The organism is Sphingopyxis soli, assembly GCF_018682675.1.
In the GTDB taxonomy this organism is placed as follows: Bacteria; Pseudomonadota; Alphaproteobacteria; order Sphingomonadales; family Sphingomonadaceae; genus Sphingopyxis; species Sphingopyxis soli.
Genome location: NZ_JAFMTR010000104.1, coordinates 1 through 42,396, shown reverse-complemented (window position 1 = coordinate 42,396; position 42,396 = coordinate 1). Strand labels below are relative to the sequence as shown.

Here is a 42,396-nt window from a genome sequence, read left to right as displayed (position 1 = left end):
GGTGGAGGGGCGGCGAGCGTTAGCGAGCGCTGCGCGCTCGGCCCCTCCGTCAGCCCTTCGGGCCGCCACCTCCCCATCGCAAGTCGATGGGGAGGACCATATCGTCTGCTTCCCACCCCAAAGCCGACTCCGCCTCAAATATCTCTTTCCTACATTATCCCGCTGTGCCAGCCTTCATCCCGCGGCTCCGGCTGGCAGGTGCCGCCGCAGCGACGCACGTGTGATGGGTCCGGCAATCTCCGGTCCAAAACGGGCGGAGCAATAGGCTGAACTTTACTGAACTTTGGAAATTCGGGCCGCGATGGCGAAAGGCGGCACGACGAAGGTCCACCTCCAAGGCCGCCAGATCCAGGGTACCGCTCAGGCCCGCCCGCTCAGCACATCGGGGTCGGCCCAGCCGTTCACATAGGCGATGTAATAAAGCACGAAGCCGATCGTGGCGACGATCGTCATCTGCAGCAGGATGCGTCCCGGACGCACGGTGGCCGGCGCGCCCCGATCCTGCCCAGGCACCAGCGGCGCCGCGTCATCCTCGGCGCGGCGGCCGTGGAAGGGCAGCACGAAAAAGGCGCTGAAGGCCCAGAAGAGCGTGTAGATCGCCAGGATAGACGTCCATTTCATGCGTCAGATATCCACGATCAGCACGTCGGTGATGGGCTTCTTGCCCGTCCAGTCGGTCGCGACCCGCCGCACGCCGAGGCGGATCGCCTCTTTCAGCGCCTCGCGGTCGCGCGCCGGACCCGTCGCCGCCTGCTCGGCGGCTTCGTTCAGCTCCTCGAGGAAGCTCTCGCGGTCATCCTCGACCGGCACGCCGCGATACTGGATCGCGCTCCCCTCGAACTTGCCGTCCGACAGCACCACGGCGACCGAAATCTGGCCGTAAAGCGCGAGCTTGCGCCGTTCGTTGATCGTCTCGCCATCGGCGGGCAGGATCACGTCGCCGTCGAGGATCAGGCGGCCCGACCGCACGCGTTCGACGATCCGCGCCGGCCCCGGCGCGAGGCGGACAAGGTCGCCATTTTCCTGCACCAGCGTATCGGGCACGCCCCGTTCGAGCGCGAAGCGCGCCTGCTCGTGCATATGGCGGATCTCGCCATGCACCGGCACGACCAGCTTCGGCCGCAGCCAGCCATAGAGCGCGGCGAGCTCGGGCTGCCCCGGATGGCCGCTGACATGGATATGCGCCTGCTTCTCGGTAACGGTCAGCACGTCCTTCGCGGCGAGCTGGTTCATGATCCGCCCGATCGCAACCTCGTTGCCGGGAATCTGCTTCGACGAAAAGACGACCGTGTCGCCCGCCTCCAGCTTGATCTGGTGGATGTCGGCCGCCATGCGCGCCAGCGCGGCGCGCGGCTCGCCCTGCCCGCCGGTCGCGATCACCATCAGCCTGTCGCGCGGCAGGCGCATCGCCTCGTCGAAATCGACCGTCGCCGGAAAATCCTTGAGGTAGCCGACCGTCCGCGCGACGCCGAGAATGCGGTCGAGCGAGCGTCCCGCGACGCACAGGGTGCGCCCCGTCGCCTTGGCAACCGCGCCGAGGGTCGCGAGCCGCGCCGCGTTCGACGCGAAGGTGGTGACGACCACCCTGCCCTTTGCCGCGCCGACCGCCTTCATCAGCCCGTCGCGCACACTGCCCTCGCTGCCCGATGCCTGGGCATTGAAGGCATTGGTCGAATCGCAAACGAGCACGTCGACCCCCTCGTCGCCGATCGCGGTCAGCGCCGCTGCGCTCGCCGGCGTGCCGAGGATCGGATCGTCGTCGAGCTTCCAGTCGCCGGTGTGGAAGATGCGGCCATAGGGGGTGTCGATCACCGCCGCGCTCATCTCGAGGATCGAATGCGCCAGCGGCACCAGCCGGATGCCGAACGGCCCGATCCGAAAGCTTTCGTCGATATCGACGACCCGGATCTCGACCTCCTTCTCCAGCCCCTCTTCGGCGAGCTTGTGCGCGATCAGCCCGGCGGTGAAGCGGTTGGCATAGAGCGGAACGCCGAGGTCGGCAGCAAGATAGGGGATGGCGCCGATATGGTCCTCATGCCCGTGCGTCAGCACGATGCCGAGCAGGTCGTCCTTGCGGTCCTCGATGAACTCGAGGTCGGGCATCACGATCTCGATCCCCGGATAATCCTGGCTGCCGAAGGTCACGCCGAGGTCGAGCATGATCCATTTGCCGTCGCAGCCATAGAGATTGGCGTTCATGCCGATCTCGCCCGATCCCCCCAATGCGAGGAAAAGCAGCTCCTTGCCCGGAGTCGTCATATATTTCCGTTCCGTTGGTTATAGAGGTGCATCAACCCGTTCAGCGTCAGATCGGGTTCGATGCGGTCGAACAGGTGCGCCTGTTCCTGAAACAGCGTCGCAAGGCCGCCGGTGGCGATCACGGTCAGCGGCTTGCCGATCTCGGCCTTCATCCGCGCGATCAGCCCCTCCATCATCGAGACATAGCCCCAATAAACGCCGATCAGCATCTGGCTTTCGGTGGTGCGTCCAATGACGCTGGCCGACGCGGGCGCCTCGATCGCGATGCGCGGCAGCTTGGCGGCGGCGGCGACCAGCGCTTCGAGCGACAGGTTGACGCCGGGCGCGATGATCCCGCCGAGATAGGCGCCCTCGGGGCCGATATGGTCGAGCGTCGTCGCGGTGCCGAAACTGATGACAAGCTTGTCCCTGCCCGGTTCGACCGCCTGCGCCGAAATCGCGTTGACCGCGCGATCGGCGCCCACCGACTGCGGCTCGTCGACCCGGAGCGCGATGCCCCAGCTCACCGGGTCGCGGCCCGCGACGAGCGCGTCGACGCCGAAATATTTGACCGCGAGCAGCTGCAGATTGTGGAGCGCCCGCGGCACCACGGTCGAGATGATTACCGCGCCAACCTCGGCGCGGTCATGCCCCTCGATCCGCATAAGCTGGTCGAGCCAGACCATATATTCGTCGGCCGTGCGCCGGTCGTCGGTGGCGATGCGCCAGCGCGCGAGCAGCTCGGTTCCCCGGAACAGCGCGAATTTGGCGTTGGTGTTGCCGACATCGATCGCGAGCAGAATTTGCATGGACACCTAATTCCCCTCCACGGGCCGCAATTCGACGTCGCCCGCGTGAAGCAGCATGGTCCCCCCGCCCGCAACGCGCAAGCGCAGCGCGCCATCGGGCGCCAGACCGTCGAATAGGCCGTCGATCCCTTGTTCGGACACGTGCAACGGCGTTCCGACCGGATGCCCTCTGGGCAGCCAGGCGTTGACGATGCTGCCGACACCTTCCTGCCGCCACGTCCACAAGGCATCCGCCATCGCAATCGCCAGCGCCTCGGCGAAGCGGTCGCGGTCGAGGCGCGCACCCTTGTCGGCGAGCGATGCAGTGGCGCGATCGGGCAGATCGGGGGCGGAGACCAGATTGACCCCGATACCCATGACGACGCTGGCGCCCGTCCGCTCCAGCAATATGCCGGCGCATTTCGCGCCGTCGATCAACAGATCGTTCGGCCATTTGAGGATCGCGGTCACGCCCGGTGCGAGCGCTGCGACGGCTCTTGCGAGCGCGACCCCGGCGACCAGCGCAAGGGTCGCGGGAGACGGGTCGCCCGCGGTCAGGTGAACGACCGTCGATCCCATGAAATTGCCGTGGCCATCGCCCCACGCCCGGCCCAGACGGCCGCGTCCGGCGGTCTGGCGGTCGGCGACGAGCCAATGCCCCTCGCCGACCTGCTCGCCGCTGGCCAGTCGCGCCAGCAGGTCGGCGTTGGTCGAACCTGTCTCCGCGATCCGCTCGATCGGCGGGATCAGAACAGCACCGCCGCAGCGGTCGCCGACAGCGCGGCCAGGACGCCGATGAAGAGATAGCCGATGACCGAGAGCCACAGCGCGCTGGCGGTGATCACCGCATCCTCGACCACCGTGCCGGTTCCGCGCGGGAATTCGGTGTCCGACTTTTCGTCGAAATACATCGTCTTGATGATGGCGATATAATAAAAGGCGCCGATCACCGAAGCGACGATACCGACCACCGCCAGCGGCACGAGGTTGGCGTTCACCGCGGCCTCGAAGACCAGATACTTCGGCCAGAAGCCGAAGAGCGGCGGAATGCCGGCAAGGCTGAACAGGAACACCGCCATCGCCGCGGCGAGGCCGGGGCGACGCTGCGAATAACCCGCGAGCGCCGGGATGCTTTCGATCTGGTTGCCGCGGTCGTCGCGCAGTTGCAGCACGATCAGGAAGCTGCCGATTGTCGTCACCATATAGACGAGCAGATAGGTCAGCACGCCCTCGACCCCCTGCTGCGTTCCCGCGGCAAGGCCGATCAGCATATAGCCGACGTTGTTGATCGACGAATAGGCAAGCAGGCGCTTGATGTTCTTCTGCCCGATCGCGCCCACCGCCCCGAGGATGATCGACGCGAGCGCGAGGAAGATGACGATCTGTTGCCAAGCGCCCACCGCCGGCCCCACCGCGCCGATCACGACACGCGTCATCAGCGCCATGGCAGCGACCTTGGGCGCGGTGGCGAAGAAGGCGGTGACCGGGGTCGGCGCGCCTTCGTACACGTCGGGGGTCCACATGTGGAACGGCACCGCGCTGATCTTGAAAGCGAGGCCCGCGATCACGAACACGATGCCGAAGATGATGCCGATACTGAGCTCGCCGCCCAGCGCCGCGGCGATCGTGGCGAAATCGGTCGAGCCGGTGAAGCCATAGAGCAGCGAGATGCCATAGAGCAGGATTCCGCTCGCGAGCGCGCCGAGGACGAAATATTTGAGCCCCGCTTCGCTCGACCGCTCGTCGCTGCGCATGAAGCTTGCGAGCACATAAGAGGCCAGGCTGTTGAGCTCGAGTCCGACATAGAGCGTCATCAGGTCGCGCGACGACGCCATGATCCCCATGCCAAGCGCCGCGAACAGGATCAGCACCGGATATTCGGCGCGCATCGCATCCTTGAAGAAGCGCGGCGCGATGACGACGCAGATAAAGCTCGCGGCATAGATCAGCAGCTTGGCGAAACCGCCGAAGCTGTCGACCGACAGCGTCCCCGAAAAGACCGTCGCGTCGGTCCCGAACAGCGCCAGCACCGCCGCGGCGGCCGCCGCCAGCGTCACCATCGCGGCGAGCTGATAGAGCCCGACCTGGCGATCACCCGCATAGGTTCCAAGCATCAGCGTGACCAGCCCGCCGATCGTCAGGATCAGTTCGGGCCAGATGAGCGCGAGATCGGCGGTCATTGGACGCCTCCCGCATGATGCGCTTCGCCCGATGCTTCTCCGTGGCCTGCAGCGGCCGGCTTTGGCTTGCCCGCGGCAAGATGCGCGTCGCCGGCAGGCTTGGCGGGCGCGAGGCGCGCGACCACGGTCGTCACGTCACCGCGCATCGGCGCGAGGAAACTTTCGGGATAGACACCCATCCACAGCGCCACGGCGGCGAGCGGCGCGAGGATCGCCCATTCGCGAGGATTGAGGTCGGGCATTGCCTTCACATCGTCCTTGGTGAGTTCGCCGAACACGATGCGGCGATAGAGATAGAGCATGTACGCGGCGCCGAGAATGATCCCGGTGGTGCAGACGAACGCGACCGTGCTCGACGCCTCGTAGATACCGGCAAGGCTCAGAAACTCGCCGACGAACCCGCTGGTGCCCGGCAGGCCGATCGACGCCATGGTGAACAGCATGAAGAACAGCGCATAGGCCGGCATGTTCACCGCGAGCCCGCCGTAACGGTCGATCTCGCGCGTGTGGAGCCGGTCATAGATCACGCCGACGCAGAAGAAGAGCGCGGCCGAGACGACGCCATGGCTGAGCATGATGATCAGCGCGCCTTCGATCCCCTGCTGGTTCAGCGCATAGAGGCCTGCGGTCACGATCGCCATGTGCGCGACCGACGAATAGGCGATCAGCTTTTTCATGTCGCTCTGCACCAGCGCCACGAGGCTGGTGTAAACCACCGCCACCATCGACAGCGCGAAGACGAGCCACATGAACTCGGCCGAGGCTTCGGGGAACATCGGCATCATGAACCGGATGAAACCGTAGGAGCCGAGCTTCAGCAGCACGCCGGCCAGGATCATCGAGCCCGCGGTCGGCGCCTGCACATGCGCGTCGGGAAGCCAGGTGTGGACCGGCCACATCGGCATCTTGACCGCAAGGCTGGCGAAGAAGCCGAGCCACAGCCAGGTCTGCATTTCCGGCGGGAAGTTGTAGTTGAGCAGCGTCGGGATATCGGTCGTGCCCGCTTCGCGGATCATCGCGATCATCGCGATCAGCATCAGCACCGAGCCGAGCAGCGTGTAGAGGAAGAATTTGAACGCCGCATAGATGCGGTTCGCCCCGCCCCAGATGCCGATGATGAAATACATCGGGATCAGGCCGGCCTCGAAGAAGACGTAGAAGAGCAGCAGATCCTGCGCCATGAAGACGCCGATCATGACGACCTCCATGATCAGGAACATCGCCATATAGAGCCCGACGCGCTTGGTGATCGATTCCCAGCTCGCCAGGATGCAGAGCGGCATCAGGAAGACGCTGAGCATGATCAGCATCAGGGCCATGCCGTCGATGCCGAGCGCATAGTTGAAGCGGCCGAACAAGGGCGCGGACTCGACGAACTGCCACTGCGCGCCGCCGATATCGAAATTCGCCCACAGCATGACGCCGAGCGCGAAGTCGACCAGCGTCGCGGCGAGCGCGATCAGGCGCGCATTGCGGTCGCCCGCAAAGAGGCACGCGATGGCGGCGACCGTCGGGATCGCCAGCATCAACGAAAGGATGGGAACACCGCTCACAGGAACCTCACCATGGCCCAGCTGGCGAGGCCGACAAGACCGAGCAGCATCACGAACGCATATCCATAAACATAACCCGATTGCAGCCGGACCGCGAGACGGGTCCCCCCGGCGACGAGCGCTGCGGCGCCATCGGGACCGAAGCGGTCGATGGTGCCTTCATCCCCGCGCTTCCAGAAGAAGCGGCCGATCGCGAAAGCGGGCTTTACGAAGAGGAAGTTGTAGAGCTCGTCGAAATACCATTTGTTGTACAGGAACTGGTGCAGCAGCCGGAACTGCGCCACGAACTTCGCCGGCAGGCTGGTGTTCCGGATATAGCTGTTCCATGCGAGGAACAGCCCGATCGCCATCACCGTGAACGGCATCCACTTCACCCACAGCGGCACTTCATGCGCCGCGTGCATCAGATGCGCGTCGAACGCGAGGCTCCCCTTCCAGAACGCCATGCCCTCTTCGGGGTAGATGAACTGGTGGTGGAAGACGACACCCGCGAACACCGCGCCGATCGACAGCACGCCGAGCGGGATCAGCATGTTCAGCGGGCTTTCGTGCGGGTGATACCCCGCGGTGCCATCGCTGTGCGCATCATGGTGGTGACGATCGTCGTGCGCATCGTCGCCATGCCCGTGACCGTCGTGCACCGCGTGCTGGATATGCTCGCTCTGTTCCCAGCGCGGCTTGCCGAAGAAGGTCAGGAAGACGAGGCGCCACGAATAGAAGCTCGTCAGCAGCGCAGCGAAGATGCCGACCCAGAACGCAACCTGACCGCCGCCGCCCGCCGCAAAGGCCGCCTCGAGGATGCCGTCCTTCGAGTAGAAGCCGGCAAAGCCCGCGACGCCCGCGATGCCGACGCCGGTGATCGCCAGCGTGCCCATCAGCATCGCCCAGTAAGTGAGCGGGATATGCTTCCGAAGGCCGCCGTAATAGCGCATGTCCTGCTCATGGTGCATCGCGTGGATGACCGAGCCCGCGCCGAGGAACAGCAGCGCCTTGAAGAAGGCGTGCGTGAACAGGTGGAACATCGCCGCGCCATAGGCGCCGACGCCCGCGGCGAAAAACATGTAACCGAGCTGCGAACAGGTCGAATAGGCGATGACGCGCTTGATGTCCCACTGCGTCGTGCCGACCGTCGCGGCGAAGAAACAGGTCGCGGCGCCCACGAAGGTGACGACGCCCAATGCGACCGGCGCGGTTTCGAACATCGGCGACAGGCGGCACACCATGAACACGCCCGCGGTGACCATCGTCGCGGCGTGGATCAGCGCCGACACCGGGGTCGGACCCTCCATCGCGTCGGGGAGCCAGGTGTGCAGGCCCAGCTGCGCCGACTTGCCCATCGCGCCGATGAACAAGAGCAGGCAAAGGATCGTCATCGTGTCGAGACGCATCCCCATGAAGCTGATCGTGCTGCCCGCCATGCCCGGCGCAGCGGCCAGAATTTCGGGGATCGAGACGGTGCCGAACACCAGGAAGGTGCCGAAGATGCCGAGCATGAAGCCCAAGTCGCCGACGCGGTTGACGACGAACGCCTTGATCGCCGCGGCATTGGCGCTCGGCTTCTTGTACCAGAAACCGATCAGCAGATAGGACGCCAGACCGACGCCTTCCCAGCCGAAGAACATCTGGACCAGATTGTTCGCGGTCACCAGCATCAGCATCGCGAAGGTGAAGAGCGACAGATAGGCGAAGAAGCGCGGCTGGTCCGGGTCTTCCTCCATATAGCCCCAGCTATAGAGGTGGACGAGCGCCGACACCGTCGTGATCACGACGAGCATGACCGACGTCAGCGTGTCGACACGCAGCTCCCAGTCGAACTGGAGCGCGCCCGACGAGACCCAGTGCAGCACCGGCGTCACGCCGGCCTCGCCCGTTCCCGCGACGAACGACAGGAAGATCGGCCAGCTCAGGGCGCAGCTCGCGAACAGCGCGCCGGTCGTGACCAGCTTCGATACAAAGGGGCCGATGGCGCGCTGGCCCAGCCCTGCAACAAGCGCCGCCAAGAGCGGCAGGAAAACGATCGCCTGGATCACCGGCTTACCCCTTCATCCGGTTGGCATCGTCGACGGCAATCGTGCCGCGGCCGCGGAAATAGATAACAAGGATTGCAAGACCGATCGCGGCTTCGCCGGCGGCGACGGTCAGCACGAACATCGAGAAGACCTGCCCGACGAGGTCGTTCAGCGCGGCGCTGAACGCGACGAGGTTGATGTTCACCGCGAGCAGGATGAGCTCGATCGCCATCAGGATGACGATGATATTCTTGCGGTTGATGAAGATGCCGAGCACGCCGAGCGTGAACAGCACCGCCGAAACGGCGAGATAATGGCCGACCGAAATCACAGTTCCATCCCCTGCCCGACGCCCGGATCGACCAGGCGCGTCGCGTCCTCGGGACGGCGGCGGTTCTGGGCCGAGATATTCTGGATGCGCACCCCGCCGCGCTGGCGATGCGTCAGCACGATCGCGCCGATCATCGCGACGAGGAGGACGATACCCGCCGCCTCGAACAGGAAGATATAGCGCGTGTAGAGCAGCTCGCCGATCTGCTGGATGTTGCTGGTATCGGTCGCGGCGGGCGCCGCGCGCGCCGCAAGATCGACGCCACCCGCCTGCCATGCACCCACGGCGAACACCAGCTCTGCGGCAAGGACGATCGCGACCAGCGCGCCAAGCGGCAGATAGCGCACGAAACCGCTGCGCAGTTCGGCGAAATCGATGTCGAGCATCATCACGACGAACAGGAACAGCACCGCGACCGCACCGACATAGACGATGACGAGCAGCATCGCGATGAATTCGGCGCCCGCAAGCAGCATCAGCCCCGCCGCGTTGAAGAAGGCGAGGATCAGCCACATCACGCTGTGGACGGGATTGCGCGCGAAAATCACCATCGCCGCGGAGGCGATGACGATGGTCGCGAAGAGGTAAAAGGCGATGAGCTGAATCATGTGCGCGCGCCCTTATCGATAGGGCGCGTCGGCGGCAAGATTCGCCGCGATCGCGCGTTCCCATTTGTCGCCATTGGCGAGCAGCTTGGCCTTGTCATAGAGCAGCTCCTCGCGCGTTTCGGTCGCGAATTCGAAGTTCGGCCCCTCGACGATCGCGTCGACCGGGCAGGCCTCCTGACAGAAGCCGCAATAGATGCACTTCGTCATGTCGATGTCGTAGCGCGTCGTGCGGCGGCTACCGTCGTCGCGAGGTTCCGCCTCGATCGTGATCGCCTGCGCCGGGCACACCGCTTCGCACAGCTTGCACGCGATGCAGCGTTCCTCGCCGTTCGGATAGCGGCGCAGCGCATGCTCACCGCGGAAACGCGGGCTCAGCGGGTTCTTCTCGAACGGATAGTTGATCGTCGCCTTCGGCTTGAAGAAATATTTCAGCGTGAGGGCGTGCGCCTTCACGAACTCCCACAAGGTGAAGCTTTTGACGAGATGGGCAACGTAACTCATGAATACCTCGTCAGCATCAGATAGCCGGAGATCAGGAAGACCCAGAAGAGCGAAATCGGCAGGAAGATTTTCCAGCCTAGCCGCATCAGCTGGTCATAGCGGTAGCGCGGCACGGTCGCCTTGACCCAGCTGAAGACGAAGAAGAAGAACAGGATCTTCGCGAACAGCCAGATGATGCCCGGAACGGCATAGAGCGGCGCCCAGTCGACGGGAGGCAGCCAGCCGCCCCAGAAGAGGATCGCGTTGAGCGCGCACATCAGCAGCACGTTAGCGTACTCGCCGAGCCAGAAGAGCGCGAAGCTCATCGACGAATATTCGGTCTGATAGCCCGCGACGAGCTCTGATTCCGCCTCGGTCAGGTCGAACGGCGCGCGCGCGGTTTCGGCGAGCGCCGAAATGAGGAACATCACCGCGAGCGGGAACAGCAGCAGGTTGAAGCCGAAGGCGTTGACGAAGCCGAGCCCGTGGCCCTGCTGCGCCTTGACGATGTCGTTCATGTTGAAGCTGTCGGCGAACAGCACGACGCCGATCAGGATGAAGCCGATCGAGACTTCATAGCTGATCATCTGCGCCGAGGCGCGCATGGCCGAGAAGAAAGGATATTTCGAGTTCGACGACCAGCCCGACAGGATCACGCCGTACACGCCGAGCGACGAGATCGCGAGGATGTAGAGCAGCCCGACGTTGATGTCGGCGAGGATCGCGCCCGAGTTGAACGGGATCACCGCCCACGCCATCAGCGCCACCGTGAAGGTGATGATCGGCGCAATCAGGAACAGCCCGCGGTTGGCGGAGCTCGGGATAATCGTTTCCTGCAGGAAGACCTTGAGGCCGTCGGCGAAGCTCTGGAGCAGGCCGAAGGGGCCGACGACGTTCGGGCCGCGGCGCAGCGCGATCGCCGCCCAGATCTTGCGGTCGGCATAGATGATCATCGCGACCGCGAGCATCAGCGGCAGCGCGATGAGCAGGATGCCAACGATAGTCGCGACCCCCCACGCCCATTCGTAGGACATGCCGAGCGATTGGAAATATTCGGTCATCGGAACGCAACCCCTTCCCCTCTCCCCTTGCGGGAGAGGGTTGCGAAGACTTGGCGGCTTTGCCGCTTAGTCGAAGCTGGGTGAGGGGTGAGCGGCCGTTCCGCGGCCGCGCGCGCCTGCGGCGCGCAACCCCTCATCCAACTGCGCCTAGCCGCTTGCAGCGGCAAGGCTCCGTATCCTTCTCCCGCAAGGGGAGAAGGGCTGAAATATGCAGCCGCGATCATTCCGCCGCCTCCGCAAAATCCGCGCCATGGACCAGCTCTTCCGAGCAGCGCTGCATCGTCGGCGACGCGCGGCAGATGGCGTTGGTGAGATAGAAATCCTTGATCGGCGACGGGATCGGTCCCTTGGCAGGCTTGGCGTCGAGCTTGGGCACCGACCAGCCGTAACCGGCAAGGCCTTCGGTGCCGAGCGCGGGCACCGCGGCGATCATCGCCGCGCGGCACTCGTCGAAGCTGTCGAAGCCGACCGACGCGCCGAGCGCATCGGCGAGCGCGCGGAAAATGCTCCAGTCCTCGCGCGCGTCGCCGGGCGCGAACACCGCCTTCTCGCTGCGCTGGACGCGGCCCTCGGTGTTGACCGTGGTGAAGTCCTTTTCGGTCCACGCCGCCGCGGGCAGGATAACGTCGGCGGCATGCGCGCCCTTGTCGCCATGATGGCCGACATAGACCTTCAGCGTCTTGTCGAAGGCGGTGAAATCGACCTCGTCGGCGCCGAGGAAGAAGGCGAGCTTCGGCTTCGCCGCCACGATGTCCTTGATGCCGCCCGCCTGCGCATAGCCGAGCATCAGCCCGCCCATGCGGCTCGCCGCCATATGGACGACGCTGAAACCGTTCCAGCCGTCCTTGACCGCGTTCACCGACTTGGCAAGCGCCAGCGCCGCGCCATGGACGCCGGGAACGGCAAGGCCGCCGCCGCCGAGGATGATCAAGGGACGCTCGGCGCTCTTCAGCGCGTCGAGCGCTGAGGCGGGCAGCTTGGCGACGAGCGAGGCGTCGTCGCCCAGCCACGTCACCTTGTAGGTCTGGTCCTTCTCGGGGCCGACCGCGAAAACCTTCGCGCCCTTCTTCCACGCCGCTTTGCGGATGCGCGTGTTGATCAGCGGCGCTTCCCAGCGCAGGTTGGTGCCGATCAGCAGGATCACGTCGGCATTTTCGGCCTCGGCGATGGTGGTGTTGAAATTGACCGCCGACAGGCTCGACACGTCATAGTCGAGGCCGGTCTGGCGGCCTTCGAGCAGCGTCGAGCCGAGCGCATTCACGAGCGCCTTCGCCGCGAACATCGTTTCGCAATCGACGAGGTCGCCCGCGATCGCGGCGACCGACTTGCCGGCCTTCGCCGCCTTGATCGCGTCGAACGCTTCGGCCCACGTCGCTTCGGCGAGCTGGCCGCCCTTGCGTACATAGGGCCGGTCGAGGCGGCGGCGGATCAGGCCGTCGACATGGTGGCGCGTCTTGTCGCTCGCCCATTCCTCGTTCACATCGTCGTTGACGCGCGGCAGCACGCGCAGCACCTGCCGCCCACGGCTGTCGATGCGGACGTTGGTGCCGACCGCGTCCATCATGTCGATGCCCAGCGTCTTGGTCAGCTCCCACGGACGCGCTTCGAACGCATAGGGCTTGCTGGTCAGCGCGCCGACCGGGCACAGATCGACGATATTGCCTGACAATTCGCTCGCAACGGCATGTTCGAGGTACGAGGTGATCTGCATATTCTCGCCGCGATAGATCGCGCCGATATCCTCGACGCCCGCGACTTCCTCCGCAAAGCGGACGCAGCGCGTGCACTGGATGCAGCGGGTCATCACCGTCTTGACGATCGGGCCCATATATTTCTCGGTGACCGCGCGCTTGTTCTCGTCATAGCGCGTCGCGCCGCGGCCATAGGCGACCGACTGGTCCTGCAGGTCGCATTCGCCCCCCTGATCGCAGATCGGACAGTCGAGCGGGTGGTTGATGAGCAGAAACTCCATCACCCCCTCGCGCGCCTTCTTCACCATCGGGCTGTCGGTCTTGATCACCTGCCCCTCGGCGGTCGGCAGCGCGCACGATGCCTGCGGCTTCGGCGGGCCGGGCGACACTTCGACCAGGCACATGCGGCAGTTGCCGGCGATCGACAGGCGCTCATGATAGCAGAAGCGCGGAATTTCCTTCCCCGCCATCTCGCACGCCTGCAGAACGGTCGCGCCCTGCGGGACGTCGAGTTCTACGCCATCTACGGTTACTTTAGGCATCGGCACTCGCCTTAAATTCGTCATGCTGAACTTGTTTCAGCATCCATGGCCCATCGCTATCCATAGCCGCTGCGATTGCCGCACCGACCGGCCATGGACCCTGAAACAAGTTCAGGGTGACGAGGAAAGAGAGGTTGGACTTCATTCCGCCGCCTCCAACGCGCCGCCATTCTCGCGGATACGCCGTTCGAGTTCCGGCCGGAAATGCCGGATCAACCCCTGGATCGGCCACGCTGCCGCATCGCCGAGCGCGCAGATGGTGTGGCCTTCGACCTGCTTGGTGACATCGTAGAGCGTGTCGATTTCGCTGATGTCGGCGTCGCCGGTGCGCAGGCGTTCCATGACGCGCCACATCCAGCCGGTTCCCTCGCGGCACGGCGTGCACTGGCCGCAGCTTTCATGCTTGTAGAAATAGCTGATGCGGCTGATCGCCTGGACGACGTCGGTCGACTTGTCCATCACGATCGCCGCGGCGGTGCCGAGGCCGGAGCCGAGCGCCTTCAGCCCGTCGAAGTCCATCGGCGCGTCCATGATCTCGGCGGCCGGAACGAGCGGCACCGACGAGCCGCCGGGGATCACCGCGAGCAGATTGTCCCAGCCGCCGCGGATGCCGCCGCAATGCTTTTCGATCAACTCGCGGAAGCTGATTCCCATCTCTTCCTCGACGACGCACGGGCGCTCGACATGGCCCGAGATCTGGAAGAGCTTGGTGCCCTTGTTATTCTCGCGCCCGAAGGAGGAGAACCAGACCGCGCCGCGGCGGAGGATCGTCGGGACGACCGCGATGCTCTCGACATTGTTCACCGTCGTCGGGCATCCATAAAGCCCCGCGCCCGCCGGGAAGGGCGGCTTCAGGCGCGGCTGGCCCTTCTTGCCCTCGAGGCTTTCGATCATCGCGGTTTCTTCGCCGCAGATGTAGGCGCCGGCGCCCCGGTGGACGAAGACGTCGAAGTCGTAACCCGACTTGGCCGCATTCTTGCCGAGCAGGCCGGCGTCATACGCCTCCTGCACCGCGGCGAAGAGCGTCTCGGCCTCGCGGATGAACTCGCCGCGGATGTAGATGTAGGCGGCGCGCGCGCGCATCGCATAGCCCGCGATCAGCGCGCCTTCGATCAGCTTGTGCGGATCGTGACGGATGATCTCGCGGTCCTTGCACGACCCGGGTTCGGATTCGTCGGCGTTGATGACGAGGAAACTCGGGCGGTCCGCGCGCGGTTCCTTCGGCATGAACGACCATTTGAGCCCCGTCGGGAAACCCGCACCGCCGCGGCCGCGCAGGCCCGACGCCTTGATCTCCTCGATGATCGCGTCCTGGCCGCGCTTCATCAGATCCTTGGTCTTGTCCCAATCCCCGCGCGCCTGCGCGGATTTGAGGTTCCACGGCTGGAAGCCGTAGAGATTGGTGAAGATGCGATCCTTGTCGGCGAGGCTCATCGGGCCGCTCCCAACTCGTCACCCCGGACCTGATCCGGGGTCCACGACTTCAGCGCTGCGATGGATGCCGGATCAAGTCCGGCATGACGAAGGAATGAGGCGTTTGTCATCATCACCACTCCTTCCGATAGTCATGGTTGGCCTTGACCATTTCCTTCAGCGTCGTCGGCCCGCCCTCGGGCTCGCTCGTGTGGCGCTTGGGGTTCTGCGTGCCGGTCTTCGGCTGCTTGCCCGCCGCGAGATCGTCGAGGATGCGGACCATCGAGTCGTAATCGAGGTCTTCGTAATTATCGTCGTTGATCTGGACCATCGGCGCGTTGGTGCAGGTGCCCATGCACTCGACCTCGGTCAGCGTGAACAGCCCGTCGGGCGTGGTCTTGCCCTTGGTCATGCCGCGGTTCTTGCACGCGGCCATGATGTCGTCGGAGCCGCGCAGCAGGCACGGCGTCGTCCCGCACACCTGCACATGATAGCGGCCGACCGGCGCCAGATTGTACATCGTGTAGAAGGACGCGACCTCATAGGCGCGCATGAACGGCATATCGAGCTCGGCCGCGACATATTCGATCACCGGCACGGGCAGCCAGCCCTGCGTCTCGGTCTCGGCTCCGACCTGGCGCTGCGCGAGGTCGAGCAACGGCATCACCGCCGAACGCTGGCGCCCCGCGGGATAGCGCGCGATGATCGCCTTCGCCTTCTCGGCATTTTCCGCCGTCCACGCAAAAGCGCCCCAGCGCGCGCGAACCTCGGCTTCATCGGGGATTTGGGGTGCGTCAGCCATAAACTATAACTTCTCCGGCGAAGGTTCGCTGCGTGCAAATGTATCGTAAACAGCCTGGGCACACCGGCTATTCTCAAAGCGAATATTTGCTCGACCCTTTGCAACGCAAACAACCGTTTTGGCTCGCCCCTTCGCGACACCTTCGTGAATCAATAAATCGAAATGACCGAGCGACCGGAACCTCGATTTCAGGACGGTATTCCCAGCATAGTCCACAGGAACAACGGAGGATTCAAATTTATCCGGGCCAGGATGAGGCCAGCTTTTGGAGTCGAGAAACTTCACGACCCTCTCTTTTTGAAACGCCTTGACGGCAGCCAAGGAGTCTCGGCTAATATCGTAGGGGCCAGGCAACGGCTCAGCGGCACCGCCGTCGGCAGTTTCGATATAAACGCCGTCTGTCGGTCCAAGTTGATTCGGATTGGGAACGCATAAACTAACAACCATTAACAACGCTAAAGAGGAACCAACTACAATCGGCCATTTGACCTGATTGTCGAAATCACGATCCTTATTGATCCGGCGCGCAACGACATATCCGATTGCAACAAACGCAATTGGCCAAATGATGTAACCAAGCGTTTCACCAAATTTCATTGCCGCTTCGGTTTGGTTCACCGGTCGCACTCCCCGAACACGACGTCGATGGCGCCAATAATCGCGGTGGTGTCGGCGAGCATGTGCCCCTTCGACATCATGTCCATCGCCTGCAGGTGCGAAAACGCCGTCGGACGGATCTTGCAGCGGTACGGCTTGTTGGTGCCGTCGCTGACCAGATAGACGCCGAACTCGCCCTTGGGGCTTTCGGTCGCGACATAAACCTCGCCCGCCGGAACGTGGAAGCCCTCGGTGTAGAGCTTGAAGTGGTGGATCAGCGATTCCATCGACTGCTTCATCTCGCCGCGCTTCGGCGGCACCACCTTGCGGTCGAGGCTGGCGACCGGTCCCCTCGGCATCGCGTTGATGCACTGCAGGATGATCCGCTGCGACTGATAGACTTCCTGCACGCGGACCATGAAGCGGTCGTAGCAGTCGCCGCGCGTGCCGACGGGAATGTCGAAGTCCATCTTCGCATAGGCGTCATAGGGCTGCGCCTTGCGGATGTCCCAGGGAATGCCGCTGCCGCGGATCATCGGGCCCGAGAAGCCCCACGCCAGCGCGTCTTCCTTGCTGACCGTCGCGATGTCGACGTTGCGCTGCTTGAAGATGCGGTTGTCGATGACGAGGCTCATCGCGTCGCCGAACAGCTTGGGCAGCCGCGTTTCGCACCATTCGCCGATGTCGACGAGCAGCTTTTCGGGGACGTCCTGATGCACGCCGCCGGGGCGGAACCACGCCGAGTGCATCCGCGCGCCCGACGCGCGCTCGAAGAAGTTGAGGCAATCCTCGCGCAGCTCGAACACCCACAGGTTCGGGGTCATCGCGCCGACGTCCATGACGTGGCTGCCGATATTGAGCATGTGATTGCAGATGCGCGTCAGCTCGGCGAACATCGTGCGGAGATACTGCGCGCGGTCGGGCACTTCGAGGTCGAGCAATTTCTCGATCGCGAGGACATAGCTATGCTCCATGCCGAGCGGCGAGCAATAGTCGAGCCGGTCGAAATAGGGCAAAGCCTGCAGATAGGTCTTGTATTCGATCAGCTTCTCGGTGCCGCGGTGGAGCAGCCCGACGTGCGGGTCGACGCGCTCGATGATCTCGCCGTCGAGCTCCATCACCATGCGCAGCACGCCGTGCGCCGCGGGGTGCTGCGGGCCGAAGTTGATCGTGTAGTTGGTGACCGCCTGATCGCCCGCGGTGTTCGCGGTGTCGACCGGATAGCCTGCGAACATATCGCTGCCGTGGTGCTTGACCTGAGGAGAGTCGGTCATGCGTCACCTCCTGTCTTGGGCTTGCGCGGCTTGGCGGGCGCCTTGGGCTTGGCCGGCGCCTTTTCCGCCTTCTTGGTAGCCGGCGTCTTGGCCTTTGCCGCGGTGGGCGCCTTGGCGCCATCGCGGCTCGTCTTCGCGGCCTTGACATTCGCCTTCGCGCCCGCGCCGGTCTGTTCGGGCTTTTCAGTCGTCTTCGGCGTCGGAGCAGGCGCCTTCTTGGCGGCCTTGTCGTCGGCGACCTTGACCTGCTGCGCGGTCATCGGCGACGGCGCGCCCTTGCCCGGCGCTTCGCCGGTGCCGCCGGCCTTTTCGTCGCCGGGCAGCACATAGTCGGCGCCTTCCCAGGGGCTGAGGAAGTCGAAGTTGCGGAAATCCTGCGCCAGCTTCACCGGCTCATAGACGACGCGCTTGTCCTCCTCGCTGTAACGCAGCTCGGTATAGCCGGTCAGCGGAAAGTCCTTGCGCTGCGGATGGCCCTGAAAACCATAGTCGGTCAGGATGCGGCGCAGATCGGGGTTGCCCGCGAACAGCACGCCGTACATGTCGAACACTTCGCGCTCGAGCCAGCCGGCGACCGGCCACACGGGCACGATGCTCGGTACCGGCGTCGTTTCGTCGGTCGACACGCGGACGCGCAGGCGGTGGTTCTTCGTCACGCTGAGCAGGTGATAGACGACCTCGAAACGCTCGGCGCGTTCGGGATAGTCGACCCCGGCGATTTCCATCAGCTGCTGATAGTCGAGTTCGTCGCGCAGCATGACCATCACACCGGCGACCGCTTCGCGGCGCACGGTTATGCTGTCCTCGCCCACGGCAAAGATATGCTCGATGAGATCCTCGCCGAGCAGCTTTTGCAGTGCGGGGCCGACGCCCTCGCGGGCCGCGATCAGGGGAGCGGGACTGGCCATCAGCGTTCGATCGTCCCGGTGCGGCGGATCTTCCGCTGCAACTGCATCACGCCATAGAGCAACGCTTCGGCAGTCGGCGGACAGCCGGGGACATAGATGTCCACGGGCACGATGCGGTCGCAGCCGCGCACCACCGAATAGCTGTAATGATAATAGCCGCCGCCGTTGGCGCAGCTACCCATCGAAATGACATATTTGGGGTTCGACATCTGGTCGTACACGCGGCGCAGCGCCGGGGCCATCTTGTTGCAGAGCGTCCCCGCGACGATCATCACGTCGGACTGGCGCGGGCTGGCGCGCGGCGCGACGCCGAAGCGTTCCATGTCATAGCGCGGCATGTTGACGTGGATCATCTCGACCGCGCAGCATGCGAGGCCGAAGGTCATCCACCACAGCGAGCCGGTACGCGCCCAGTTGAACAGATCCTCGGTCGAGGTGACAAGGAAGCCCTTGTCGCCGACCTCGCTGTTGAGATCGTCGAAGAAGCTCTGATCGGGGTTGGTTCCCGGAGCGACAGGGCTGGCGACCGGCATCTGGCCGGGCATGATGATGCTGGAGCTGCTCATTCCCAATCCAACGCGCCTTTTTTCCACGCGTACACAAGGCCGATCGCGAGTTCGGCAAGGAAGATCATCATCGTGGCCCAACCGGCCCAGCCGATTTCCTTGAGGCTGACCGCCCAGGGAAAGAGGAAGGCGGCTTCGAGGTCGAAGATGATGAAGAGGATAGCGACGAGATAGAAGCGCACATCGAACTGGCTGCGGGCATCCTCGAACGCGGGGAAGCCGCATTCATATTCGGTCAGCTTCGCCGGATCGGGCTTGTGTGCGCCGGTCAGGCGCGCGACGCCCATCGGCAGAAAGACGAAGGCCGAGGAAAGGCCAACGGCTATGACCAGAAAGATCAGGATCGGCAGATATTGCGTCAGATCGACCATGGGAGCTCGCAGTCTGTTTTAAGGCGTTTACCACCCCTTTGTTGGGCGCGCTTTAGGCCAGCAAGCCGCGCCTCGCAAGCGCTGCGGCGAGGAAATTCGTTGCCGTTGTGACCAAAAGCACAAACGGCGCTGGAACGCGCCCCTATCCTCATGATACGCGGACGGCAGGGGTCGATATTTCGGGCCTTTGGCGCCCGTTTCGAAACTGGGGAGCTTTTATGGGACCAATTTTTCATCGCGCCATCGTCGCAGCGGCCGCCGCACTGGCACTCTCGGCGGCGCAAGCCCATGCCGAACTGGTGAATGCGAAGAATCCCGCGACGATCAAGGCGATCCTCGAGTCGCAGGGCTGGCCGGCGACGCTTGTCACCAAGGACGGCGACGATCCCTATATCGAAAGCAACCGGAACGGCCTGAAATTCCTCGTCCTGTTCATGAACTGCGAGGACAACCGGAACTGCAAGACCCTGCAATATTATATGGGTTTCAGCGACGCGAAGGATGTGTCGCTCGACCGACTCAACCAATGGAACCGGACCAAGCGCTTCGCCCGCGCCTATCGCGATGACGAAGGCGATCCGGTGCTCGAAATGGACGTCGATGTCGACTTCGCCGGCATTCCGCGCGAAAACCTCGGCGAGACGCTCAACACCTGGTCATCGCTGATGGACAGTTTCCGCGAGTATGTTTTCGAAAAGTGATGGCCACCTAGGTCAGCCCCGCCCCTCCTTCGTCACCCCGGACTTGATCCGGGGTGCATAGCATCGACGCCGGGACGGATGCCGGATCAAGCCTGTCCTTAGCCTGTCGAAGGGTCCGGCATGACGATGGAAGGGCTAAGGCCCGTCAGGCGTTGCGCAGCGCGCCCGCGACCAGCTTCTGAAGCTTGGAATGGACCGCGCCGCTGCCGGCGATGAATTCGCTGCGCTCGATCGCGCGGTCGCCGCCGCGGAAATCGCTGACGAAGCCGCCCGCCTCGCGCACCAGCAACATGCCCGCGGCGACATCCCAGATGTTGAGCTGGCTTTCCCAGAAGCCGTCGAAGCGGCCCGCCGCGACCCATGCGAGGTCGAGGCTGGCGGCGCCGAAGCGGCGGATGCCGGCGACTTCGGGCGCGACCGCGCCGAAGATGCGGCTCCACTGCGCCATGTCGCCATGCCCCATGAACGGGATGCCGGTGGCGATCAGGCATTCGCTCAGCTGGCGGCGCGACGCGACGCGCAGGCGCCGGTCGTGCAGCCACGCGCCGCGGCCGCGCTCGGCCCAATAGCTTTCGTCGGTGACCGGCTGATAGACCAGCGCGGCCGTGACGTCGCCCCAGCCGCCGCCCAGCTTCGGCTCCTGCACCGCGATGGAGATCGCGAACTGCGGGATCGCGTGGAGGAAGTTCGACGTGCCGTCGAGCGGATCGATGATGAAGCGCGGTTTGCCCGGCTCGCCCTCGATCTCGCCGGCCTCTTCCATCAGGAAGCCCCAGCCGGGACGCGCGTGGGTCAGTTCGTCATAGAGGGTGCGCTCGGCGGCCTGGTCGGCCTTCGACACGAAATCCGCCGGCCCCTTTTGTGAAACCTGCAGATGCTCGATCTCGCCGAAGTCGCGGCGCAGCTTCGTGCCGGCCTTGCGCGCGGCGCGTTCCATGACGGTGATGATGCCGGAAATGGCCATATCAATTCCTCCGAAGCCGTCATCCCAGCGGAGGCTGGGATCGCTATCGGCAAACAAGAACGTTAGCGGCCCCAGCTTTCGCTGGGGCGACGAGTATTAGTCCGCGCGGCGAACATATTCGCGGTCATAGACATTGACCACGATGCGCGTGCCGCTGGTGATGTGCGGCGGCACCATGACGCGCACGCCATTGTCGAGGATCGCGGGCTTGTACGACGACGACGCCGTCTGGCCCTTCACCACGGCGTCGGCTTCGACGATCGTGGCTTCGATCTGCTCGGGCAGTTCGACCGAGATCGGGCGTTCTTCCCACAGCTCCAGGACGACTTCCATGCCGTCCTGCAGGAATTCGTGCGCCTCGCCGACGACGTCCTTCGAAATGTTGATCTGTTCGAACGTGTCCTTGTCCATGAACACCAGGTCGTCGCCCTCGGCATAGAGGAACTGGAAATCCTTGGTGTCGAGGCGGACCTTCTCGACCGTATCCGCGCTGCGGAAACGGTTGTTGAGCTTGCGCCCGTCGATCAGATTCTTGGCTTCGACCTGCATATAGGCGCCGCCCTTGCCCGGCTGGGTGTGCTGGATCTTGGTGACCTTCCAGATGCCACCTTCATATTCGATAATATTGCCGGGACGGATTTCAACGCCGGTGATTTTCATCGCGCACACTCGCTGGTTCAAGGATGGAAAGAGCCGCCGGCGCATCGCCTGCGCCGGTCACAGGAGCGCGCCCTTAGCCGCGTGGCGCGCGAAGGGCAAGCGGCGCGTGCGTCACGCGGTCGTCGCGACGGCCTTGCGCGTCCGCGCATAGCTCATCGCCACGAGGACGACGAACAGGCCGAGGCCGACGAAGATCGACGGGACATGGAATCCGTCGCCGACCACCGCGAGCGGCGCGTCGCTGTCAGTGGCATAGACGAGGCCGGCGTAGAAAACGCCGAACAGGCTCTCGCCGACGATCATCCCCGTCGCGGTCAGCACGCCCATGCGATGCGCAAATTCGGGGTTGGCGCGGCGCTCGGCCCAGCGGTCGTAGAACCAGCCGCCGATCGCGCCGATCACGACGGGCAGGATCACCGTCATCGGCAGATAGATGCCGATCCCGATCGCGAGCGGCGGCAGGCGCAGCTTGCGCGCACGGCCCAGCAGTTCGTCGACGAGGATGAAACCGATGCCGGCAAGCACGCCGTAGCCCAGCATCGTCCAGTTGAGGTCGCCGCCAAGCACGCCCTTGGCGAGCGACGAGATCAGCCCGGCCTGCGGCGCCGCCAGCGCATTCGGCCCTGCCCCCGGCACCCCGACGAAGCCCAGCGTCTCGTTGAGCACGTTGAGCACCGGCGGCACGACGAGCGAGCCGAAAAAGACACCGATCATCAACGCGACCTGCTGCTTCCACGGCGTTGCGCCGACGAGCTGGCCGGTCTTCAGATCCTGCAAATTGTCGTTCGAGATCGTCGCGATGCCAAAGACGACGCCGGTGACGATCAGCGCATAGGCGACCATCGCCGCGCTCGCGTCCGCGCTCCCGCCGCGCCCGAGCAGGCCGACGAGCAGCAGCGACGACGCGATGATCGCGAGGATGCCGATCCCGGACACGGGCGAGTTCGACGCCCCGATCAGGCCCGCCATATAGCCGGTGACCGACGCGATCATCAGCCCGATCACGATCACGAACACCAGGGCGCCGACGACAAGAATCGCTGCCGAACCCGCCAGCGGTCCGCCCGCAAGCACCGACCAGAGCAGCCAGGCGATCGGCAGCAAGGTCAGCAGCGAACCGCCGAACACCCAGCCGATCGGAATGTCGCGCTCGCCGACCGCCAGCGCCTCGCCGGCGGTGCGCGCCCTGCTCGCCGCCATCGCCGACCGGATGCCGCCGATCACCGGCCCGGCGATCTTGAGCAGCGTCCAGATCGCCGCGACCGCAATCACGCCGGCCCCGAAGAATCGGACGTCGGCACGGAACACGTCGTTCGCAATCGCCTCGACATCGGCGCCGCTCGCGCCCTGCGTCAGGATCGGCAGCAGGATCCACCAGCCGGTGACCATGCCGACGAGCTGCGCAAGACCGACCGACAGGCCGACAAGGTGGCCGACGCCGAACAGCGCGAAGCTGAGCCCGCCCGCCACGCCGGTCGCGCCAGCCCCGACATTGAACCAGCGCGACACCTCGGCCGCGGCAAGCTTCATCTGGGTGAGCAGGGTAAAGGCTGCGGCGACGACGCTGTTCCACAGCAGCGCCGACAGCCCCGCCTTGTTCTCGGCCGCGCCCTCGGCGCTCGCCGCGCCGACATGCAGAACCTCCGCCGCCGCGCGGCCTTCGGGATAGGGGAGATCGGCCTCGACCACCAGCGCGCGGCGCAGCGGCACCGAAAAGAGCACGCCGAGGATCCCGCCGAGCATCGTGATGGCGGTCGTCTCGATCATCGGGAAACCCTGCCAGTAACCGACCATGATCAGCCCCGGCAGCACGAAGATGATCGCCGCCAACGTGCCCGCGGCGCTCGCGATCGTCTGGACGATATTATTCTCGAGGATCGTCGATCCCGACATGAAGCGCAGCAGCGCCATCGAAATCACGGCGGCGGGAATCGATGTCGCAAAGGTCAGCCCGACCTTGAGACCCAGATAGACGTTCGCCGCGGTGAACATCAAAGTCAGCAACCCACCCAGCAGGACAGCCCGTAAAGTCAGTTCGCGCATCGCTGTGCCATCGCGGTTCATAATCGTCCTTCCGCCTATTCAAGGGCGCCGTGTTGCGGTGACTTGGCGACCCACACAAGCAAAAAACCGATGAACCGACGATGATTTGACGTATCGATCCAATCCCTTTCCGCCGCCTCGGCGCAAAAGGCGCTTCATGATGAACGTGGATCTCCCCGACCAGCCGTCCCGTGCCAGCGCGGCCAAGCTGCCAAAGCGCCCCGCCCCCTGCGCGGGACTGTTCGGCTGGCGCAAGGACGGCGCGCCGCCGCGCGAGGGCAAGGCGGAAAAATCGCCGGGCCGCGACTATCCGGCCGGCTGATTTTCGAGAATCGCGGCAAAGGCTCTCACCGCCGCTGCCGGCCCCTCCGGATGGTTCCAGACCGCCCCCGACACCGCGAGAAAATCGGCGCCCGCATCGACCAGCAGCTTCGCGTTGTCGGGCGTGATCCCGCCGATCGCGACGCACGGCAGTTCGAACAAGCCCTGCCACCAGGTCAGGATCTCGGGGTCGGCGCGGTGCTCGACCTCCTTGGTCGTCGTCGGGAAAAAGGCGCCGAACGCGACATAGTCGGCGCCCGCCTCTCCCGCTTCCATCGCGAGGTGACGGCTCGCGTGACAGGTCACACCGATCTGCGCGCCGGGGCCGAGCAGGCTCCGCGCCGCTTTCGGATCGCCGTCGCCCTGCCCCAGATGCACGCCATCGGCCTTGAGTCGCTTCGCGAGCGCCATATCGTCGTTGACGATGAAGGCGACATCCTTTGCCGCGCAGATCGCCTGCAACGGCGCCGCAAGCCGCGCCGCCTCATGCTGGTCGAGACCCTTGACGCGAAATTGGAACGCCGCGACCGGCGCGGCGGACAGCGCGGCTTCGAGCCGGTCGGGAAAGTCGCCGCCGACGTCGAGCGGCGAGATCAGGTAAAGCTGGCAAGTCGTGGTCATGGCGGGTTCATAGCGATGGCGCCAGACGCGGGCAAATGCAGAACATGACCCGCATCGCCGCCCCGGCCCTCGCCGCCCTTCTCGCGCTTTCGGCCTGCGCCACGACGGGCCGCGATGCGCCGCTTGCCGACGGCAGCGACGTCGCGCTCGGCCAGCGCGCCTATGTCGACGGCCCGCTGGTTCAGCCGGTCGCGGTGCTGGAGGACAGCCGCTGCCCGATGAACGCGCGCTGCATCTGGGCGGGCCGCGTGAAGGTGCAGATGGTGTGGATTCGCGGCAATGGCGAGAAACAGCCGTTCGAGGCGACGCTGGGCGAGCCGGTCCAGCTTGCCGATGGCCGGTTCACGCTCGAATCGGTCCGGCCCGAGAAGCGCACCGACGCAACAATCAAACCCGGCGACTATCGGTTCAGCTTCCGCTTCGCCGGCGGCCTCTAGAGCACCCGCGCCAGCACGAAGCCGTCCCACCCCTTCGATCCGACCGTCTGCACCGCGGTCGCGTCGAGGCGCGAATCGCCGTGCAGTATCTCGAACAACGCGCGCGTGCCGGCGATCCGCGGATCGCCGCTGTTCGCGTCGAGAACCCCGCCCTCGCGCACGACATTGTCGACGACGATCGTCGTGCCGCTGCGCCCGAGCCGGATCGCCTCGGTCACATAATGGGCATTGCCCTGCTTGTCGGCATCGATGAAAATGAAATCGAACGGCTCGCCCGGCGCCATCGCGGCGAGGCTGTCCTTCGCCGACCCGACACGGATATCAACCCGGTCGCCGAGCCCGGCGCGCTCGACATTTTCGGCGGCAACGCGGGCGTGCCTGCGATCGATCTCCAGCGTCACCAGCAAGCCGCCCTCGGGCAGCGCCCGCGCCAGCCAGATCGTCGAATAGCCGCCAAGCGTCCCGATTTCGAGAATGCGCCTTGCGCCCGCCATCTGCGCGAGCAGGAACAGCATCTTTCCCTGCGGCGGCGACACGTCGATCGGCGGCAGGCCCTGTTTCTCGTTGTTGGCGAGGGTGGCGGCAAGCGCATCGTCGGCGCCGAGCAGTTTGCCGGCAATATACTCGTCGACGGCTTGCCACCCCTCTCCCATCACATCAGGCCACCGAGGCCGCGTGAATTTCGTCGATCGCGCCGCCCAGCGACGCATTGAATTCCTCGTCGCTCATCTGATGGCGCAGGTCTTCGAGCAGCGCGCGGCTGAAGCTCGCGATGATGCCCGGATTCTTCGCCAGCTCGACGCACGCCTCGGGGCGCGCGAAGCCACCCGACAGCGCGACGACGCGCAGCACCTTGGGATGATCGACCAGCGGCTGGAACAGCCCCGCCTCGGTCGGCAGCGACAGCTTGAGCATCACCGGCGCGCCGGTCCAGGCGTCGAGCGCGGCCAGCGTCTCCTCGAGCAACAGGCGATCGGCGGCGTCGCGCTCGGCGCTCTTGATGTTCACTTCGGGCTCGATGATCGGAACCAGCCCATGCGCCGCGATTCGCGCCGCCTCGGCGAACTGCTGCGCGACGATCGCCTTGATCCCGGCGGGGTTGGCAAGATTGATGACGCTGCGCATCTTGGTGCCGAAAACGCCTTTGGCGACCGCACGTTCGCACAGCACATCGAGACCCGGATTGGGCTTCATCAGCTGGACGCCGTCGGCCTCGTCCTCAAGTCCCTTGTCGACTTTCAGGAACGGCACCACGCCGCGCTCCCACAACAGCGCCGGAACCGGCTTGCCGCCCGCCTCGCCGTCCATCGTGCGCTCGAACAGGATCGCACCGATCACCTTCTTGCCGTTGAAACAGGGCGCGGTGACGATGCGGCTGCGCATGTCGTGGATCAGCGCGAACATCTCCTCGTCGTTCGAATAGGCATTTTCCTCTATGCCGTATCCCTTGAGCGCCTTGGGCGTCGAGCCGCCGCTCTGGTCGAGCGCGGCGATAAAGCCCTGCCCCGATTTGATCTGTTCCAGCATCTCGGCATTGGCGGTCGTCATAAACTCTCCGTGACTTTGCATAGGTATGCGGTGGCGCGCATGGCTTCCCGCGCCGGGGAAGCCAATGCGACGATAAACTAGATTTTGAGCGCGTCGACGCCCGGCAGCGGCTTGCCTTCCATCCATTCGAGGAAGGCACCGCCCGCGGTCGAGACGAAAGAGAAATCATCGGCGACGCCGGCATGGTTCAGCGCCGCAACGGTATCGCCGCCACCCGCGACCGAGATCAGCGAACCTTCGCGGGTCAGCGCCGCCGCGGTCCTGGCGAGCGCGACGGTCGCGGTGTCGAACGGCGGCGTCTCGAACGCGCCGAGCGGGCCGTTCCAGACGAGCGTACGGCAGTTCTTGAGCACGTCCGCAAGCGCCTCGACCGCGGCGGGGCCGACGTCGAGGATCATCTCGTCGACCGCGACTTCATGGACGTTGACGGTACGCGTCGGCGGATTGGGCGCGAATTCCTTCGACACCACGACATCATAGGGAAGATGGATCGTGCAGCCCGCGGCGTCGGCGCTGTCGAAGATGGCGTTGGCGGTATCGACAAGGTCATGCTCGCACAGCGACTTGCCCACATCGACCCCGCGCGCGGCCAGGAAGGTATTCGCCATGCCGCCGCCGATGATCAGATGGTCGACCTTGCCGACCAGGTTGCGCAGCACTTCGATCTTGCTCGACACTTTCGCGCCGCCGACGACCGCCGCGACCGGATGCGCCGGATTGCCGAGCGCCGCGTCGAGCGCCTTCAGTTCGGCCTCCATCGCGCGGCCGGCATAGGCGGGCAGCCGGTGCGCAATGCCCTCGGTCGAGCCATGCGCGCGGTGCGCCGCCGAAAAGGCGTCGTTGACATAAAGGTCGCCAATTTCGGCGAGCGCATCGGCAAAGGCCGGATCGTTCTTTTCCTCGCCCGGATAAAAGCGGCTATTCTCGAGCACCGCAACGTCGCCCGGCGCCAGGACGGCAACGCCTGCCTTCGCGCCCTCGCCGACGGCTTCGGGGATGAACATCACCGAATGGCCGAGCACATCCTCGACCCCGCCCATGACGAGGCTCAGGGATTGCGTCGGGTTTTTCGCGCCCTTGGGTCGCCCGAAATGGGCGAGCAGCAGGACGATCGCGCCCTTGTCCGAAAGCTCGCGGATCGTCGGCATCGCCGCCTGAATCCGCGTCGAGTCGCTGACCGCGCCGTCGATCATCGGGACATTGAGGTCGACGCGGACGAGCACGCGCTTGCCGGTGACGTCGCCGATATCGTCGAGGGTCTTGAAATTCGCCACTTTTCCTCGCTCCAATCCTGAAATGCTCCCCCGCGAAGGCGGAGGGCCATCTCCTGCGCTCTCGTTGCCCGCTGCGGTTCGCGCGATTTCGATATGGTCGAAGATGGCCCCCCGCTTTCGCGGGGGAACATCAGAATATCGAATTACAGAAACCTGGCGATCACGCCCGCGGTATCGACCATGCGGTTCGAGAAGCCCCATTCATTGTCGTACCAGCTCAGCACGCGCACCAGCTTGCCGTCGATGACCGCGGTTTCAAGGCTGTCGATGGTCGAGCTCGCGGCATTATGGTTGAAGTCGATCGAAACCAGCGGCTCGTCGGTATAGCCGAGCACGCCCTTCAGCGGGCCTTCGGCGGCCGCCTTGAGCACGGCATTCACCTCTTCCTTCGTCGTGTCGCGGAGCGGCGTGAAGGTCAGGTCGACGACCGAGACATTGGGGGTCGGCACGCGGATCGACGAACCGTCGAGCTTGCCCTTGAGTTCGGGCAGCACCAGGCCGACGGCCACGGCGGCGCCGGTCGAGGTCGGGATCATCGACATCGCGGCGGCGCGGGCGCGGCGCGGGTCGCTGTGGATCTGGTCGAGGATCTTCTGGTCGTTGGTATAGGCGTGGATGGTGGTCATCAAGCCGCGCTCGATGCCGATTGCCTCGTGCAGAACCTTGGCGAAGGGCGCGAGGCAGTTGGTCGTGCACGACGCGTTCGAGATGATCCGGTGGTCGGCGGTGATCTTGTCGTCGTTGACGCCATAGACGACGGTCAGGTCGACTTCCTTGGCGGGGGCCGAGATCAGGACGCGCTTGGCGCCCGCATCCAGATGCTTCTGGCCGCCCGCCTTGTCGGTGAAGAAGCCGGTGCATTCCATCACGATGTCGATGCCGTTCGCGGCGTGCGGCAGCGCGGCCGGATCGCGCTCTGCGGTCACCTGGATGCGCTTGCCGTTGATGATGAGGTCGTTGCCGTCGACTTCGACGCTGCCGTTGAACGGCCCATGCACCGAGTCATGGCGAAGCAAGCGGGCATTCGCCTTGGCATCGCCAAGGTCGTTGATCGACACGAGTTCGAGGTCGTGGTCGGTCCGTTCCAGAATGGCGCGCGCCACGTTGCGGCCAATGCGTCCGAAACCGTTGATTGCGACTTTCACTGCCATGTCGAGGAGTCCTTTCTGCGTGTGGAGGCTTGGGTCTTACGCGCCGAGCCGTGCCAGGATCTGGGGTGCGATAGAATCGGCGGTAAGGCCGAAATGCCTGAATAGGTCTTCGATCGGCGCCGAGGCGCCGAAGCTGTCGATGCCGAAGCGGAGGCCATCGCGGCCGGTGTAGCGCTCCCAGCCGAAGGTCGTGCCGGCCTCGATCGAGACGATCAGCGCATCGTCGGGCAGGATATCGGCCCGGTAGGCGCCATCCTGCTCGTCGAAGAGTTCGGTCGAGACCATCGACACAACGTCGGCGCCCTGCCCGGCGGCTTCCAGCCTGTCGGCGACTTCGAGCGCGAGCGACACTTCCGAGCCCGTCGCGACGAGGACGACCTTGCGCGCCGCCGAGGCTCCGCGCAGGCGGTAACCGCCTTTGACGCACAGATTTTCCGTGACGTCATGACGCAGCGCAGGAAGATTCTGGCGAGTCAGCGCAAGCAGCGACGGCCGCTCTTCCTGTGCCAGCGCGATTGCCCAGCATTCGGCGGTCTCGACCGCGTCGGCGGGACGCATGACGAGCAGGTTGGGCATCGCGCGTAGCGACTGGAGATGTTCGATCGGCTGGTGCGTCGGACCATCCTCGCCAAGGCCGATGCTGTCATGCGTCATCACATAGACGACGCGCTGCCTCTGCAACGCCGACAGGCGGATCGCCGCGCGGCAGTAGTCGGCGAAGACCAGAAAGGTGCCGCCATAGGGCACGACGCCGCCGTGGAGAGCCATGCCGTTCATCGCCGCCGCCATGCCGAACTCGCGGATGCCGTAATAGATATAGCGGCCCGCATAATCATTCCTGGTCAGCGGCTTGGTCGACGCGGTTTTGGTGTTGTTCGAACCGGTGAGGTCGGCGCTGCCGCCGACGAGCGACGCGATATCGGCGGTCAGCGCGGTCAACGCATTCTCCGACGCCTTGCGCGTCGCGACCTTCGGCGGCTCGTCGACCAGCCCGTCGAGATAGGCTTTGAACGTATCGCCCGGCGCGATTTTGCCGCTCAGGCGATCCTCGAATTCCTTTTTCTTTTCGCTGTTTGCAAGGCGATTATTCCATTCGGCATGAAGTTTCTTGCCCTTCTCGCCAAATCCCGCCCATGCCGCCGCGACATCGGCCGGAATGACGAACGGCTCGGCCGTCCAGCCCAGCGTCGCGCGGGCAGCGGCAACCTCGTCGGCGCCCAGCGGCGAACCGTGCGTCGCCGAGGTGCCCTGCTTGTTCGGCGCCCCGAAGCCGATCAGCGTCTTGCACGCGATCAGCGACGGCCGATTGTCGGCCAGCGCACCGTCGATCGCGCGGCGGATATCGGCCGGATCGTGCCCGTCGCAGCTGTCGACGTGCCAACCGGTGGCGGCATAGCGTGCTTTGACATCCTCGCTCGTCGACAGGTCGGTCGCGCCATCGATCGTGATCATGTTGTCATCCCACAGCACGATCAGCCGCCCAAGCTGCAAATGTCCAGCTAAACCAATGGCTTCGTGGTTTATGCCTTCCATCAGGCAGCCGTCGCCCGCGATCACCCATGTGCGATGATCGACAAGATCGTCGCCATAGATCGCGTTCAAATGCCGCTCGGCGATCGCCATGCCGACCGCGGTCGCCAGCCCCTGCCCCAGCGGCCCCGTCGTCGTTTCGACGCCCGCGAGTTCGAAATTCTCCGGGTGGCCCGCACACGGGCTGCTCAGCTGGCGAAAATTGCGGATCTCATCCATCGTCGGATGCGCATAGCCCGCGAGATGAAGCGTCGCGTAAGCGAGCATCGAGCCATGGCCCGCCGACAGGACGAATCGGTCACGATCGGCCCATTTCGGATCGGTCGGGTCGAACTTCAGATAGTCCGAATAGAGGACCGTCGCGACATCGGCCATGCCCATCGGCATCCCCGGATGACCGCTGTTCGCGGCCTGTACGGCATCCATCGCAAGCGCCCGGATAGCGTTGGCGAGCTGGCGTTCGGGCAATGTCATGGGTCCCCCGGGACAGGATATGAAGATGACGGGATTCGGTGGGGACAGCCCTTTGCGGCGGCAGGGGCAGGAGTCAACCGCCCGCGGCATAAAATAGCGCGCATTTCGGTACGGAGAGGCGATTGCACCCCTCCGTTGGCGCTGCTAACCCTTCGACATGGAACTCGATCTCGACGAATCCAGCCTCGCCATCGGCCGCATCGAACGGGCGCTCAGCCGGATCGAAAAGGCGCTGACCGAACGCGCGAACCGCCCCGCCCCCGAACCCGCCGCGAACGATCAATCGGCGCTGAAAGCCGAAGTCGTTGCCGTGATCGGCGAACTGGACCGACTGATATCGGAGGCGAAGCATGGGTGACGTAAAGCTCAACATCGCAGGGCGCATCTATGACGTGCATTGCGAGGACGGTCAGGAGCAGCAGCTTGTCGGGCTGGCGGCGATCGTCGACGAAAAGGTGCGCGCCATGCCCGGCGGCACCGAAACGCGCCAATTGCTCTTCGCTTCGCTGATGCTGGCCGACGAGGCGATCGAGGCGAAGGGAAAGGCCGACAAGGCCGAACCCCAATCCGACTCGCTCCGCGCCGCCGTGGCGCTTGCCGAAAGCCGCGAGGCGCAGGCGCGCGACGAGCTCAAATCGGCGCTCAGCGAGCTCAACGCACTCAAGAAAGCCAATGCTGACGCCGTCAACACCCCGTCGGGCAACGACCGCGCGCTGTTGCAGATCGCCGATCGTATCGAGGCGCTGGCCGAAAAGGTCGAGCAAATCCCTTGAGCCGCGGCGCCGCGCACCCTACATAGGAGGCGGCGGGAACTGCCCGGCACGAGCCGTTGCGAAAATCCCTGAGGCGATACATCATCCACGGGAGCTGTCCCTGCCCGGACCCTGGTCCGACGTACATGGCCCCCACCTGACGTTACTGGCGTCAGAGGATCTTCCGGCAACCGACCCATGGTGGTCCCGCCACCCACCCACCGAGCGCGGCAGAAAGACCGGATCAGGGCGATGACAGACCGATCCGACGATCTTTCACACAAAAAGAAGGCATTGCGGGGCAAGCTTCGATTCCGTTGCAAACATTTTGCCGCGAATCTCGATCCGATGGCGCGGCTTGCTGCTTTCAGGGTTCTGCCAGCTCCGCTTGCGGATTTGACTGCCGCCGCTCGCTGCGTCGCCGCCTATAGTGCGTGGCGCGACGAGCCGGACATTCTGCCGATGTTAACAGGCGTCCGGATGCTCGCCCTGCCCCATCACGCGGGACGCGTCGACACGATGAGCTTTCACCCCTGGCGGCCGGGCGATAAACTGGAGCCCGGGCCGTGGGGCACGGAACAGCCTCAGGAAAGCGGCGAAACCGTCGTCCCCGACCTCATCTTCTGCCCCTTGCTCGGTTTCGATCGCGCCGGAGGGCGGCTCGGACAGGGGGGCGGGCACTATGACCGCTATTTCGCCGCCCACCCCGGCATCCTGCGCATCGGAATCGCCTGGTCGGTGCAGGAAGTTGACGCTGTTCCGACCGAACCGACCGACGCGCGGCTCGACGCCATATTGACCGAACAGGAATTCATCGTGACCGGAGACCGTCTGTGACCCCGCCCCTTCCCGACCCGCAGCCGAGCTGGCGCAAGCCGGCGGGCATGTTCCTGATCCTGCTGCTGATCGCGATCTGGGCGACGTGCGTCGTCGCGCTGTCGCCCTGGGTCGGCGAGTGGCCGATGCTCGTCCAGGCGGCCTTTTATCTCGTCGCAGGCATCATCTGGGTGCTGCCCTTGAAACCGCTGCTGCGCTGGATGGAACTGGGACGGTGGCGCGGCTGAAAAGCCGCGCCAGTCCATGAATTCCGTTTTGGAAATGTCCCAAGCTGCGGTGGCCATTTCGCCCGAAAGGGCAGAAAATGGCGCGAGTGACGGGGCTCGAACCCGCGACCTCCGGCGTGACAGGCCGGCACTCTAACCAACTGAGCTACACCCGCGTGTGCTTGGGAGAGGCGCCAATATGCGCCGCGCTCCGGCCTGTCAACCGTCGCCATCCTCCTTTTTTCGATTTAACCGGTCGCGCACCTCTTCGGCGGTGGTCAGCGTGCCGTGTTCGAACAGGAAACCCGCCAGATCGGGCGTTCCTGTCGATGCCAGGATGGTCTGCAGAATCAGCAGAAGCGGCACCGCAAGCAGCGCCCCCGGCGTACCCCACACCCACCCCCAGAAGCTCAAGGACACGAGAATCAGCAGCGGATTGATGGTGAGCCGCTTGCCGAGCACCAGCGGCGTGACGAGATTCGCCTCGACCAGATGGACGCCGATGAAGAGCAGGGCAGGCAGCAGCGCGAATCCCACGGCATCGAAGGTCATCAGACCGCCGAGCCCCAGCAACGCCGCCGCAACGATCGGCCCCAGATAGGGCACGAAATTGCAGATGCTGACGATCCCGCCCCACATGAAGGGCGACGGCATACCGAGCGCCCAGAGCAGCAACGCGACGACAAGCCCCAGGATCGCGTTGATCATCGTGATCGTCGCCAGATAATCGGCGGTCGCATCGACGACATTCTGGATCACTCGCGCGGTCTGCATCGCGCCGTCGAAGCTGCCGCGGCGGCGAATCGTCGCGCGCCGCAGCCGCGTCCATCCCGACAGGAAGAAGAAAATCACCAGCACGGCGAAGAACAGCTGGATCGCCGCCGATGGCGCTGCGGAGATGAAATAGTCGACAACCGACGACGGCGCGGTCGCCGCGACCGCCTGCGCGGTCGCCTCGGTCCCCGTCGCGACCGACGTCAGCGTCCGGTCGACGAACTTCTGCAGGCTCGAATAGAAATCGATCAGCGGCGCCAGATTGCTCTGGATGCGCGGGATCGATTCGGGAATGCGGGCGAACCAGCCGGTCGCAGGCAGCACGATGATCGCCAGCGCCGCATTCACCAGCGCCACGAATCCCGCGAGCGCCAGAAACGCGGCGAGCGCCGACGGCAACCCCCGTCGCTCGAGCCATTCGAGCAGCGGGACGAGCGCAATCGACACCACGATCGCGGCGGTGAGCGGCAGGAAAAACTCGGCTCCCGCCTTAAGCGCAAAGGGAAAACCCAGGCAGAAGCTGGCGCCGAGGATCAGCGCAAGCGCGGCGAGCAACCGGTCGCGCCGGAAATCGTCGACCTCGATCTGGCGCAGGGTACTATCGCGCGCCGACTCCGCCTTCGCCCTCCCCCTGTCTTCAGCCACGCCTCGAGCCTCCCGGTTAACCGCTTCTTCTTACGCGAGCTTCAGCCGCCGCGCCACCCGGCCATATTTGCGGCAAACCGCGCGCTTCGCCTGTCCCCATTTGAAGCAGAATGCTGATTTCTACCGAAATTTTAACCAGAAATTACACTTTTTCGCCGATGCCGGGGGCCAAGGACCAGCATTTGGAGTCAAAGATCATGGTGAAAGCGCCTGTGGGGGGCGCGAGGCATCATACGCTTCTTCTTCCCTCTTCAACCGTTGCGCTCGCCGTGGCGCTGATGACGCCCATGCCGGCGCAAGCAGCCGGCACGCTCGCGGGCACGACCATCAGCAACACCGCCAGCGCCAGCTTCGACAATGGCTCGGGGAACCAGACGATCAATTCGAACACCGTCGACATGCGCGTCGACGAGGTGCTCGACGTCGTGGTCGCCGACCAGGCAACCGACGTCCCGACGACCCCCGGCGCGACGAACCAGGTTCTGACCTACCGCGTAACGAACACCGGCAACGGCCCCGAAGCCTTTGCGCTCGGCACGATCGCGAATGTCGGCGGCGACGACTATGATCCGGTCGTCGCCCAGATCTACATCGATGCCAACAACAACGGCACCTATGACGCCGGGACCGACACCCTCTATGTCGCGGGTTCGGAAAGCGCGCTGCAGCCCGACGCGACGATGACCGTCTTCGTCCTCGCGACGACCCCGGGGAGCGTCGCCGACGGCAATCGCGGCATCGTCACGCTCGTCGCGGCGGCGAAGACCGGGACCGGCGCCCCCGGCACAGCCTTTGCCGGCCTGGGCGAAGGCGGCGGCGATGCGATTGTCGGCTCTACCGGCGCAGATGGCCAGGACAATGGCAATTTCCTCGTTTCCGCCGCCACCGTCTCGCTCGTCAAATCGGCGACGATCGTCGATCCCTTCGGCGGCAGCGAACCGGTTCCCGGCGCGATCATCACCTACACGATCACCGCCACCGTCGCCGGGTCGGGATCGGTCAGCGGACTGGCGATCAACGACAATATTCCCGCCGACACTGCCTATGTCGCGGGATCGATCACGCTCGGCGGCAGTCCGTTGACCGACGCCGCCGACGCCGACGCGGGCGACTTTAACGGCACCCGCATTCACATCGGCCTCGGCACCGTTGCCGGCGGCCAGACCCGTACCGTCACCTTCCGCACGAGGATCAACTGATGCGAAAGCTCCTTATCCTGCTGCTCGCGACACTTGCACCGGCGCCGGCCTTGGCCGCCAACCAGGTCGCGCTCGACAACAGCGTCTTCGTCGAACGCGTCACGACCGACGCGAGCGGCAAGCAGCGCGTATTGCTCGAAGAACCGAAGGTCGTCGTTCCCGGCGACCGGCTGGTGTTCGTGCTGAATTATCGCAACGCGGGCGGCGAGCCTGCCGACAAGTTCGTCATCACCAATCCGATGCCGTCGGCGGTGCGCTTCGCGGGAGCGGGCGACGCCAGCCCGATCGTCTCGGTCGACGGCGGCAAGGCATGGGGTGCGCTCGACACGCTCTCGGTCATCCAGCCCGATGGCACCCGCCGTCCGGCGCAACCCGCCGACGTCACGCACATCCGCTGGGCGTTCCAGAAACCCATTCCGGCGGGGGGCAGCGGAAAGGTCATGTTTCGGGGGGTCGTCAAATAATCCTTTGAAGTAAGCCGCTTAACGGTTGCCGGCGGTGGGGAATTTGGCGACCAGCAAAGCCTAGGAATTCAGCTATGACCAGCAAGCTGACTTACTGGGGTTCCATCGGTCTGGCAGTCGCGTTCGGCGCCGCTGCCGGCCCGGCCTATGCGGCCGGGACCACCGCGGGAACCTCGATAACGAATACCGCGACCGTCAACTACCAGGTGGGGGGTGTCGCACAGGGCGCGCAGACCGCTTCGGACACGTTCACGGTCGACCGCAAGATCAACCTGACCGTCGCCGAGGTGGGGACCGTTACGACCAATGTCGTCCCGGGACAGACCAATGCGGTGACGACCTTCCAGCTCACCAACAATTCGAACGAGGTGCTCGACTTCGCGCTCGTCGCGTCGCAGATCACCGGCGGCACCGCCTCGCACGGCGGTACCGACACGTTCGACGCGACGAATGTCCGAATCTATCGCGACAGCACCAGCGGCACGGTCGGCAGCTGGGACGCAGCCGACACGCTCGTCACCTATGTCGACGAACTCGCCGCCGATGCATCGGCGACCTTGTTTGTCGTCGCGGACATTCCGACGGGTCTCGCCAACAGTGCGGTCGCCGGGGTCACGCTCCGCGCGACAGCGCGCGAGGGCGGCACCGCGAGCACACAGGGCGCTGCGATCACCGAGACGACGGGTGCCAACACGTCGGGCAAGGACACGGTGTTCGCCGACACGGCCGGCGTCACCGGCGACACCGCGCGCGACGGGTCGCATAGCGATAACGACGACTATACGGTGCAGACAGCGACGCTGGCGGTCACCAAGACCAGCCGCGTCATTTCGGATCCGTTCAACAATACGACGAATCCGAAGCTGATCCCCGGCGCCGTCGTCGAATATTGCATCGCGGTCGCGAACAGCGGCAGCGCCGCGGCGACTTCGGTCGCGATCACCGACCCGGTCCCGGGCCAGCTGACGTTCAACGCGGGCACCATCCTGCTGAACGGCACGGTCACGGGCAGCACCTGCAACGCCGACGGCACTGCCGGCGGCAGCTACGCGGCGCCCAACGTGTCGGGCACGATCGCAACGATCGCGGCGGGCGCCACGCGCACGCTCGTCTTCCGCGCGACGGTCAACTGATCCGGCGGGGCAGCGGAAGGCGTTCGGCGTGCTTCCGCTGCCCGCCCCGGGGCCAGCGATGCAGTTCCACCGGAAATATCTGTCGTTCGTGACCGCCGCGGTCGCGGCAGCGCTGCTGCCCGCGGCGCCGGCGGCCCATGCGCAGGTCATTTCCAATACCGCCACCGCCGACTGGACCGACAATGGTCGCGCGGGTCAAACGCTGTCGAACCGCGTCGACGTGACGGTCCGGTCACCCCCGCCCGAACAGCCGGTGATCCAGACCTATCGGCTGCTCGAAAACGGCGGCGACAAATCGGCGCCGCTGCGTCCCACGCAATGCGGGGGCTCGATCATCGCGGTGCAGAATCTGGGGGCCGCCAGCAGCGGCAACCTCATCCAGTTGTCGGGAGTATATGCCGGGCTCCCGACGACTCCAGCCTCGCTCCAGAGCAGCAACGCGTTTCGCGCCGGTGAAGTGCTGGTGATCGGCCTCACCCTCGCCTCGGCCAATATCGATCCAAACGCGATCGATACGCTGGCGGCCGTCCTTGATCTTGCCAACGGCGATCGCGAACAGATCACGCTTACCGAGACCGCATCGAACAGCGGCGAATTCACCGGTTTCATCAACACGATCGGTGTGCCGCCCGCCGTCGTCCAGGGCGACTGCCGCCTGTCGGTCAATCCAGGATCGCCGCTCCAGCTTCGCGTCACCGATCAGGCGAACGCCAGCCTCGTCGCCACCGCGACGATCGATTTCCTCGTCGACCCCTTCGGCATCGTGTTCGACAGCGGCGATGGTTCTGCGGTCCCGGGTAGCCGCGTCACGCTGGTCAACGCCGCGACCGGCCAGCCCGCGCAGGTGTTCGGCGACGACGGCGTATCGGCTTACCCTTCGACCGTCGTAACGGGTCAGACCGTCACCGACGGCAGCGGCAAACTCTACAGCTATCCGCCCGGCGACTACCGCTTTCCGTTCGTCGCACCCGGCACCTATCGCCTTGTCGTGGAACCCCCCGCGCCCTACACCGCACCGTCGGCTTCAAGCCCCGCAGATCTCGCGGCGCTGCGTCGTCCCGACGACGGCCTGCCCTTCACCATCACCGATGCGAGCTACAGCCGCGCCTTCACGCTCGACAGCCCCGCGCCTGTTCGCGTGGATGTGCCCGTCGATCGGCCAGGCCTGCCGCTGATCCTGCGCAAGACGACCTCGACGCAGACCGCCGTGCCCGGCGACGTGGTGCAATATCGCATCGAAGTCTCCAACCGCGACGCGCGCCGCTCGACCGGCTCGGTCACCGTCAGCGACGCACTGCCCGCCGGGATGCGTCTGCGCCCCGGTACCGTGCGCGCCAACGGCCAACGGATCGACGCCGTCACGAACGCCAACGGCCGCGATTTCACCGTCAGCCTGCCCCCGCTCGCGCCCGACGCGACCATTCTGCTGACCTATGTCGCCGAAGTGACGGTGTCCGCCCAGCCCGGCAACGCGCTCAACCGCGCGAGCGCAGTCGACAACCGGCGCACCGAAAGCAACATTGCCGAAGCGACGATCGCGATCAAACGCGACCAGCTTGGCGACCGCATGACGATCATCGGTCGCATCACCGATGGCGGCTGCAGCGCGAACCCTGCCAAGGCGCTGGGCGTCGCGGGCGTCCGCGTGATGCTGCAGGACGGCAGTTACACCGTCACCGACGAGGATGGCCGCTATCATTTCGAGGGCGTCCGTCCCGGGCTCCATGTCGTCCAGATCGATCCGTCGACCCTGCCGCTCGACCGCGAGACCATCGATTGCGCGCGTTCGACCGCCAGCGCGGGCAGCGCGATCTCGCGCTTCGTCGAGGGTCGCGGGGGCTCGCTGAAGCGCGCCGACTTCCGCGCCATTGCGGTCGCCCCGCGAGCAGCGCCGAAAACCGCGGCCTTCGAAGCGCCCAAGCCGGTCGGCGACCCTGAGGCCGCGGGCGCGAACCGCAATTGGCTTGAGGGGCAGGCGCCGGGCATCGGCTGGCTCTTCCCCGAAGCCGGCCATAATCCGCGTACCAAGTCGATCCGCGCCGCGATCAAGCACGCAACGGGCCAGAAGGTGACACTGACGATCAACGGCAAACCCGTCGATCCGCTCACCTTCGAAGGCACGAGCAAGTCGGCCGACGGGCTGGTCGCGGTCAGCCTTTGGCGCGCCGTCGAGATCCGCGAAGGCGAAAACAGACTCGTCGCGCAGGTGACGGATGAAAATGGCGCGGTGCTCGAAACGCTCGAACGCAGCGTCCATTATTCGATCACCGCGATGCGCGCGACGCTGATCCGCGAAAAGTCGGTACTGATCGCCGACGGCGTGACGCGCCCGGTGATCGCGGTGCGCCTGACCGACCGCGACGGCAAACCGGTCCGTTCGGGCTTGACCGGCGATTTCAGCGTCCCTGCCCCCTATTATCCCGCGGTCGAAGCCGATGCACAGCAGGCGCGGCAACTCGCCGGTCTCGAACGCGCGCAGCCCGTCTGGCGCATCGATGGCGATGACGGCATCGCCTATATCGAGCTCGAGCCGACGACGGCGTCGGGCACGCTGACGATGGATTTCAGTTTCCGCGACGACAAGGTGACGCGCAAGCAAACGATCGAAACCTGGCTCGATCCGGGCAATCGGCCATGGACCGTCGTCGGCTTCGCGGCAGGAACGCTCGGCTATAACACGCTCGACGACCGCATGGAGCCCGTCGCCGAGGCGCTCGACGATATCAATGCCGACGCCCGCCTTGCGCTCTATGCGAAGGGCCGCGTGCGCGGCAAATGGCTGATGACGCTGGCGTATGACAGCGACAAGGATCAGGACGACGCCCGCTTTGGCGGCATGATCGACCCGCGCGCCTATTACACCATCTATGCCGACCGCAACGAAACGCGCTACGACGCCGCGTCGGTGCGCAAGCTCTACCTGCGCCTCGAACGCCCGCAATTCTATGCGATGTTCGGCGATATCGAGACGGGGATCTCCGAACCCGAGCTCGCCCGCTATCAGCGCGCGCTCAATGGCGGCAAGGCCGAGTATCGCGGCAGGAACCTCGCGGCGACGGCTTTCATTGCCGACACGCCATACCGCTTCCGCCGCGACGAAATCCAGGGCAATGGCCTGACCGGCCCCTACCAGCTCGGTGCGCGCGACATCCTGCCGAACAGCGAACGCATCGTCATCGAAACGCGCGACCGCCTGCACAGCGAGCGGATCGTCGAGAGCGTCAGCCTGACGCGTAACATCGACTATGACATCGACTATCTCGCCGGCACGATCCGCTTCCGCTCGCCGGTGCTCAGCCGTTCGTCGAACCTCGATCCGCAGTTCATCGTCGCCGAATATGAAGTGGACGGCGTCGGCGAGCGCGTGCTCAACGGCGGCGGCCGGGTCAGTTACCAGTCAAACGACGAAAAGCTGCGCGTCGGCGCCACCTTCATCCACGATGAGGACAACAGCACCAAAACCAACCTCGGCGGAGTCGATGCTCGCTATCGCCCGAACGTCGATACCGAAGTGCGCGCCGAATATGCGGTGAGCGACGCCAAGGCGAGGAACGGCAGCAGCGTCGCCGCGGCCGGGACCGCGAAGGCGTGGCTGATCGAGGCCGAACATCACAGCCGCAACGCCGACTTCCTCGCCTATGTCCGCGAGCGCGAAGCGGGTTTCGGTACGGGTCAGCTCAACAGCGGCGAGGACGGCACGCGCAAATTCGGCTTCGACGCCCGCCTGAAGGCGACGCGCAATCTGTCGGCGACCGGAAGCGCCTGGCAGGAAGATTATCTCGACGTCGATGCACGCCGCCGCGCCGCGAAAGCGCTCGTCGAATATGATACTGGCGCGACGGTCCTCCGCGCGGGTCTGACCCATGCCGACGACCGCCTGTCGGACGGCTCGCGCAACACCTCGAACATCGTCCAGTTCGGCGCGACGCAGCGATTGTTCGACAAAAAGCTCGAATTCGATGCCCAGACCGAATTTGCGCTCGGCGGCGAGGACGGGAGCGTCGATTTTCCGACCCGCCATCGCATCGGTGCGCGTTATGCGGTGACGCGCGACGTGAACCTCGTCGGCAGTTACGAAATCGCCGATGGCGACACGGTGCGCGCCCGCACCGCGCGCATCGGCTTCGACCTTGCGCCGTGGGCCGGCGCACGTCTGCTCGCGACTGCGAACCAGCAGGAAATCGGCGAATATGGCCCGCGCAGCTTCGCCGCCTATGGCCTATCGCAGTCGCTGAAGCTCGACGAGCATTGGTCGGTCGACCTCTCGCTCGACGGCAACCGCACCATCGGCGGCATCCGCGCCAGCGACGTGCTCAACGTCGACCAGCCCGCCGCCTCGGGCGGCTTCCTGGGCGATAACGGCACGCTGGCCGAGGATTTCACCGCGATCAGCGCGGGGGCGACGTATCGCACGCAGCGCTGGACGATCACCGGCCGCGCCGAATATCGCGATGGCGAGCTGGCCAACCGCTATGGCCTGACGCTCGGCGGCCTCCGCCAGTTCGGCGAGGGCCAGGCACTCGGCGCGCTCTTCACCTATGCGAAGGCCAGCGGCAGCGGCTCGACCCCGACGACCGAAGTCATCACCTTCGAGGCAAGCTGGGCGCATCGCCCCGCCGACTCGCAAATTTCGTGGCTCAACAAGAGCGAGTTCCGCTCGGACAAGGTTCGCGATGCCATTGCGGGTCAGGTCGGCCCCGTCGGCGACATTCCGTTGACGATAGACGGCGACGCGACGAGCCGTCGCCTGCTCAATAGCCTGTCGATCAACTGGACCCCGCTCGGCAACCGCGGGATTGGCAGCGGCAAGAATTGGTACGAACGCGCCGAAATCGGCCTGTTCTGGAGCATGCGCTACAATTTCGACCGCTTCGGCGCCGACGATGTCGAGGGCTGGTCGAACCTGCTCGGCGCCGACGTCCGCTTCAGCCTGACCGAAAATGTCGATGTCGGCGCCTCGGGGACCGCCCGCATCGGCACCGGCGGCGACACCGTCGCGTGGGTCGGCGGTCCGACGGTAACGCTGGCGCCGGTGAAGAACGCCAACATCACCTTCGGCTATAATTTCGCGGGATTTCACGACCGCGACTTCGAAAACGCGCGCTTCTCGCGCTCGGGCGCCTATGTCACCTTCAAGCTGAAGTTCGACCAGACGAGCTTTGCGGGGCTCGAGCTGTAGGAAATATATCCTCCCTGTGGCGAAGCCATGGGGAGGTGGCAGCGCGAAGCGCTGACGGAGGGGCGATGGCG

41 protein-coding genes and 1 tRNA gene are annotated in these 42,396 nt (G+C 65.1%); 11 read left to right on the top strand and 31 right to left on the bottom strand.

Going from position 1 to position 42,396, the window contains the following annotated elements:
• Positions 1 to 360: 360 nt before the first annotated feature.
• The 20 genes from J1N50_RS15860 to J1N50_RS15765 all read right to left on the bottom strand — a co-directional run bounded on the left by J1N50_RS15860 (position 361) and on the right by J1N50_RS15765 (position 19,412).
• Positions 361 to 621 carry a DUF1467 family protein gene (locus tag J1N50_RS15860; RefSeq protein WP_215355453.1) on the bottom strand — a complete coding sequence of 87 codons (261 nt, stop codon included), beginning with the start codon at positions 619 to 621 and terminating at the stop codon, positions 361 to 363.
• 3 nt (positions 622 to 624) lie between these two features.
• Positions 625 to 2,259, bottom strand: a complete 1,635-nt coding sequence (locus J1N50_RS15855) for a ribonuclease J (protein ID WP_215355451.1) — start codon at positions 2,257 to 2,259, stop codon at positions 625 to 627.
• A complete protein-coding gene (locus J1N50_RS15850; protein ID WP_215355470.1) occupies positions 2,256 to 3,041 on the bottom strand; it encodes a type III pantothenate kinase in 786 nt (261 codons plus the stop codon). The genes J1N50_RS15855 and J1N50_RS15850 overlap by 4 nt, the downstream gene beginning before the upstream one ends.
• A 12-nt stretch (positions 3,042 to 3,053) precedes the next feature.
• Positions 3,054 to 3,851, bottom strand: a complete 798-nt coding sequence (locus tag J1N50_RS15845; protein WP_215355448.1) for a biotin--[acetyl-CoA-carboxylase] ligase — start codon at positions 3,849 to 3,851, stop codon at positions 3,054 to 3,056.
• Positions 3,773 to 5,206 carry an NADH-quinone oxidoreductase subunit NuoN gene (nuoN, locus tag J1N50_RS15840; protein WP_215355446.1) on the bottom strand — a complete coding sequence of 478 codons (1,434 nt, stop codon included), beginning with the start codon at positions 5,204 to 5,206 and terminating at the stop codon, positions 3,773 to 3,775. The genes J1N50_RS15845 and nuoN overlap by 79 nt, the downstream gene beginning before the upstream one ends.
• Entirely contained in the window at positions 5,203 to 6,759 is a 1,557-nt protein-coding gene (locus J1N50_RS15835; protein ID WP_215355443.1) for an NADH-quinone oxidoreductase subunit M, read from the bottom strand. Before J1N50_RS15835 ends, nuoN begins: the two co-directional genes overlap by 4 nt.
• A complete protein-coding gene (gene nuoL / locus J1N50_RS15830) occupies positions 6,756 to 8,789 on the bottom strand; it encodes an NADH-quinone oxidoreductase subunit L (RefSeq protein WP_215355441.1) in 2,034 nt (677 codons plus the stop codon). Before nuoL ends, J1N50_RS15835 begins: the two co-directional genes overlap by 4 nt.
• A 4-nt stretch (positions 8,790 to 8,793) precedes the next feature.
• Complete coding sequence (nuoK, locus tag J1N50_RS15825; protein WP_058456728.1) at positions 8,794 to 9,099, bottom strand: NADH-quinone oxidoreductase subunit NuoK; 306 nt, start codon at positions 9,097 to 9,099, stop codon at positions 8,794 to 8,796.
• Positions 9,096 to 9,707 carry an NADH-quinone oxidoreductase subunit J gene (locus J1N50_RS15820; protein ID WP_215355439.1) on the bottom strand — a complete coding sequence of 204 codons (612 nt, stop codon included), beginning with the start codon at positions 9,705 to 9,707 and terminating at the stop codon, positions 9,096 to 9,098. The genes nuoK and J1N50_RS15820 overlap by 4 nt, the downstream gene beginning before the upstream one ends.
• 12 nt (positions 9,708 to 9,719) lie before the next feature.
• Positions 9,720 to 10,208 carry an NADH-quinone oxidoreductase subunit NuoI gene (gene nuoI / locus J1N50_RS15815; protein WP_058815486.1) on the bottom strand — a complete coding sequence of 163 codons (489 nt, stop codon included), beginning with the start codon at positions 10,206 to 10,208 and terminating at the stop codon, positions 9,720 to 9,722.
• Positions 10,205 to 11,248: an NADH-quinone oxidoreductase subunit NuoH gene (nuoH, locus tag J1N50_RS15810; protein WP_215355437.1), complete on the bottom strand. Its 1,044-nt coding sequence runs from the start codon at positions 11,246 to 11,248 to the stop codon at positions 10,205 to 10,207. The genes nuoI and nuoH overlap by 4 nt, the downstream gene beginning before the upstream one ends.
• A gap of 220 nt (positions 11,249 to 11,468) precedes the next feature.
• Positions 11,469 to 13,481 carry an NADH-quinone oxidoreductase subunit NuoG gene (gene nuoG / locus J1N50_RS15805; protein WP_215355435.1) on the bottom strand — a complete coding sequence of 671 codons (2,013 nt, stop codon included), beginning with the start codon at positions 13,479 to 13,481 and terminating at the stop codon, positions 11,469 to 11,471.
• The gene (locus J1N50_RS15800) at positions 13,474 to 13,626 is read right to left on the bottom strand and encodes a hypothetical protein (RefSeq protein WP_215355433.1); all 153 of its coding nucleotides are present in this window, start codon (positions 13,624 to 13,626) and stop codon (positions 13,474 to 13,476) included. Before J1N50_RS15800 ends, nuoG begins: the two co-directional genes overlap by 8 nt.
• On the bottom strand, positions 13,623 to 14,915 hold the full coding sequence (gene nuoF / locus J1N50_RS15795; RefSeq protein WP_215355431.1) for an NADH-quinone oxidoreductase subunit NuoF: 1,293 nt from the start codon (positions 14,913 to 14,915) through the stop codon (positions 13,623 to 13,625). The genes J1N50_RS15800 and nuoF overlap by 4 nt, the downstream gene beginning before the upstream one ends.
• 112 nt (positions 14,916 to 15,027) lie before the next feature.
• Positions 15,028 to 15,696, bottom strand: a complete 669-nt coding sequence (locus tag J1N50_RS15790) for a complex I 24 kDa subunit family protein (protein ID WP_215355429.1) — start codon at positions 15,694 to 15,696, stop codon at positions 15,028 to 15,030.
• 3 nt (positions 15,697 to 15,699) lie between these two features.
• The gene (locus J1N50_RS15785) at positions 15,700 to 16,314 is read right to left on the bottom strand and encodes a hypothetical protein (protein WP_215355427.1); all 615 of its coding nucleotides are present in this window, start codon (positions 16,312 to 16,314) and stop codon (positions 15,700 to 15,702) included.
• Entirely contained in the window at positions 16,311 to 17,528 is a 1,218-nt protein-coding gene (locus tag J1N50_RS15780) for an NADH-quinone oxidoreductase subunit D (protein ID WP_215355468.1), read from the bottom strand. The genes J1N50_RS15785 and J1N50_RS15780 overlap by 4 nt, the downstream gene beginning before the upstream one ends.
• 35 nt (positions 17,529 to 17,563) lie before the next feature.
• Entirely contained in the window at positions 17,564 to 18,475 is a 912-nt protein-coding gene (locus tag J1N50_RS15775) for an NADH-quinone oxidoreductase subunit C (RefSeq protein WP_215355425.1), read from the bottom strand.
• Positions 18,475 to 19,020 (bottom strand): NuoB/complex I 20 kDa subunit family protein, encoded by a 546-nt coding sequence (locus J1N50_RS15770; protein ID WP_425516953.1) that lies wholly within the window; start codon positions 19,018 to 19,020, stop codon positions 18,475 to 18,477. Before J1N50_RS15770 ends, J1N50_RS15775 begins: the two co-directional genes overlap by 1 nt.
• 17 nt (positions 19,021 to 19,037) lie before the next feature.
• Positions 19,038 to 19,412, bottom strand: coding sequence for an NADH-quinone oxidoreductase subunit A (locus tag J1N50_RS15765; RefSeq protein WP_058456716.1), 375 nt, complete (start codon positions 19,410 to 19,412; stop codon positions 19,038 to 19,040).
• A 218-nt stretch (positions 19,413 to 19,630) separates the two neighbouring features.
• Between J1N50_RS15765 and J1N50_RS15760 the strand changes: the two genes are divergently transcribed.
• Positions 19,631 to 20,113, top strand: a complete 483-nt coding sequence (locus J1N50_RS15760; protein WP_215355422.1) for a YbjN domain-containing protein — start codon at positions 19,631 to 19,633, stop codon at positions 20,111 to 20,113.
• 145 nt (positions 20,114 to 20,258) lie between these two features.
• Here the strand turns inward: J1N50_RS15760 and J1N50_RS15755 are convergent, their stop codons facing one another.
• From J1N50_RS15755 to J1N50_RS15745, 3 genes are all read right to left on the bottom strand, one after another.
• Positions 20,259 to 21,077, bottom strand: a complete 819-nt coding sequence (locus tag J1N50_RS15755; RefSeq protein WP_215355420.1) for an inositol monophosphatase family protein — start codon at positions 21,075 to 21,077, stop codon at positions 20,259 to 20,261.
• A gap of 96 nt (positions 21,078 to 21,173) precedes the next feature.
• Positions 21,174 to 21,737: an elongation factor P gene (gene efp, locus J1N50_RS15750; protein WP_215355418.1), complete on the bottom strand. Its 564-nt coding sequence runs from the start codon at positions 21,735 to 21,737 to the stop codon at positions 21,174 to 21,176.
• Between the two features lie 111 nt (positions 21,738 to 21,848).
• Positions 21,849 to 23,801 (bottom strand): OPT family oligopeptide transporter, encoded by a 1,953-nt coding sequence (locus J1N50_RS15745; RefSeq protein ID WP_215355415.1) that lies wholly within the window; start codon positions 23,799 to 23,801, stop codon positions 21,849 to 21,851.
• Between the two features lie 139 nt (positions 23,802 to 23,940).
• On the opposite strand from J1N50_RS15745, the gene J1N50_RS15740 reads away from it, so the two are divergent.
• Positions 23,941 to 24,102 (top strand): hypothetical protein, encoded by a 162-nt coding sequence (locus J1N50_RS15740; RefSeq protein WP_215355413.1) that lies wholly within the window; start codon positions 23,941 to 23,943, stop codon positions 24,100 to 24,102.
• On the opposite strand, the gene thiE is transcribed toward J1N50_RS15740, so the two are convergent.
• Positions 24,087 to 24,722: a thiamine phosphate synthase gene (thiE, locus tag J1N50_RS15735; protein WP_215355411.1), complete on the bottom strand. Its 636-nt coding sequence runs from the start codon at positions 24,720 to 24,722 to the stop codon at positions 24,087 to 24,089. The two genes, J1N50_RS15740 and thiE, sit on opposite strands and share 16 nt — an antisense overlap.
• Before the next feature lie 35 nt (positions 24,723 to 24,757).
• On the opposite strand from thiE, the gene J1N50_RS15730 reads away from it, so the two are divergent.
• Entirely contained in the window at positions 24,758 to 25,159 is a 402-nt protein-coding gene (locus tag J1N50_RS15730; RefSeq protein ID WP_215355409.1) for a hypothetical protein, read from the top strand.
• Here the strand turns inward: J1N50_RS15730 and J1N50_RS15725 are convergent.
• The 5 genes from J1N50_RS15725 to tkt all read right to left on the bottom strand — a co-directional run bounded on the left by J1N50_RS15725 (position 25,156) and on the right by tkt (position 31,136).
• Complete coding sequence (locus J1N50_RS15725) at positions 25,156 to 25,812, bottom strand: O-methyltransferase (RefSeq protein WP_215355407.1); 657 nt, start codon at positions 25,810 to 25,812, stop codon at positions 25,156 to 25,158. The two genes, J1N50_RS15730 and J1N50_RS15725, sit on opposite strands and share 4 nt — an antisense overlap.
• Positions 25,813 to 25,816: 4 nt before the next feature.
• Positions 25,817 to 26,707, bottom strand: coding sequence for a fructose bisphosphate aldolase (locus J1N50_RS15720; RefSeq protein WP_425516952.1), 891 nt, complete (start codon positions 26,705 to 26,707; stop codon positions 25,817 to 25,819).
• 77 nt (positions 26,708 to 26,784) lie between these two features.
• A complete protein-coding gene (locus tag J1N50_RS15715; protein ID WP_215355405.1) occupies positions 26,785 to 27,981 on the bottom strand; it encodes a phosphoglycerate kinase in 1,197 nt (398 codons plus the stop codon).
• Between the two features lie 143 nt (positions 27,982 to 28,124).
• Positions 28,125 to 29,132, bottom strand: a complete 1,008-nt coding sequence (gene gap / locus J1N50_RS15710) for a type I glyceraldehyde-3-phosphate dehydrogenase (RefSeq protein WP_215355403.1) — start codon at positions 29,130 to 29,132, stop codon at positions 28,125 to 28,127.
• A 36-nt stretch (positions 29,133 to 29,168) separates the two neighbouring features.
• Entirely contained in the window at positions 29,169 to 31,136 is a 1,968-nt protein-coding gene (gene tkt, locus J1N50_RS15705; protein WP_215355401.1) for a transketolase, read from the bottom strand.
• A gap of 157 nt (positions 31,137 to 31,293) precedes the next feature.
• Here tkt and J1N50_RS15700 point away from each other — a divergent pair, with 157 nt between their 5' ends.
• The 4 genes from J1N50_RS15700 (at position 31,294) to J1N50_RS15685 (ending at position 32,952) form a co-directional block, all read left to right on the top strand.
• A complete protein-coding gene (locus J1N50_RS15700) occupies positions 31,294 to 31,494 on the top strand; it encodes a hypothetical protein (RefSeq protein ID WP_058456705.1) in 201 nt (66 codons plus the stop codon).
• Positions 31,487 to 31,909 (top strand): cell division protein ZapA, encoded by a 423-nt coding sequence (locus J1N50_RS15695; RefSeq protein ID WP_215355399.1) that lies wholly within the window; start codon positions 31,487 to 31,489, stop codon positions 31,907 to 31,909. The genes J1N50_RS15700 and J1N50_RS15695 overlap by 8 nt, the downstream gene beginning before the upstream one ends.
• Positions 31,910 to 32,086: 177 nt before the next feature.
• Positions 32,087 to 32,725 carry a 5-formyltetrahydrofolate cyclo-ligase gene (locus J1N50_RS15690; RefSeq protein WP_246553636.1) on the top strand — a complete coding sequence of 213 codons (639 nt, stop codon included), beginning with the start codon at positions 32,087 to 32,089 and terminating at the stop codon, positions 32,723 to 32,725.
• Positions 32,722 to 32,952: a DUF2842 domain-containing protein gene (locus J1N50_RS15685; protein WP_343227900.1), complete on the top strand. Its 231-nt coding sequence runs from the start codon at positions 32,722 to 32,724 to the stop codon at positions 32,950 to 32,952. Before J1N50_RS15690 ends, J1N50_RS15685 begins: the two co-directional genes overlap by 4 nt.
• 78 nt (positions 32,953 to 33,030) lie before the next feature.
• On the opposite strand, the gene J1N50_RS15680 is transcribed toward J1N50_RS15685, so the two are convergent.
• Together J1N50_RS15680 and J1N50_RS15675 are read right to left on the bottom strand one after the other, a co-directional pair.
• Positions 33,031 to 33,107 (bottom strand) — tRNA-Asp (locus J1N50_RS15680).
• A gap of 43 nt (positions 33,108 to 33,150) precedes the next feature.
• Entirely contained in the window at positions 33,151 to 34,350 is a 1,200-nt protein-coding gene (locus tag J1N50_RS15675; protein ID WP_343227899.1) for an AI-2E family transporter, read from the bottom strand.
• Positions 34,351 to 34,637: 287 nt separating this feature from the next.
• On the opposite strand from J1N50_RS15675, the gene J1N50_RS15670 reads away from it, so the two are divergent.
• From J1N50_RS15670 to J1N50_RS15655, 4 genes are all read left to right on the top strand, one after another.
• On the top strand, positions 34,638 to 35,549 hold the full coding sequence (locus tag J1N50_RS15670; protein ID WP_246553633.1) for a hypothetical protein: 912 nt from the start codon (positions 34,638 to 34,640) through the stop codon (positions 35,547 to 35,549).
• The gene (locus tag J1N50_RS15665) at positions 35,549 to 36,013 is read left to right on the top strand and encodes a hypothetical protein (RefSeq protein ID WP_215355395.1); all 465 of its coding nucleotides are present in this window, start codon (positions 35,549 to 35,551) and stop codon (positions 36,011 to 36,013) included. The genes J1N50_RS15670 and J1N50_RS15665 overlap by 1 nt, the downstream gene beginning before the upstream one ends.
• A 74-nt stretch (positions 36,014 to 36,087) precedes the next feature.
• Positions 36,088 to 37,146, top strand: coding sequence for a DUF11 domain-containing protein (locus J1N50_RS15660; protein WP_215355393.1), 1,059 nt, complete (start codon positions 36,088 to 36,090; stop codon positions 37,144 to 37,146).
• A 28-nt stretch (positions 37,147 to 37,174) separates the two neighbouring features.
• Positions 37,175 to 42,325, top strand: coding sequence for a hypothetical protein (locus J1N50_RS15655; RefSeq protein ID WP_343227898.1), 5,151 nt, complete (start codon positions 37,175 to 37,177; stop codon positions 42,323 to 42,325).
• The last annotated feature ends 71 nt before the right edge of the window (positions 42,326 to 42,396 follow it).

Bases quoted from the DNA above. Each gene is read 5' to 3' on its own strand.
- J1N50_RS15860 (WP_215355453.1), bottom strand. From the start codon at position 621: ATGAAATGGACGTCTATCCTGGCGATCTACACGCTCTTCTGGGCCTTC.
- J1N50_RS15855 (WP_215355451.1), bottom strand. From the start codon at position 2,259: ATGACGACTCCGGGCAAGGAGCTGCTTTTCCTCGCATTGGGGGGATCG.
- nuoN (WP_215355446.1), bottom strand. From the start codon at position 5,206: ATGACCGCCGATCTCGCGCTCATCTGGCCCGAACTGATCCTGACGATC.
- J1N50_RS15820 (WP_215355439.1), bottom strand. From the start codon at position 9,707: ATGATTCAGCTCATCGCCTTTTACCTCTTCGCGACCATCGTCATCGCC.
- nuoI (WP_058815486.1), bottom strand. From the start codon at position 10,208: ATGAGTTACGTTGCCCATCTCGTCAAAAGCTTCACCTTGTGGGAGTTC.
- nuoH (WP_215355437.1), bottom strand. From the start codon at position 11,248: ATGACCGAATATTTCCAATCGCTCGGCATGTCCTACGAATGGGCGTGG.
- nuoG (WP_215355435.1), bottom strand. From the start codon at position 13,481: ATGCCTAAAGTAACCGTAGATGGCGTAGAACTCGACGTCCCGCAGGGC.
- J1N50_RS15800 (WP_215355433.1), bottom strand. From the start codon at position 13,626: ATGAAGTCCAACCTCTCTTTCCTCGTCACCCTGAACTTGTTTCAGGGT.
- nuoF (WP_215355431.1), bottom strand. From the start codon at position 14,915: ATGAGCCTCGCCGACAAGGATCGCATCTTCACCAATCTCTACGGCTTC.
- J1N50_RS15790 (WP_215355429.1), bottom strand. From the start codon at position 15,696: ATGGCTGACGCACCCCAAATCCCCGATGAAGCCGAGGTTCGCGCGCGC.
- J1N50_RS15780 (WP_215355468.1), bottom strand. From the start codon at position 17,528: ATGTTCGCAGGCTATCCGGTCGACACCGCGAACACCGCGGGCGATCAG.
- J1N50_RS15775 (WP_215355425.1), bottom strand. From the start codon at position 18,475: ATGGCCAGTCCCGCTCCCCTGATCGCGGCCCGCGAGGGCGTCGGCCCC.
- J1N50_RS15770 (WP_425516953.1), bottom strand. From the start codon at position 19,020: ATGCCCGGCCAGATGCCGGTCGCCAGCCCTGTCGCTCCGGGAACCAAC.
- J1N50_RS15765 (WP_058456716.1), bottom strand. From the start codon at position 19,412: ATGGTCGATCTGACGCAATATCTGCCGATCCTGATCTTTCTGGTCATA.
- J1N50_RS15760 (WP_215355422.1), top strand. From the start codon at position 19,631: ATGGGACCAATTTTTCATCGCGCCATCGTCGCAGCGGCCGCCGCACTG.
- J1N50_RS15755 (WP_215355420.1), bottom strand. From the start codon at position 21,077: ATGGCCATTTCCGGCATCATCACCGTCATGGAACGCGCCGCGCGCAAG.
- efp (WP_215355418.1), bottom strand. From the start codon at position 21,737: ATGAAAATCACCGGCGTTGAAATCCGTCCCGGCAATATTATCGAATAT.
- J1N50_RS15745 (WP_215355415.1), bottom strand. From the start codon at position 23,801: ATGAACCGCGATGGCACAGCGATGCGCGAACTGACTTTACGGGCTGTC.
- J1N50_RS15740 (WP_215355413.1), top strand. From the start codon at position 23,941: ATGAACGTGGATCTCCCCGACCAGCCGTCCCGTGCCAGCGCGGCCAAG.
- thiE (WP_215355411.1), bottom strand. From the start codon at position 24,722: ATGACCACGACTTGCCAGCTTTACCTGATCTCGCCGCTCGACGTCGGC.
- J1N50_RS15730 (WP_215355409.1), top strand. From the start codon at position 24,758: ATGCAGAACATGACCCGCATCGCCGCCCCGGCCCTCGCCGCCCTTCTC.
- J1N50_RS15725 (WP_215355407.1), bottom strand. From the start codon at position 25,812: ATGGGAGAGGGGTGGCAAGCCGTCGACGAGTATATTGCCGGCAAACTG.
- J1N50_RS15720 (WP_425516952.1), bottom strand. From the start codon at position 26,707: ATGACGACCGCCAATGCCGAGATGCTGGAACAGATCAAATCGGGGCAG.
- gap (WP_215355403.1), bottom strand. From the start codon at position 29,132: ATGGCAGTGAAAGTCGCAATCAACGGTTTCGGACGCATTGGCCGCAAC.
- tkt (WP_215355401.1), bottom strand. From the start codon at position 31,136: ATGACATTGCCCGAACGCCAGCTCGCCAACGCTATCCGGGCGCTTGCG.
- J1N50_RS15700 (WP_058456705.1), top strand. From the start codon at position 31,294: ATGGAACTCGATCTCGACGAATCCAGCCTCGCCATCGGCCGCATCGAA.
- J1N50_RS15695 (WP_215355399.1), top strand. From the start codon at position 31,487: ATGGGTGACGTAAAGCTCAACATCGCAGGGCGCATCTATGACGTGCAT.
- J1N50_RS15690 (WP_246553636.1), top strand. From the start codon at position 32,087: ATGGTGGTCCCGCCACCCACCCACCGAGCGCGGCAGAAAGACCGGATC.
- J1N50_RS15670 (WP_246553633.1), top strand. From the start codon at position 34,638: ATGCCGGCGCAAGCAGCCGGCACGCTCGCGGGCACGACCATCAGCAAC.
- J1N50_RS15665 (WP_215355395.1), top strand. From the start codon at position 35,549: ATGCGAAAGCTCCTTATCCTGCTGCTCGCGACACTTGCACCGGCGCCG.
- J1N50_RS15660 (WP_215355393.1), top strand. From the start codon at position 36,088: ATGACCAGCAAGCTGACTTACTGGGGTTCCATCGGTCTGGCAGTCGCG.